Origin of the sequence: Roseibium sp., from assembly GCF_050301095.1 — a bacterium.
Classification (GTDB): Bacteria; Pseudomonadota; Alphaproteobacteria; order Rhizobiales; family Stappiaceae; genus Roseibium.
The window spans coordinates 1-55,782 of sequence record NZ_JBNKYW010000040.1; the positions used below are offsets into that span (position 1 = coordinate 1).

55 protein-coding genes and 1 riboswitch are annotated in these 55,782 nt (G+C 60.8%); of the genes, 23 read left to right on the forward strand and 32 right to left on the reverse strand.

Annotated elements, in window-relative coordinates; genetic code table 11:
- From ACQY7U_RS02700 to ACQY7U_RS02725, 6 genes are all read right to left on the reverse strand, one after another.
- The coding region (locus ACQY7U_RS02700; protein ID WP_428641696.1) for a DEAD/DEAH box helicase at positions 1-1,017 on the reverse strand (1,017 nt) is incomplete at its 3' end.
- A gap of 339 nt (positions 1,018-1,356) precedes the next feature.
- Positions 1,357-2,484, reverse strand: coding sequence for a PQQ-dependent sugar dehydrogenase (locus tag ACQY7U_RS02705; protein ID WP_428641698.1), 1,128 nt, complete (start codon positions 2,482-2,484; stop codon positions 1,357-1,359).
- Between the two features lie 85 nt (positions 2,485-2,569).
- Positions 2,570-2,887 carry a chorismate mutase gene (locus ACQY7U_RS02710; RefSeq protein ID WP_428641700.1) on the reverse strand — a complete coding sequence of 106 codons (318 nt, stop codon included), beginning with the start codon at positions 2,885-2,887 and terminating at the stop codon, positions 2,570-2,572.
- Between the two features lie 99 nt (positions 2,888-2,986).
- Positions 2,987-5,281, reverse strand: a complete 2,295-nt coding sequence (locus tag ACQY7U_RS02715) for an NADP-dependent malic enzyme (RefSeq protein WP_428641701.1) — start codon at positions 5,279-5,281, stop codon at positions 2,987-2,989.
- A 126-nt stretch (positions 5,282-5,407) separates the two neighbouring features.
- A complete protein-coding gene (locus ACQY7U_RS02720) occupies positions 5,408-6,052 on the reverse strand; it encodes a ceramidase domain-containing protein (protein WP_428641703.1) in 645 nt (214 codons plus the stop codon).
- A 39-nt stretch (positions 6,053-6,091) separates the two neighbouring features.
- Positions 6,092-7,318 carry a PLP-dependent aminotransferase family protein gene (locus tag ACQY7U_RS02725; RefSeq protein ID WP_428641705.1) on the reverse strand — a complete coding sequence of 409 codons (1,227 nt, stop codon included), beginning with the start codon at positions 7,316-7,318 and terminating at the stop codon, positions 6,092-6,094.
- Positions 7,319-7,502: 184 nt separating this feature from the next.
- Between ACQY7U_RS02725 and moaB the strand changes: the two genes are divergently transcribed.
- Positions 7,503-8,060, forward strand: coding sequence for a molybdenum cofactor biosynthesis protein B (gene moaB, locus ACQY7U_RS02730; RefSeq protein WP_428641706.1), 558 nt, complete (start codon positions 7,503-7,505; stop codon positions 8,058-8,060).
- A gap of 4 nt (positions 8,061-8,064) precedes the next feature.
- Entirely contained in the window at positions 8,065-8,568 is a 504-nt protein-coding gene (locus ACQY7U_RS02735) for a GNAT family N-acetyltransferase (protein ID WP_428641707.1), read from the forward strand.
- Between the two features lie 19 nt (positions 8,569-8,587).
- Here the strand turns inward: ACQY7U_RS02735 and ACQY7U_RS02740 are convergent, their stop codons facing one another.
- Positions 8,588-9,280: a glycosyltransferase gene (locus ACQY7U_RS02740; protein WP_428641709.1), complete on the reverse strand. Its 693-nt coding sequence runs from the start codon at positions 9,278-9,280 to the stop codon at positions 8,588-8,590.
- A 293-nt stretch (positions 9,281-9,573) separates the two neighbouring features.
- On the opposite strand from ACQY7U_RS02740, the gene ACQY7U_RS02745 reads away from it, so the two are divergent.
- From ACQY7U_RS02745 to ACQY7U_RS02755, 3 genes are all read left to right on the forward strand, one after another.
- The gene (locus ACQY7U_RS02745; protein ID WP_428641710.1) at positions 9,574-10,410 is read left to right on the forward strand and encodes a substrate-binding periplasmic protein; all 837 of its coding nucleotides are present in this window, start codon (positions 9,574-9,576) and stop codon (positions 10,408-10,410) included.
- Positions 10,411-10,555: 145 nt separating this feature from the next.
- Complete coding sequence (locus ACQY7U_RS02750; protein WP_428641861.1) at positions 10,556-11,671, forward strand: PA0069 family radical SAM protein; 1,116 nt, start codon at positions 10,556-10,558, stop codon at positions 11,669-11,671.
- A gap of 44 nt (positions 11,672-11,715) precedes the next feature.
- Complete coding sequence (locus ACQY7U_RS02755) at positions 11,716-12,366, forward strand: ribonuclease HII (protein WP_428641712.1); 651 nt, start codon at positions 11,716-11,718, stop codon at positions 12,364-12,366.
- 142 nt (positions 12,367-12,508) lie between these two features.
- Here the strand turns inward: ACQY7U_RS02755 and ACQY7U_RS02760 are convergent, their stop codons facing one another.
- The 8 genes from ACQY7U_RS02760 to ACQY7U_RS02795 all read right to left on the reverse strand — a co-directional run bounded on the left by ACQY7U_RS02760 (position 12,509) and on the right by ACQY7U_RS02795 (position 20,254).
- Positions 12,509-12,988 (reverse strand): ATP F0F1 synthase subunit B, encoded by a 480-nt coding sequence (locus ACQY7U_RS02760; protein ID WP_428641714.1) that lies wholly within the window; start codon positions 12,986-12,988, stop codon positions 12,509-12,511.
- A gap of 10 nt (positions 12,989-12,998) precedes the next feature.
- Positions 12,999-13,559, reverse strand: a complete 561-nt coding sequence (locus tag ACQY7U_RS02765; RefSeq protein ID WP_428641716.1) for a F0F1 ATP synthase subunit B — start codon at positions 13,557-13,559, stop codon at positions 12,999-13,001.
- 79 nt (positions 13,560-13,638) lie between these two features.
- Complete coding sequence (locus ACQY7U_RS02770; RefSeq protein WP_006935776.1) at positions 13,639-13,863, reverse strand: F0F1 ATP synthase subunit C; 225 nt, start codon at positions 13,861-13,863, stop codon at positions 13,639-13,641.
- 70 nt (positions 13,864-13,933) lie between these two features.
- The gene (locus ACQY7U_RS02775) at positions 13,934-14,683 is read right to left on the reverse strand and encodes a F0F1 ATP synthase subunit A (protein WP_428641718.1); all 750 of its coding nucleotides are present in this window, start codon (positions 14,681-14,683) and stop codon (positions 13,934-13,936) included.
- Positions 14,684-14,737: 54 nt separating this feature from the next.
- Positions 14,738-15,124 carry an AtpZ/AtpI family protein gene (locus tag ACQY7U_RS02780; RefSeq protein WP_428641720.1) on the reverse strand — a complete coding sequence of 129 codons (387 nt, stop codon included), beginning with the start codon at positions 15,122-15,124 and terminating at the stop codon, positions 14,738-14,740.
- 210 nt (positions 15,125-15,334) lie between these two features.
- Positions 15,335-18,793 (reverse strand): chromosome segregation SMC family protein, encoded by a 3,459-nt coding sequence (locus tag ACQY7U_RS02785; protein WP_428641722.1) that lies wholly within the window; start codon positions 18,791-18,793, stop codon positions 15,335-15,337.
- Positions 18,794-18,895: 102 nt separating this feature from the next.
- Positions 18,896-19,531 carry a thioredoxin domain-containing protein gene (locus ACQY7U_RS02790; RefSeq protein ID WP_428641724.1) on the reverse strand — a complete coding sequence of 212 codons (636 nt, stop codon included), beginning with the start codon at positions 19,529-19,531 and terminating at the stop codon, positions 18,896-18,898.
- 189 nt (positions 19,532-19,720) lie between these two features.
- Complete coding sequence (locus ACQY7U_RS02795; protein WP_428641862.1) at positions 19,721-20,254, reverse strand: DUF721 domain-containing protein; 534 nt, start codon at positions 20,252-20,254, stop codon at positions 19,721-19,723.
- A gap of 210 nt (positions 20,255-20,464) precedes the next feature.
- On the opposite strand from ACQY7U_RS02795, the gene mutY reads away from it, so the two are divergent.
- From mutY to bfr, 4 genes are all read left to right on the forward strand, one after another.
- Complete coding sequence (mutY, locus tag ACQY7U_RS02800; RefSeq protein WP_428641726.1) at positions 20,465-21,532, forward strand: A/G-specific adenine glycosylase; 1,068 nt, start codon at positions 20,465-20,467, stop codon at positions 21,530-21,532.
- A 94-nt stretch (positions 21,533-21,626) separates the two neighbouring features.
- Positions 21,627-22,175, forward strand: a complete 549-nt coding sequence (locus ACQY7U_RS02805) for a 2OG-Fe(II) oxygenase (protein WP_428641728.1) — start codon at positions 21,627-21,629, stop codon at positions 22,173-22,175.
- 227 nt (positions 22,176-22,402) lie between these two features.
- On the forward strand, positions 22,403-22,885 hold the full coding sequence (locus tag ACQY7U_RS02810; RefSeq protein WP_428641729.1) for a fasciclin domain-containing protein: 483 nt from the start codon (positions 22,403-22,405) through the stop codon (positions 22,883-22,885).
- Positions 22,886-23,071: 186 nt separating this feature from the next.
- Positions 23,072-23,557, forward strand: coding sequence for a bacterioferritin (gene bfr, locus ACQY7U_RS02815; RefSeq protein WP_428641731.1), 486 nt, complete (start codon positions 23,072-23,074; stop codon positions 23,555-23,557).
- A 113-nt stretch (positions 23,558-23,670) separates the two neighbouring features.
- On the opposite strand, the gene ACQY7U_RS02820 is transcribed toward bfr, so the two are convergent.
- A complete protein-coding gene (locus ACQY7U_RS02820; protein WP_428641733.1) occupies positions 23,671-25,179 on the reverse strand; it encodes an AMP nucleosidase in 1,509 nt (502 codons plus the stop codon).
- A gap of 198 nt (positions 25,180-25,377) precedes the next feature.
- Between ACQY7U_RS02820 and ACQY7U_RS02825 the strand changes: the two genes are divergently transcribed.
- The 6 genes from ACQY7U_RS02825 (at position 25,378) to adh (ending at position 32,224) form a co-directional block, all read left to right on the forward strand.
- Complete coding sequence (locus tag ACQY7U_RS02825; protein WP_428641735.1) at positions 25,378-26,178, forward strand: transporter substrate-binding domain-containing protein; 801 nt, start codon at positions 25,378-25,380, stop codon at positions 26,176-26,178.
- A 159-nt stretch (positions 26,179-26,337) separates the two neighbouring features.
- On the forward strand, positions 26,338-27,144 hold the full coding sequence (locus ACQY7U_RS02830; RefSeq protein ID WP_428641737.1) for an amino acid ABC transporter permease: 807 nt from the start codon (positions 26,338-26,340) through the stop codon (positions 27,142-27,144).
- 189 nt (positions 27,145-27,333) lie between these two features.
- A complete protein-coding gene (locus ACQY7U_RS02835) occupies positions 27,334-28,020 on the forward strand; it encodes a DNA-3-methyladenine glycosylase I (RefSeq protein ID WP_428641738.1) in 687 nt (228 codons plus the stop codon).
- A gap of 131 nt (positions 28,021-28,151) precedes the next feature.
- Entirely contained in the window at positions 28,152-29,291 is a 1,140-nt protein-coding gene (locus ACQY7U_RS02840; protein WP_428641740.1) for a site-specific DNA-methyltransferase, read from the forward strand.
- Between the two features lie 334 nt (positions 29,292-29,625).
- Positions 29,626-30,573 (forward strand): GAF domain-containing protein, encoded by a 948-nt coding sequence (locus ACQY7U_RS02845; RefSeq protein ID WP_428641741.1) that lies wholly within the window; start codon positions 29,626-29,628, stop codon positions 30,571-30,573.
- Positions 30,574-30,703: 130 nt separating this feature from the next.
- On the forward strand, positions 30,704-32,224 hold the full coding sequence (adh, locus tag ACQY7U_RS02850; RefSeq protein ID WP_428641743.1) for an aldehyde dehydrogenase: 1,521 nt from the start codon (positions 30,704-30,706) through the stop codon (positions 32,222-32,224).
- Positions 32,225-32,336: 112 nt separating this feature from the next.
- On the opposite strand, the gene ACQY7U_RS02855 is transcribed toward adh, so the two are convergent.
- On the reverse strand, positions 32,337-32,660 hold the full coding sequence (locus ACQY7U_RS02855; RefSeq protein WP_428641745.1) for a winged helix-turn-helix transcriptional regulator: 324 nt from the start codon (positions 32,658-32,660) through the stop codon (positions 32,337-32,339).
- 185 nt (positions 32,661-32,845) lie between these two features.
- Between ACQY7U_RS02855 and ACQY7U_RS02860 the strand changes: the two genes are divergently transcribed.
- Genes ACQY7U_RS02860 through ACQY7U_RS02870 form a run of 3 tightly spaced genes read left to right on the forward strand, consistent with a single transcriptional unit; the run spans position 32,846 to position 34,060 of the window.
- Positions 32,846-33,460 carry a glutathione binding-like protein gene (locus ACQY7U_RS02860; RefSeq protein ID WP_428641747.1) on the forward strand — a complete coding sequence of 205 codons (615 nt, stop codon included), beginning with the start codon at positions 32,846-32,848 and terminating at the stop codon, positions 33,458-33,460.
- On the forward strand, positions 33,457-33,843 hold the full coding sequence (locus ACQY7U_RS02865) for a nuclear transport factor 2 family protein (RefSeq protein ID WP_428641749.1): 387 nt from the start codon (positions 33,457-33,459) through the stop codon (positions 33,841-33,843). The genes ACQY7U_RS02860 and ACQY7U_RS02865 overlap by 4 nt, the downstream gene beginning before the upstream one ends.
- A gap of 1 nt (position 33,844) precedes the next feature.
- Positions 33,845-34,060: a tautomerase family protein gene (locus ACQY7U_RS02870; RefSeq protein WP_428641751.1), complete on the forward strand. Its 216-nt coding sequence runs from the start codon at positions 33,845-33,847 to the stop codon at positions 34,058-34,060.
- A gap of 46 nt (positions 34,061-34,106) precedes the next feature.
- Here ACQY7U_RS02870 and tyrS read toward each other — a convergent pair whose 3' ends face one another.
- From tyrS to ACQY7U_RS02885, 3 genes are all read right to left on the reverse strand, one after another.
- Positions 34,107-35,384, reverse strand: coding sequence for a tyrosine--tRNA ligase (gene tyrS, locus ACQY7U_RS02875; protein WP_428641752.1), 1,278 nt, complete (start codon positions 35,382-35,384; stop codon positions 34,107-34,109).
- 537 nt (positions 35,385-35,921) lie between these two features.
- On the reverse strand, positions 35,922-36,506 hold the full coding sequence (locus ACQY7U_RS02880; RefSeq protein ID WP_428641755.1) for a hemerythrin domain-containing protein: 585 nt from the start codon (positions 36,504-36,506) through the stop codon (positions 35,922-35,924).
- A 104-nt stretch (positions 36,507-36,610) separates the two neighbouring features.
- On the reverse strand, positions 36,611-37,060 hold the full coding sequence (locus ACQY7U_RS02885; RefSeq protein WP_428641756.1) for a MarR family winged helix-turn-helix transcriptional regulator: 450 nt from the start codon (positions 37,058-37,060) through the stop codon (positions 36,611-36,613).
- Positions 37,061-37,155: 95 nt separating this feature from the next.
- Here ACQY7U_RS02885 and ACQY7U_RS02890 point away from each other — a divergent pair, with 95 nt between their 5' ends.
- Positions 37,156-37,860: a glutathione S-transferase family protein gene (locus ACQY7U_RS02890; RefSeq protein ID WP_428641758.1), complete on the forward strand. Its 705-nt coding sequence runs from the start codon at positions 37,156-37,158 to the stop codon at positions 37,858-37,860.
- A gap of 205 nt (positions 37,861-38,065) precedes the next feature.
- Here ACQY7U_RS02890 and ACQY7U_RS02895 read toward each other — a convergent pair whose 3' ends face one another.
- The 8 genes from ACQY7U_RS02895 to ACQY7U_RS02930 all read right to left on the reverse strand — a co-directional run bounded on the left by ACQY7U_RS02895 (position 38,066) and on the right by ACQY7U_RS02930 (position 45,603).
- Positions 38,066-38,728 carry a cysteine hydrolase family protein gene (locus tag ACQY7U_RS02895; RefSeq protein ID WP_428641760.1) on the reverse strand — a complete coding sequence of 221 codons (663 nt, stop codon included), beginning with the start codon at positions 38,726-38,728 and terminating at the stop codon, positions 38,066-38,068.
- 20 nt (positions 38,729-38,748) lie between these two features.
- The gene (locus ACQY7U_RS02900) at positions 38,749-39,216 is read right to left on the reverse strand and encodes a MarR family winged helix-turn-helix transcriptional regulator (RefSeq protein WP_428641762.1); all 468 of its coding nucleotides are present in this window, start codon (positions 39,214-39,216) and stop codon (positions 38,749-38,751) included.
- Positions 39,217-39,397: 181 nt separating this feature from the next.
- Positions 39,398-40,990 carry an aminomethyl-transferring glycine dehydrogenase subunit GcvPB gene (gcvPB, locus tag ACQY7U_RS02905; RefSeq protein ID WP_428641763.1) on the reverse strand — a complete coding sequence of 531 codons (1,593 nt, stop codon included), beginning with the start codon at positions 40,988-40,990 and terminating at the stop codon, positions 39,398-39,400.
- Complete coding sequence (gene gcvPA / locus ACQY7U_RS02910) at positions 40,987-42,333, reverse strand: aminomethyl-transferring glycine dehydrogenase subunit GcvPA (RefSeq protein ID WP_428641765.1); 1,347 nt, start codon at positions 42,331-42,333, stop codon at positions 40,987-40,989. The genes gcvPB and gcvPA overlap by 4 nt, the downstream gene beginning before the upstream one ends.
- 237 nt (positions 42,334-42,570) lie before the next feature.
- Positions 42,571-43,056: an OsmC family protein gene (locus tag ACQY7U_RS02915; protein WP_428641767.1), complete on the reverse strand. Its 486-nt coding sequence runs from the start codon at positions 43,054-43,056 to the stop codon at positions 42,571-42,573.
- A gap of 3 nt (positions 43,057-43,059) precedes the next feature.
- Entirely contained in the window at positions 43,060-43,431 is a 372-nt protein-coding gene (gene gcvH, locus ACQY7U_RS02920) for a glycine cleavage system protein GcvH (protein ID WP_428641769.1), read from the reverse strand.
- Positions 43,432-43,454: 23 nt separating this feature from the next.
- Positions 43,455-44,606: a glycine cleavage system aminomethyltransferase GcvT gene (gcvT, locus tag ACQY7U_RS02925; RefSeq protein ID WP_428641771.1), complete on the reverse strand. Its 1,152-nt coding sequence runs from the start codon at positions 44,604-44,606 to the stop codon at positions 43,455-43,457.
- Between the two features lie 181 nt (positions 44,607-44,787).
- A riboswitch (glycine riboswitch) is annotated at positions 44,788-44,880 on the reverse strand.
- 141 nt (positions 44,881-45,021) lie between these two features.
- Positions 45,022-45,603 (reverse strand): hypothetical protein, encoded by a 582-nt coding sequence (locus ACQY7U_RS02930; protein ID WP_428641773.1) that lies wholly within the window; start codon positions 45,601-45,603, stop codon positions 45,022-45,024.
- A 195-nt stretch (positions 45,604-45,798) separates the two neighbouring features.
- Here ACQY7U_RS02930 and ispH point away from each other — a divergent pair, with 195 nt between their 5' ends.
- Genes ispH through ACQY7U_RS02950 form a run of 4 tightly spaced genes read left to right on the forward strand, consistent with a single transcriptional unit; the run spans position 45,799 to position 49,168 of the window.
- Positions 45,799-46,797: a 4-hydroxy-3-methylbut-2-enyl diphosphate reductase gene (gene ispH, locus ACQY7U_RS02935; RefSeq protein ID WP_428641775.1), complete on the forward strand. Its 999-nt coding sequence runs from the start codon at positions 45,799-45,801 to the stop codon at positions 46,795-46,797.
- 4 nt (positions 46,798-46,801) lie between these two features.
- Positions 46,802-47,767, forward strand: coding sequence for a homoserine kinase (locus tag ACQY7U_RS02940; RefSeq protein ID WP_428641778.1), 966 nt, complete (start codon positions 46,802-46,804; stop codon positions 47,765-47,767).
- Positions 47,764-48,216 (forward strand): ribonuclease HI, encoded by a 453-nt coding sequence (gene rnhA, locus ACQY7U_RS02945; protein WP_428641781.1) that lies wholly within the window; start codon positions 47,764-47,766, stop codon positions 48,214-48,216. Before ACQY7U_RS02940 ends, rnhA begins: the two co-directional genes overlap by 4 nt.
- Positions 48,217-48,244: 28 nt before the next feature.
- Complete coding sequence (locus ACQY7U_RS02950) at positions 48,245-49,168, forward strand: diacylglycerol/lipid kinase family protein (RefSeq protein ID WP_428641784.1); 924 nt, start codon at positions 48,245-48,247, stop codon at positions 49,166-49,168.
- A gap of 93 nt (positions 49,169-49,261) precedes the next feature.
- Here the strand turns inward: ACQY7U_RS02950 and ACQY7U_RS02955 are convergent, their stop codons facing one another.
- From ACQY7U_RS02955 to thrC, 4 genes are read right to left on the reverse strand one after another with little or no spacing between them, the layout of a single operon-like run.
- Positions 49,262-52,174 carry an EAL domain-containing protein gene (locus ACQY7U_RS02955; protein ID WP_428641786.1) on the reverse strand — a complete coding sequence of 971 codons (2,913 nt, stop codon included), beginning with the start codon at positions 52,172-52,174 and terminating at the stop codon, positions 49,262-49,264.
- Between the two features lie 31 nt (positions 52,175-52,205).
- Positions 52,206-52,844, reverse strand: a complete 639-nt coding sequence (locus ACQY7U_RS02960; RefSeq protein WP_428641788.1) for a GNAT family N-acetyltransferase — start codon at positions 52,842-52,844, stop codon at positions 52,206-52,208.
- 18 nt (positions 52,845-52,862) lie between these two features.
- Complete coding sequence (locus ACQY7U_RS02965; RefSeq protein WP_428641790.1) at positions 52,863-54,152, reverse strand: M16 family metallopeptidase; 1,290 nt, start codon at positions 54,150-54,152, stop codon at positions 52,863-52,865.
- 4 nt (positions 54,153-54,156) lie between these two features.
- Entirely contained in the window at positions 54,157-55,563 is a 1,407-nt protein-coding gene (gene thrC / locus ACQY7U_RS02970) for a threonine synthase (RefSeq protein ID WP_428641792.1), read from the reverse strand.
- Between the last annotated feature and the right edge of the window lie 219 nt (positions 55,564-55,782).

A 55,782-nucleotide genomic window follows, 5' to 3' on the forward strand; every position in this document is an offset into this window, starting at 1 on the left:
GGCGCGGGCGGTACGCCCGATCCGGTGAACGTAGTTCTCGGGCACTTCCGGCAGGTCGAAGTTATACACATGGCTGACGCCCGGAATGTCGATCCCGCGGGCGGCGACATCCGTCGCCACCAGGACATTGATCCGGCCTTCCTTCAGGTCGCGAATGGCGCGCTCGCGCTGCCCCTGGCTCTTGTTGCCGTGAATGGACCCGGCCGCCAGTCCGCTTTGTGACAGCTTGCGCATCAGCCTTTCCGCACCATGTTTGGTGCGGCAGAAGACAAGCGACATGCCGTCCGGCTTTTCCTGAAGCTGCTCGACAAGGAAGTCGCTCTTGGCTTTCTGGTCCATGAAATGAACCGACTGGGTAATCTTGTCCGCAGTCTTGCCGGCCGGCGCAACTTCGACACGTTCCGGATTGGTTAGATAGGACTGTGCCAGTTCGTTGATCTGTTTCGGCATCGTCGCGGAAAAGAGCAGCGTCTGCCGCTCCTTGGCCACCAGTCCGGAAATGCGGCGCAGGGCATGGATGAAACCGAGATCCAGCATCTGGTCGGCCTCGTCGAGAACCAGGTAGGAAGCGGTTTTCAGATCCACGGCGTTCCTGTCGACAAGATCCAGCAGCCGACCCGGCGTGGCGACCAGAATATCGGTCCCCCTGGAAAGGCGCTTGATCTGGCCGTTGATCGACACGCCGCCGACGACGGAGGTGACCCGAAGCGGCGTCTTCCTCAGGAAGGAGACCAGGCTCTTGGCGATCTGATTCACCAGTTCGCGGGTGGGCGCCAGGATGAGCGCCCGCGTTCCCTTCGGCAGCGGCTTCCCGTTTTCGGCCAGAAGGCGTTCGATCAGAGGCAGGCCGAAGGCTGCCGTCTTGCCGGTTCCCGTCTGCGCCAGTCCCATGAGATCCCGGCCTTCCAGGATGAGCGGAATGGCCATTTTCTGGATCGGGGTGGGAACGTCATAGCCGTTTTCGGCCACGGCAGTCAGCAGACCGTCGGAGAGACCCAGGCTTTGAAAGTCAGTCAAATTAAATTCCTTGGTTCAAGCGTCACAAAACACGCCTGTATGACCGCAAGCATTCATACTTGCGGCTCTATGTTGGATTGCGGCAGCCGGCCCGTTTCTGGAAGCCGTTCTCAATGCCGCCAGACCCTCGCGTGAAATGGGAACTGGTTGGACCCGTCATTAGGCCCTTTTCTCTGCAACCGCTAAGCGTCCGCCCAAAATCTTGTCTGGTGTCATAACCGGACCGGGCGCGCTGTCTGCTCACGCGGCAGAGATTGCAGTGCGCTATATCGGCGGAGTGGCCTGAAAAGTCAAGCGCCGTGACCGCATGGCAGCTCCGCCCGGTGCGTTTGCCGGGCGTTATGGCAACAGCCGGAGCAGTCTGCCCTCGTCACTGTCGGTCAGTAGATAGACATAACCGTCGCCCCCTTGGCGGACATCCCGGATCCGTTCTCCCAGGTCCTGTAGCAGCTTCTCCTCCGAAACGACCCTGTCTCCCTCAAGGTCCAGCTTAGCCAGGTGCCGTCCGGCAAGCGCGCCGACAAGAAGGTCGCCCTGCCAGTCCGGATATTTCGGGCTGGTTACAAAGGCCATTCCGGAAGGGGCGATCGACGGATCCCAGTAGTGAACAGGCTGTTCCATGCCGGGCTTTGAAGTCCCCTCCCCGATCTTGCCTCCGGAGTAATGACGCCCATAGGAGATGACCGGCCAGCCGTAATTCTTTCCGGCTTCAGGAATATTGATCTCGTCCCCGCCCCGGGCCCCGTGTTCGACGGTCCAGAGTTTGCCGGTCGCCGGACTGATGGCGGCCGCTTGCGGATTGCGGTGGCCGATGGACCAGATTTCGGGCCTGAAACCTTCCCGCCCGAGAAAGGGATTGCCGGGCGCGGGTTTGCCGTCCACGGTCAGGCGCAAAACCGATCCGTTGTGGCGCGACGGATCCTGCGCGCGGTCCCGGTCACCCCGCTCGCCCACCGTCATGAACAGTGTTCCGTCCGGTGCAAAGGCCAGACGCGACCCGAAATGCCGGCCGCCGTAATCCCGGTTGTTGCCTGAAAAAACTGTCTCACCGTTGTCGAGCCGGTAGCCGGCCCCGTCCGGAACGAGTTTTGCCCTGAACAGCGACGTGCCCGCCCCTTCCGGGCCACCTTCGGAAAAGGTCAGATAAACCGTTTTGTCGATATCGAAGCCGGGACTGAGCGCGATGTCGAGCAAACCACCCTGTCCTTGTGCGAAGACTTCCGGCGTGCCCGGCACAACGACCTGGCTGCCGTCTTCGGAAACGAATTTCAGCAGGCCGTCCCGCTCGGTGACCAGATAACCGCCCTCGGGGAGAAAAGCGACGCTCCACGGATGGGTGAGATTTTCCGCGACTGTTTCCAGCCGAGAGGACGATTGTGCCTCTGCGGGCAGGAAAAACACCACTGGAACGGCAGTCAGAAAGGACGCGGCAATGGCGGCAAAGGTGGCTTTTTTCCGGAAATGCATCAACGGTTCCCTCACGCGATTGGACCAAATCCAACTATAAAGTAGGAGCGTTGACAGCATAGAAAAGCTGCTTGTTGTCCAGACCTCAGTCCTGGACTTCGAGTCGAGCCGCGATGGTCCGTTTTTCAAAAGCGACATTCCAGTCGATCAGGGTGCGCCAGACCTGTTCGGCCTGGTCACCCTCCAGCCCCAGTTCTTCCGCCCGGAGCCTGATGGCGGAAACCATGGTTTCGATCCGTTCGTGGTCGAACGCCTCATCCGGATGCTGCTTGATCTCGGCCATGCGCCGTACATAAAGCTGACGGCGCGCAAAGATCTGCAGCAGTTCCTCATCAAGGGCATCGATGGCCGTGCGGATGTCGGCCTTGCGAACGCAGTCGGCAGGCTGTTTCACTTCGCTCATCGGATGGTTTCCCGGAATTCGGCAGCTGAATAACAAACGCGGACCGGTTCTACCGGTCCGCGTCCATTGTTTGAAGGGGCGATTTGCCCCACTTGAGACTTAGCGGGACGAACGTGTCTGCGCTTCGACGCTGGCCAGTGCCGACATGTTGACAACGCCGCGCGAGGTCACGGACGGGGTCAGGATATGCGCGGGCTTCGCTGCTCCCAGAAGGATCGGCCCGACATGCAGCGCCTGGGTCGCCACCTTCAGAAGGTTGTGGGCGATGTTGGCGGCATCCAGGTTCGGGAAGATCAGCAGATTGGCCTCCCCCGTCAGCTTGCTGTCCGGCATGACGCGCTCGCGCAGGGCAATGCTCAGAGCGCTGTCGCCGTGCATTTCCCCGTCGACCTCCAGCTCCGGATGCCGCTTCCAGATCAGTTCGGTCGCCTCCCGCATCTTGCGGGAGGATGCCGTGTCGCGGGAGCCGAAGTTCGAAAGCGACAACAGTGCGATTTTCGGCTCGATGCCGAAACGGCGGATTTCCTCTGCTGCCAGATCAGCCATTTCGCAGATTTCTTCCGCCGTCGGGTCTTCGGTGACGAACGTGTCAGACAGGAACACGGCGCCTCGGGAGTTGATCAGCAGCGACATGGCGGACAGGTCCCGCGCGCCTTCGCAAATCCCGATCACCTGCTTGATGTCGCGCAGATGTTTGCTGAAACGACCTTCGAGACCGCAGATCACTGCATCCGCGTCGCCACGCCTGACCGCGAGGGCGGAAATCACCGTGGTATTGGTTCTGACAACGGTCCGTGCCGCATTCGGCGGCATGCCCTTGCGGCCGACGCATTCGAAATATTCGTCGACATAGTCACGGTAACGCGGGTCGTCCTGCGGGTTGACGCACTGGAAATCGACATCGGGGCGGATCTTCAGGCCGAAACGTTCACAGCGGGCCTCGATCACCTCCGGACGGCCAACCAGGATCGGCTGGGCGATCCGGTCCTCCAGGAGAACCTGCGCGGCACGCAGAACCCGCTCGTCCTCGCCTTCCGCATAGATAATCCGTTTCGGATCCTTGCTGGCGTTCTGGATGATCGGTTTCATGATCAGACCGGACCGGAAGACAAAACGGTTCAGCCGGTCCAGGTAGGCATCAAAGTCCTCGATCGGCCGCGTCGCAACGCCGGATGCCATGGCTGCCCTGGCAACCGCCGGGGCAATCCGCAGGATCAGGCGCTGGTCGAAAGGTGACGGGATCAGGTAGTTCGGCCCGAAGGTTTCCGTCTTGCCGCCATAGGCCCGCGCGGCAACATCGGAAGGTTCCTCGCGGGCAAGGCCCGCAATGGCTTCAACGGCGGCCCGTTTCATTTCCTCGTTGATCGTGGTTGCCCCGACATCGAGTGCTCCGCGGAAGATGAAGGGGAAACACAGGACGTTGTTGACCTGGTTGGGATAGTCCGAGCGCCCGGTGCACATCACGACGTCTTCCCGGACCGCCAGGGCTTCTTCCGGCATGATTTCCGGGTTCGGGTTGGCAAGGGCGAGAATCAGCGGCCCCTTGCCCATCTTCTCCACCATTTGCGGCTTCAGTACTCCGGCTGCGGAAAGCCCCAGGAACACGTCCGCGCCCTCGATCACCTCGTCCAGGGTTCGCTTGTCGGTCTTCTGGGCGAACTTCGCTTTCCACTCGTCCATGAGCGCCTCGCGGCCTTCATAGACGACGCCTTCGATATCCGTGACCCAGATATTTTCCAGCCTGGCCCCGAGCGACACCAGCATGTTCAGACAGGCAAGCGCGGCAGCTCCCGCGCCGGAGGCGACGATCTTCGCGTCGCCGATCTTCTTGCCCGCCAGATCAAGCCCGTTGCGGACCGCGGCACCGACAATGATCGCCGTGCCATGCTGGTCGTCATGAAAAACCGGGATCTTCATCCGTTCCCGGAGCCGGTTTTCGATCATGAAGCATTCCGGCGCCTTGATGTCCTCGAGGTTGATACCGCCGAAAGTCGGCTCCAGAACGGACACGGCGTCGACGAACTTGTCGACATTGGTTTCCGCCACTTCTATGTCGAAAACGTCTATGCCGGCGAATTTCTTGAAAAGCACCGCCTTGCCCTCCATCACCGGCTTGGAGGCCAGTGGGCCGATGTTGCCCAGACCGAGGACGGCCGTGCCGTTGGAGATAACCGCGACAAGGTTGCCGCGTGAGGTGTAGCTGGCGGCCTTCGCGGGATCCTCGGCGATTTCCAGGCAGGGCGCGGCAACACCCGGGGAATAGGCCAGCGCAAGGTCGCGCTGGTTGCCGAGCGGCTTGGTCGCCTGGATCTCCAGTTTACCCGGCCGCGGGTGCTCGTGATAGAAAAGGGCGGCTTCCGTCAGATCGCTTTCGGTATTGTTGTTATCGCTCATGACTGTCCTTGTCTCCCTGCCCTCTTCCGTAGGGTCATGTTGTTGATCCGGGAAGAGCCGGGACCTGTGCCCCGTTCGGCTCTTCGCGATATTCCGTCTGATCTTCGTGCCTTGGAGCGTAAGGCTCTAACCGGCACGCTGAAGAATGAGAACCCGTAATAGTAGGTATAGAACGATGCCGTTCAGAATATGCCACAGGAAATGCGTACCGGTGGCCAGTTGAGCGCATATCGGCTCGTCCAGCATCCGCATTCCGATTGACACGGTAAAAAGCAGGCCCGTCAGCAGGACAAGGCTTCCCAGCGGCCTGTTCCGCCGGACGAACAGCGTGCCGACGGTATAGAGCGCCATCAGGGCCGGTACATATCCTGAGGAGGATCCCGTCAGGGGAGCCAGGGCCCGAGCGGCAAAGGGCGAGGCCGCAAAGAAGACGACCACAATGCCGAGCGCCCCCCACCAGGGCAATTCCAGATAGCGTTTCAGCGCGAAAAAGAGATAGCCGTGAATGAACAGGGCGATCGGTATGACGTCCGCCAGGCTCGCCCATCGTGTGGCAAATGTGTGGAACAGGAACGAGCCGATCCCCGTGGCAACCACGATCGCGATGAGGGCGAACGCCGGAAGATCGTCCGGGGTATTCCGCCGCCATAGAACGAAGGCCGCGAACGCGGCGATCAGGAAGGCAGCATTGGACACGGCATTGAGCGGCTCGGACCAGAAGTCCGGCCCGATCCGCTCGCAGTAATTGTCCACCTGATCGCTGAGCGCCATCCGGTCCCTGCCTGCTGTCCAGTGTCCTTTTCAAAACTGTTACAACGTGGACGTGACAGTTTCGGTAATCAACCCGCCTAGCCTTGAAATACCTTTTTCAATTTTTTCATAGTCGGCGCAGGAAAAGCTGAGGCGCAACGTGTTCGTGCCGCCTCCGTCCGGGTGAAACGCTCCGCCCGGAACAAAGGCAACGCCCGCCGTTTCCACCGATGTCTGCAGCAGGGCCGCGGCATCGACCTGCTCCGGCAGCTCCACCCAGATGAACATGCCGCCTTCCGGCCTCGTCCACCGGGTACCGGCCGGCATGTATTTTTCCAGCGCCGCAAGCATGGCGTCCCGGCGGGCCTTGTAGACGGCATTCGTCATGGCGGTATGTGTCTTGAACCGAGCTTCGGCCACACGCGCCATGGCCTCCTGGTTGAGCACCGGGGTGTTCAGGTCGCTCGCCTGCTTGATCAGCACCAGCCGGGAAATCACTTCCGGCGATGCGCAGATCCAGCCAAGCCGGAGACCGGGCGACAATGACTTGGAGAAGCTGCCGCAGTAAAGCGTACGCGCCTTGTCGATCCCTCCGGACCGCTCGCAATCGAGGGCCAGCAGCGGTGGCACGGCCTCTCCGTCATAACGCAGGCTTTCATAAGGCGCGTCCTCGATCACCGCGCAGGACAGCTCTTCGGCAAGCGTCAGCAAACGCATGCGTTCTTCCACGTCCAGCGTCAGCCCGGTCGGATTGGCAAAGTCCGGCGACAGATAGGCGAACTTGACCCTGCCGCCTTTCTCCCGGGCACGTGCCTGATAGTCGGCGGCGGAGAGGTTTGTGCCGGGGTCGAGCCGGTCGAAACCGGGCTCATAGGCGTTGAAGGCCTGCAGCGCGCCGAGGTAGGTCGGCCACTGGACGAGCGCGGTATCGCCTGCCGACAGAAACAGCTTGCCGATATAGTCGAGCCCCTGCTGGGAGCCGGAGGTGATCAGAATATGCTCCGGACCACAATCGACGCCCATTTCCTGCATGTGCGAAACGATCCAGCGCCGAAGCCGCAAACTGCCTTCGCTGACACCGTATTGGAGAGCTTTTCCAGCCTCTTCCCCCGACAGGATGTCCGTATAGGCCTCGCGGAAGGCTTCCGCCGGAAACAGCGCTGCGTCCGGAATACCACCAGCGAAGGAGATCACTTCCGGCTTGTCCAGCAGTTTCAGCAGCTCGCGGATCTCCGACGCGCGCATGCGGGCTGCGCGGTTGGCATAAAGACTGTCCCAGGTGGTCATGATTGGCTCTTTGCAATTGGGTCCGATAATTAAGTCAATAATACTGACCTAAATGTTTTACAAGTGTCGAAATCTTGTTATTTTTTGTAATATTATTTCTAAAGACCCCATCCTGCGACATTTTCGAACGCATCTGGAATGAACAGCGGCAATCGCCTATGTCTTGGGAACAAAGGAGAATTCCATGTCCCGCCTCGATGAAAGCCGCCCCTTCATTCCACTGAGCATTGCCGTTCTGACGGTCTCAGACACCAGAACCCTGGAAGAAGACCGGTCCGGTAACACCCTCGTTGACCGTATAGAGAAAGCCGGTCACCGGCTTGCGGACCGCAAGATCGTCACGGATGACGTTCCCGCCATCCAGGCAGTGGTCAAGGACTGGATCTCAGACGGTGGCATCGACGTGATCATTTCGACCGGTGGCACGGGTTTCACCGGCCGCGACGTGACACCGGAGGCGATGGAGCCGCTGTTCGAAAAGCGCATGGACGGCTTCTCGGAAGTCTTCCACCGCATTTCCTACGACAAGATCGGCACATCGACGATCCAGTCGCGGGCAACGGGCGGTGTGGCCGGTGCCACCTACATCTTCGTCCTGCCCGGCTCCCCCGGCGCCTGCAAGGATGCCTGGGACGGCATCCTGAAATGGCAACTGGATTACCGGCACATGCCGTGCAACTTCGTGGAGATCATGCCGCGGCTCGATGAGCACTTAAAACGCGGCAAGCTCCGGGAAGCCTGAGGTCATGCGGTTCTCCCTCCGCGTCGCGACACCGCAGGACGCATCGAAAGTTTCCGGGCTTCTGCAACGAAGCTATTCGGTCCTGCTGCGGGAGGCTTATGACGCGGATCTTCTGGCAAAAGCCCTGCCGTTTATCTCCGTTGCCCGGCCTGAGCTGCTGAGTTCCGGGACCTATTACCTCGTCGAAACTGCAGCAGGGCGCATCATTGGAGCCGGTGGCTGGACGCGGCAGTCCCCGACAGGACGAACCGAAAGCGTAAACACCGGCAACATCCGCCATTTTGGCACGGATCCGGAGTTTGCCCGGCAGGGCGCCGGACGGTTGCTGATGAAGACATGTCTGCAGGAGGCAGCCGGGGCAGGTCTTACCGCGCTTAACTGTTATTCGACGCTCAACGGCGCGGCTTTCTATGCATCATTCGGCTTTGAAACCATCGGATCTTTCAAAGTTGAACTGCCCGGAAGCGTGATGTTTCCGAGCGTTCGCATGGTGAAAACGCTCTCCTGACAGGACCGGGTTTCCGCATTCAGCCATGCAGCCTGACGGCAAGGCTTGCCGGCAGGCGCAGGGCGCCGACGCAGAAGCGGGCCAGGGTCTGGCGAAGACCGGCGACAAAACCATCGGCGTCCACCTGTCCGGGGGTCACGGCAGCCGCCCGAAGAAAAACCAGCCGCCCGCGTCCGATGCGCTTGGCGATATCGAGATCTTCCAGTTCCGGCAAGGGCTTGTGCCCACCGAGTTTTCCATAGAACTGCCGGGAAATCAGTAGCCCCTGATTGCCGTACGGCATCCCGAGCAGCCGCGAACGCAGGGCCGCGACGGTTTCTCCGATCCGGGCTCCCAGTCCGAAGGCTTCATAACGCAGCCGGAAACTTGCTGCCGTGCGACAACCGTTCGGCGCCCTTGCGGCGCGTTCGATGAAGGCCTGGGCCTCATGGTGCCATCCACTTTCAAGAAGCGTTTCGGGCCGCAAAAACAGCAGCCATTCTCCCCGCGTTGCCAGCGAGGCGCCGTATGCCATACGCTCGCTGCGTGACGCCTTGAGCGTTGCCCACACGCATCCGGCGGCATCTGCCACCTGCGCCGTATTGTCCGTGGACCCGCCGTCCACCACAACGACTTCGCGGACCACCCCCTCCGCTGCCGCAGGAACCAAAGCCGACAGGGCGTGCACAAGTTCGGTTTCGGAGTTCTTCGACGGAATAATGACGCTGATCATGGGCTCCGGTTTTACAGGAAAAAACCCGCAAGTGCGAGAGAAACACTCAACCGGGAAGAGAACTTGCCAGTCCTGTTCCGGAAACAGCCAGGAAATCGGCAACCAATGCTGGAGTTGGACTGTCCCACCCCGATCCGGGAACTGTTGAGGACATGCAGTTAACCGTTCTGCAGTCTGTCTTCTGCCCCGTGACTGCGGAGAAACCCTCTGCCCTTTGCCGGCCGTTTCCTGTAATCTTGAACACGCTCTCGAAGGACGTCTTTCTTCGCGACGAACTTTCAACGGAAACATCAATGGCCCTTGAAACCGATAGCCCCGCCACACGCAGCAAGTTGAAACAGGTGCCCCGGCTTCTGACCGTTGCCTTCGGCTGGTTTCTTGGGATCCTGGCGCTGGCACAGGTTGCAAACGCCAGGGACCTGATCGTGCTTGCTACGCCTGAAGAGCCCTACAAGTTCCTGGAAGCGGGCATCTACAAGGGCATCGACATCGAAATCGTCGACGAGGTCATGCGCCGTCTCCGCCTGTCGTACAGGGTTGAGTTTGTCGAATCGGGAACGCGGATCCAGCAGGAGGCCCGCTCAGGCGGAGCGGACATGCTGCTTCTCTTTTCCAAAAAACCTGACCGGCTCGATTATCTGATCTATCCCCAGGAAAGCTACATTGACATCAGCTGGAACTTTTTCATCCGCTCAGAGGACGAAGACAAGATCAGCTTCAAAAGCTTCGACGATCTGAAAGGCCTGCAGATCGGCATCACCCAGGACTTCGCCTACACCCCCGCCTTTCTGAACTCCGGGCTTTCCTTTCAGACCGTCACCCGGAACAACCTGCAGATCGGCATGCTGCTCGCAAGGCGGCTGGATGCCGTGCCGATGAATACGATCAGCACTCTATACGAGGAGAAAAAGGCTGGACGTCTCGACCAGTTGTCCTACCTGCCCAAACCGCTGATAACGAAGCCCTATTACAACGTCTTTGCCAAGGCTTCATCCTATCCGGACATCGAAGGCCTGGCCGCGCGCTACGACGAAACCATCCGTGAGATGAAGGCCGACGGCACGCTGGACGCCATCATCGTCAAGTACCTCGGCAGACGGCCAGGGTCCCACGTCCCCGGAGATTCCTGACGGCGCCAGTGTCCAAAGCAGCGTATTTTTCAGAGGCTTCCACAGCGTGAAGGTACCTTGCAAAGGGTCTTCAACGTGATAATGTTCCTGTTATGTTCACATCACGACTCGGATCCTCGACGTGCCCCTCAGCCTGCCCCATGAGATACCCTGCCCCCCTGCCAGCCCCGCAACGCCGGCCTCCGACGGACGGTCGGTTGCCGAGGACCGGCGCCGCGGTCGTGGGGCGGCGTTGAACGCAAGCGGCCGCTTCGAACCACTTGCCCGTGAGAGCTTTGACGACGGCTGGGACAGCCTGGAAGACCTGCCGCCGCTGAAGACCGAGATCCAGGAAGAAAAGGCGCGCACGATCATCACGCGCAACGAATCGCCGGACCTTTCTTTCGACCGCTCCATCAACCCTTATCGGGGCTGCGAACACGGTTGCATCTATTGCTTCGCAAGGCCCAGCCACGCCTTCATGGGGCTGTCTCCCGGCCTGGATTTCGAAACCAGGCTCTTTGCCAAGCCGAATGCTGCTGCGCTTCTGGAACGGGAACTTTCAAAACCAGGTTACACGCCGCGCGTGATCGCCATCGGCACCAACACCGATCCCTACCAGCCGATGGAGCGCGGCTACAAGCTGATGCGGGACATTCTGGAGGTTCTGGAGAATTGCGGCCACCCGGTCGCGATCGTCACGAAGTCCGCTTTGGTGACAAGGGACATCGACATCCTCTCGCGCATGGCCGAGCGCAACCTGGTAAAGGTCGCCCTTTCGGTAACAACCCTCGACAAGAAACTGTGCCGGGCGATGGAACCGCGTGCCTCCGCCCCGCACAAGCGCCTCGGTGCGATCAGGGCCCTCAGCGAGGCCGGCATTCCAACCTCGGTCATGATGGCCCCGATCATTCCTGCGCTGACCGACAGCGAGATCGAGGCGCTTCTGGAGGTGGCCGCCGAACACGGTGCGGCGGAAGCAGCCTTCATTCTTTTGCGCCTGCCGCTGGAGGTCTCCGAACTCTTCCGCGACTGGCTCCTGCGCCAGAGGCCGGACCGCTACCGCCATGTCATGAGCCTCATCCGGTCGATGCGCGGCGGCAAGGATTACGACGCAAAGTGGGGCGAACGCATGCGCGGGCGCGGTCCCTATGCCGACCAGATCGCCAAGAGGTTTGCCCTGGCCGCCAAACGCTTCGGTCTCAACCTGCGCCGGAAGAAACTGACGACGGAGCACTTCGTCCAGCCGCAAAAAGGCGGTGTGCAACTGTCGCTGTTTTAAAGGATCAGCTTGCCGAGCAAGAAGGCGGACGGCAGATTTGTCCCATGGCGTTTACACCATCCCTCTTTGACCTTCCCTTCGGCGACAGTCCGGATCTGGCGCTCGAGCGCAAGCACGCGGCTGCCTTCAACAACCGTCTTTGCGGCGTAGACGAGGCCGGCCGCGGCCCATGGGCTGGCCCGGTCGTGACCGCAGCGGTCATTCTCGATTATGACCGCATTCCGGACGGTCTGAACGATTCCAAGAAACTTACCGAAGCAAAGCGCGAAGAGCTCTTCAAGCAGATCGTCACCAGCGCCCATGTGGCCGTTGCCAGCGCCTCGCCGGCGACCATCGACCGGCTGAACATCCGCACGGCCAACCTGTCTGCGATGCTCCGGGCAGTCAACCTTCTGCCTCTCGTTCCTGAATACGTGCTGATCGACGGCCGTGATGTGCCGCCCGGTCTGACGCAGACCGGCCAGGCCCTCGTCAAGGGTGACGGCCGTTGCCTGTGCATAGCCGCCGCCTCCATTGTCGCCAAGGTGACACGGGACCGGATGATGTTGCGCCTCGAGGGCCAATGCCCCGGCTACGGCTTCGCGCAGCACAAGGGCTACGGCGTTCCCCAGCATCAGGCAGCACTTGCGGAACTCGGTCCCTCGCCGCATCACCGCATGAGCTTCAAGCCGGTTCGGCTGGCAGCCGGGAAATAACGACTTAAAACGGAATACAGGTTGGGCACGCAGCCGTTCCTCAGTTACGTCATTCCCGACAGGTGGATTGAAAACGAGCGTTCCAACAAAAAAGCGGCCCCGAAAGGCCGCTTTTCAATTCGTTCGCGAAGCTTGCCGAACCTTAGTTCAGCCGGTCCTTCACCTGGCCAATGCTCTTGGTGAGGATGTCGTCGGCGACCTTGTCCTTGACCTTGGCGGTCAGGATGTGCTCAGCCGCGGCGACGGCGATGTCGGCCGCCTTGGCGCGGACTTCGGCAACCGCCTGGGCTTCCGCCTGGGCGATCTTGTCTTCCGCTGCCTTGGTCCGGCGTGCGATCATCTCTTCCAGAGCCTGGTTGGTTTCAACCGTCAGGCGCTCGGCTTCGGTGGTTGCTTCGGCGATGATGGCTTCCGCCTCACCTTCGGCTTCGTGGCGCTTGCGCTGATATTCCGACAGCAAAGCCTGGGCTTCTTCACGCATCTTGCGTGCGTCTTCCAGGTCCTTGCGGATGGTTTCGGCGCGATCGTCCAGCGAAGCCCCGATCTTGCCCGGAACCTTGATGTAGATGATCAGAGCAAAAAACAGGATGAGACCGACCAGGGCCCAAAATGTTGCGTCCATGATGGTCTCCCTAGTCCATTGCCGTTTTCAGTGCCTTGGTCAGATCGGTCTTCGTCGGAGCCTTGCCCATCAGCTGCTCGACGAGCGCTGACGTGGTTTCTCCGGCGATGTCACCAATCTGCGACAGGGCTTCGGTCTTGATACCGGCGATCTGCGCTTCAGCGGCCTTCAGCTTCTCACCAAGCTCTTTTTCCGCCTTTTCGCGGCGAGCTTCGTGTTCGGCCTTCAGCTTGGCACGCGTGTCATGTGCGATGCCATGCGCCTTGTTCCGGGCTTCGGCCAAAGCCTGCTCGTAGGCCGCAATGGCAGCGTCGGTTTCGTCCTTCAGGCGGTTAGCCTCGGACAGATCACCGGCGATGCGGTCCTTGCGGTCTTCCAGGATCCCTGCGATCCGCGGCACAGCCACGTTCTTCATGATCCAGTAGAACACACCGAAAGTAATGGCGAGCCACAAGAGCTGGGAAGCAAATGTGGTGCTATCGAACGGCGGAAAGCTTGCACCATGTTCGGACGCCGGCACCTCGATGGCCTCGTGCGTGCCTTCTGTGGTCGAATGTGTTTCGCCTGCCATTTCCAGTCTCCTAAATCCGGCTAGGCGGCGCTAGTGCGCCGCCACCGGAGTCGCATCAAAAGTCGCTGCGTGTGAGCGATTAAGCGAACAGGAGGATCAGAGCGACCAGCAGGGAGAAGATGCCCAGAGCTTCCGTCACGGCGAAGCCGAAGATCAGGCGGCCGAACTGGCCGTCGGCTGCGGACGGGTTGCGCAGAGCGCCTGCGAGGTAGTTACCGAAGATGTTGCCGAGGCCGATGCCTGCGCCGCCCATGCCGAGGCATGCGATACCGGCACCGATGTATTTTGCTGCTTCTGCTTCCATGACACGTGCTCCTAGATGGTGTTTGCAGATTTCTCACGCGCGGCGCGAGCGCCGTGTGATTGGGATACCCTTAGTGTGAAGGATGAATGGCGTCGTTCAGGTACATGCAGGTCAGAACGGTGAAGACGTAGGCCTGCAGGAACGCCACCAGGAACTCGAGCGCCGTCAGGGCGACCGTCATCCCCAGGGGAAGAATTGAACCGAAGATGCCGACCGCGCCCATTGCGCTGAGGCTGACGACAAAACCGGAAAAGACTTTCAGCGTGATGTGACCGGCGAGCATGTTCGCGAAAAGACGAACGGACAGGCTGATCGGACGCGAAAGGAACGAGATCACCTCGATCAGCGTAACCAGCGGGATTAGAGCCCCCGGGACGCCGCTCGGCACGAAAAGCTTGAGGAATTTCATGCCATTGCGCATGAAACCGTAGATGATCACGGTGAGAATCACCAGCATCGCAAGCGCGAAGGTCACGATGATGTGGCTGGTGATGGTGAAGAAGTACGGGAACATCCCGAAGAGGTTCGCGACCAGCACGAACATGAAGAGCGAGAACACGAGCGGGAAGAACCGCATTCCGTCCGTTCCCGCCGCACTTCGTAGCGTTCCCGCGACGAACTCATACGCCATTTCCGACATCGACTGCAGGCGGGAGGGAACAAGGCCCCGGCCGCTCGTCGAGAATATCAGGAATGCAGACGTCGCCGCCACGGTCAAAACCATGAACAACGAAGAGTTGGTGAAAGAGAAATCCATGCCCCCGACTTCGATCGGGAATAGCTTTTGAATTTGAAACTGATGGATCGGATCGTTCGCCACCGGCCAGCCTTCTTCGCTCGTTCATATCAATGCGCCCGAAGGCGCGCCAAAATTCTAATCAGTACGGTCTTTTTGAACGTCTTTGCCGCCCTGGGCCCTGGGATCCGGCTGCTCGACAACACCTGCCGAGCGCAGAACGTTCAGGACACCGGCTGCAAAACCCAGCAACAGAAAGACGATCAGCCCCAAAGGAGATGTCCCCAGCCACTGGTCGGCAACCCAACCGATCCCGGCCCCCACCAGAACACCTGCAATGAATTCCGAAGAAAGTTTCATTGCCTGCGCGTATCCGGACGAGTTGCTTTGCGACTTTCGCGCGGCCTTGGTTTCCGCAACCGCCAAGTCTTCAAGCTTCCGGTTCAATTGAGCCCGCCGCTCCGACAGACCCGCTTCCGGAACATCGTCCTTGCGATCCTTGTTACCGTCGTCTTGCGAAGACATGTTCATCAGTCCTCAACACGCCGACATGTCAGATCCATCAACAGGAGAGCCCCGTAAGCCGCGCGCACCATATTCGGCGCCTCATGTCGTGTCAAGGAGCGTTGAGCAATATATATCTATTTGAAAAATAACAACTTTTTTGAACTTTCCAGATTTATCGAGACCTAAGTTGCATAAGCATCGGACGGCGCGGCCGGTCCGGGTGCCTGCTCAACCCGTCTCCCGGAATCGTTCCGCCGTCTCCAAATCCACCGAAACGAGCTGGGAAACGCCGCGTTCGGCCATGGTTACGCCGAAAAGCCGGTTCATCCGTGCCATGGTGATCGGATTGTGGGTGATGACCACGAACCGCGTTTCCGTGCTCTTGGCCATTTCGTCCAGAAGATCGCAATAGCGCTCGACATTGGCATCGTCGAGCGGTGCGTCCACCTCGTCGAGTACGCAGATCGGTGCCGGATTCGTCAGGAACACCGCAAAAATCAGGGACATGGCCGTCAGCGCCTGCTCGCCGCCGGACAGCAGCGTCATCGTCTGCGGCTTTTTGCCCGGCGGGCGGGCGATGATTTCCAGGCCCGCATCGAGCGGATCGTCGGAATCGACCAGCTGCAGTTCCGCCGTGCCGCCGCCGAAAAGATGCGTGAACAGCCTCTGGAAGTGACCGTTGACCACTTCGAAGGAGGCCAGCAGCCGTTCCCGCGCTTCCCGGTTCAGATTGGAAATGCCGGTACGAAGGCGGCGGATGGCCTCGATCAGGTCGTCCCGCTCCGACGTCAGTGTGGTTTTCTGCTCGTCGATTTCCCTGAGTTCTTCCTCGGCCCTCAGGTTGACCCCGCCGAGACGTTCACGCTCCGCCTTCAAGCGCTCCAGCTTGCGCTCCATCGCTTCCGGATCCGGCAGCGGCGCGCCTTCCTTCAGTCCAGCGATGTCCGGCAGGGCGGCAACGGATACTTCCAGATCCTCGTCGATCCGGCGTTCCAGGTTGCTCTTGCGCTCGCGCGCGGCCTCCAGCCGCTCTTCGGCGCGAATCTTCTGCTCGCGCGCACCGGTCATGGCCTCCAAGGACGCCTTGGCCGCCCGATCGACATCGGCAAGGTCCAGTTCGGCCTGCTGAAGCCGATCGTCCTTCGCCTTCTTTTCCTCTTCCGCCCTGGCGATGGCCGAAAAAAGCTCGCGGCGCTTGATTTCGATGTCTTCAGGCGCCTCGATCAGCTCTGCCCGTTCTTCTTCCGCCTCTTCCCGGCGTTCGGTCAGGACCGCGATCTGCTGCGCGGCATTCGCGGCCCGCGTTTTCCAGCTGTCGTACTCCCGGGCGATCGCTTCCAGACGCCGGTCGCGCATCTGCTGCTCCCGGGTCAGGCCTTCGGCAACGGCTCGTGCCTCGGCGAGCGCGCCGCGGGCCGTGCCGACCTTGACTTGCAGGGCCTCGATCCGGTCCCGGTAACTGGAGCTGTCGGGTGCGGCCTCCAGCCGTTCTTCGGCCTCGATTACCTGCTCGCGCGCCATTTCGGCCTCTTCGCCAAGCCGTTCCGCCCGGTCCAGGGCGGCTTCCTTTCTGGCAGCAAGTTGCGACACTGCGCGCTCCGCGGCCGCCAGCGCCTCACGAGCGGCGGCCGCCCGCCGCTGACCATCGCGCACCTTGCCGCGGGCAATCTGTTCCAGTTCCACGGCCTGACGTACCTGCGTGGCGGCTTTCTCAAGCGCCTGCTCCCGATCCGTCAAGGTTCTGCGAGCCGTATCGATTTCATCTGCCAGCTCAGCCAGCCGGTTTTTCTGGGCGAGCCTCTGGGCGGCCGGCGTCGGGGCATTGGCGGCAATCACGAAACCGTCCCAGCGCCAGAGGTCGCCCTCTTTGGAAACCAGACACTGCCCCGTCTTCAGTTCTCCGCGCATCGCTTCGCCAGCGGCCTGATCGACAATGCCGATCTGGCGCAGGCGGCGGGAAAGCTCCGCTGGCGCCCGGACCACATCCGTGAGCGGCCTTACCCCGGTGGGCAGCGCCGGATCCCCCTCGCCCGGCAGCACGCCGCCCCACCGGACCGCCGCCGCCTCGTCGAGCGGGGCATCCAGATCCTCTCCGAGCGCCGCGCCAAGCGCGGTTTCATAACCCTGCTCTACCTGAAGCTCTTCGACGACGGGCGTATGCTCCTGTTCGGAATGAACGTTGAGCACCTGCTCCAGCGTGCGCGCTTCCGTTTCGAGGCCCTGCAGCATCTGCCGGGCGTCGCTCAAGGGCCCGCGCGCAGCCTGTTCCAGTTCCCGGGCTTCCCGCGTCGCGCCTTCAGCCTCCTCGGCAGCAGCTTCAGCCTCGGCGAGTTCCTCCTGCGCCAGCTCGAGCGCTTCCCGGTTCTCCGCAACGCCGTCCTGTTCGGCCATCTGCGCGTCGAGCTGCGCCAGCGCCTGCTGGGCATCCTGGGCCTGCGCAACCAACCGGTCGGCGCGCTGACGGCTGTCGGCAACGGCCCGTTCAAGCTGGCGGCGTTCCGCGCTTGCCCGGGCTTCCGCCGCAGTCAGCTCGGAAAGCTGCGCTTCCAGCGTGCGGACAGCCTCCTCGGCTTCCGCCACCTTCTCATGCGCGCTTTCGGTGCGTTCCTGCACCATCTCGTTTTCTTCCAGAAGTTCAGCGCGCTCTTCGGAGAGCCGCTCCAGAACCTCGTCGTTTTCCGAGACCATGGATTGTTCGCGGCGGATATCCTCGGCGAGCTGCACCAGGCGGCGCTCCAGGTCCTGCAACCGCTCCTTGATACGGCGCTCTTCCGCGTCCAGTTCGTTGCGGGCAATCACCAGCCGCTGCAGAGCCACCCCTGCACCTGCGGCTTCGTCGCGCAGTTCCGGAAGCTTGTGGGCGGCAATCGCCTGAATGCGCGCGCTTTCCGCCTGAAGCGCCGTCGCCTCGTTCACCTGCTTCTGCGCCTCGGCGAAATGAGCTTCGGCGGCTGCCAGCGCATCGCGGGATTCGGTCCAGCGGATATAGAGGATCGAGGCTTCCGCCCCCCGGATCTCGGAGGAAAGGTTGCGGTAGCGCGAGGCCTGGCGGGACTGACGCTTGAGATTGTCGAGCTGGCTGTCGATCTGGACAAGCACGTCTTCCAGACGTTCCAGGTTCTGTTCGGCAGCCCTAAGGCGGATTTCGGCCTCGTGCCGGCGCGAATGCAGGCCGGAAATACCGGCTGCCTCTTCCAGGATCTGGCGGCGGGAGGTCGGCTTGGCCGCGATCAGCTCGCCGATCTGGCCCTGACGCACCATGGCGGGCGAGCGCGCTCCGGTGGAGGCGTCCGCAAACAGCAGCTGCACGTCTCGGGCGCGCACATCCTTGGCATTGATCTTGTAATTGGAGCCCTGTTCGCGCTCGATACGGCGGCTGACTTCCAGCATGTCGGCATCGTTGAAAGCCGTCGGAGCCGTCCGGTCGAGATTGTCGAGAAACAGGGTTACTTCGGCGGTGTTTCGCGCCGGCCGGTTGAGGCTGCCGGAAAAGATCACGTCGTCCATGCCGGACGCGCGCATGTTCTTGTAGGAGTTTTCGCCCATCACCCAGCGCAGGGCCTCGACAAGGTTGGACTTGCCGCAACCATTCGGCCCGACCACGCCGGTCAGGCCGTTGCCGATGATGAACTCCATCGGTTCGACGAAGGATTTGAAGCCGACGATGCGGAGCTTTGAAAACTTCATCGGCGCCAGCCCCCCGGGCAAGCAGACCACCGGAAGACAGGCGCCGTGAATATTGGCTTCTGATCAAAGCAGGCCCCGAGGGCCGGCGGCAACGGCCCCGGCCTAGAGGTTTTCCTCGATGAGCTTGCCCATCTCTTCAATCGAAAGCGCCCCCGCATGCTTTTCGCCATTGATGAAGAATGTCGGCGTGGAGTTCACTCCAAAGGTATTCGCGCCGCGATCCTTGACCGCATTAACTGCGTCCAGCAATCCCTGGTTTGTCAAGCATTCCTCGAACGACTTCTGTGTAAATCCGATCTGCTTTGAAAAGTCGAGCAGGGATTGATAGGGCTTGTCGGTAAAGGCCCAGGTCCGCTGGTTTTCAAACATTGTATCCACAATGTCGAAATACTGGTTCTCAGCGGAGCAACGCGCCAGCATGAAGCCTGCGGCCGCGACCGGATCCAGCGGGAACTCGCGGAAGATGAACCGTACCTTGCCGGTGTCGATGTATTTCGACTTCAGTTCCGGATAGGTGTTCTTGTGAAAGTTGGCGCAGTGGCCGCAGGTCATCGACGCATATTCAACAATCGTCACCGGTGCGTTCTCTTCGCCCAGCACCTTGTCGCCCAGCGGGCCCGGCTTCAGAAGATCTTCCAGATCGACCGACTCGGCAAAAGCGGGGACGGAAGCGGCAAGACCGAAAGCTGCGGTCGCCAGAGCAGTGGTTTTCAGAAACTGTCTACGGGTCTTAGTCACGAAGATTTTCCTATTGCAATGGATGCGCGGCGCGCGCCGGGCGAATTCAATTCCCTCATGTGCCCCTTCACGCACGGAACGTCAACAAAGCTTGTAAAATGTGGCGGGAACGAGAACGCCGAACGGCCCGGTTTCACAAGGTTGTTACCGTAGCAAATCCCGGGAAGCCTGCCGCCTCGCCCGGACAGGTCACGCGGCCTTGCCGCCATTGCGGGCAATCACCTGCGCACCGAGCTTCTTCAGGGCCTGGCGCAGGCGGTCGTTCTCGACGCCTTCCAGGCTTTCCTCGAGTTTTTCTTCTTCCCGAGGCGTCAGCGGTCTCAGTTCCCTGCGGCGCGGCGAGGGTTTCGCCTGAACGGGTTTCTGCAGGATCTTGATGCGCCCGACCGCGCACCAGCCGTAGAACGTATTGATACGCTCGATGACCTGACCGCTGTCATGCGACAGCATCATCGCGGTCGCACCGTCCGTGTGAACCACCAGAGTGGCGGGTTGCGGCGGGCTCTCAGGGTCCGCGGCTTCGGGGCGACGCGGCCAGATCAGACGTTCGGGCTGCACCCGGTGGCCATAGCGCTCACCGACGATATCGGCCCAGGAGGCAACGATGTCGACGGAGGCAAACCCGCGTTTCCGGCAGGCAGGCGTCATCGCCTTGCCGACAAGATCGGCAAGCGGTTTCGCGTCCTTCTGCCTGTGCGCAGGATTTGCCTTTGGCGCGCTGATAACCTACCTCCTCATCCATCCCGCGAACCACCGCATGGAACCGCCCTGCGGAGAGCGTCACATGGATCGGTATGTTGTGTCCCTATAAAATACGACAAAATGACGACGAATACTTTCCAAAAGCCAGTGACCGCTCACCGTTACCCAAGTTGTCAACAGGCTTTCCAATGCCGCACGCGCAATTACAACCTCTTTTGCTGATCTGATCTCATGCCGACTGCTTCTCATACCCGATTGCTTCTTGCCTGGTACGACCGGCATGCCAGACGCCTGCCCTGGCGGGTGGCTCCCGAAGACGCCAAACTCGGCGAAGTGCCCGATCCCTACCGTATCTGGCTGTCGGAAGTAATGCTCCAACAGACCACCGTCGCGGCAGTCAGGGAATACTTCGAGAAGTTTACCCGCACCTGGCCAACCATCGAAGACCTCGCGGCAGCCCCTGAAGAAGACGTCATGAAGGCCTGGGCGGGGCTCGGATATTATTCGCGTGCGCGTAACCTGAAAAAATGCGCCGAAACCGTTGCCCGGGACCATGACGGACATTTTCCCGATGCGGAGAGCGAGCTCGTAAAACTGCCCGGCATCGGCCCTTATACAGCCGCCGCCATTGCCACGATCGCCTTTGGCCGGCATGCCGCCGTGGTCGACGGCAATGTGGAGCGGGTGCTCTCCCGGCTGGCGCGCATTGAAACGCCTTTGCCCGACGCGAAGGCGGAGATCAAGACGCTGATGGCGGAGCTGACCCCAGCGGACCGGCCCGGCGATTTCGCTCAAGGAGTAATGGACCTCGGTGCGACGATCTGCACACCCAAACGGCCGGCCTGCGCACTCTGTCCCTGGCAGACCGAATGCCGGGTGGCAGCCGACCCGCTGGCGGAGACATTGCCCCGGAAGGCTCCGAAGAAGGAAAAGCCAACCAGATTTGGTGCCGCATTCGTCGCCGTCGACAAAAAGACCGGTGCTGTCCTCTTGCGCCGCCGGCCGCCAAAAGGTCTTCTCGGCGGGATGACCGAAGTACCGGGATCGGAATGGTCGGAAGGATTTTCGAGCGACAAGGCCCTCGACAGCGCCCCTTTCGCAGCTGACTGGAAGTCACGCCCCATCGAGGTGAAACACACCTTCACCCACTTTCATTTGCGCATTTCCGTTTTTCGAGCGGACCTGGAAGCGGACGGCGTTCCGGCACCGGAAAACAGCTGGTGGTCAGTTCCCGAGACACTTGAAGGCGAAGCCCTGCCGACGGTGATGCGCAAGGCCCTGGCGGTGGCGCTGGAATAGGCATCGGAAAAGTTCTTGTTCGGCAAAAGAATTCAGTTGCGGTTTGCTGCGTTTGGATGTTGATGATCGCAGTCAACTTCGAAAGCGAACCTTGATGTTCACCTATTCATATGACGCCCTCTTCTCAAAACTGGACTGCAATGAAATTATCCGCCTGAGTCGCGGAAAAACCCAGGATTCCGGAGGACTTGTCGGCGGGAAAAAGCAAAATGAAATCCGCCGGGCGAAAGTCAGCTGGCTGGACGAGGAAGACACCGCCGGCTGGGTGCTGGAGCGGATCATCGGAGCTGTCGCCAGGGCCAACCGCGAAGCCTTCGATTTTGACATCACCGAATTCAGGGAAAAACTCCAGGTCGCCGTCTATGACGAGAGCGAGGAAGGTCATTACGACTGGCATTCCGACATCGGCGAAGGCCCGATCGCACAATTCCGCAAGGCCACGATTGTCACGCAGCTTTCACCTGCCGTTTCCTACGACGGCGGTGAACTGGAAATCAGTCTGGGCCACACGGTGCTGACCGCCTCGAAGGATCAGGGCAGCGCAACGCTCTTTGCCAGCTTCATGCTGCACCGGGTGGCGCCGGTTACCAAAGGAACACGCTATTCGCTCACCTGCTGGAGCCATGGCCCTCGTTTTCGCTAATTGGTGTCGTGGCGCCAATGTGCGGAAAAACCGAATTAAACGCATGAACCTTGCGGCCGGATCAGTTTTTCCGGACTGATATTGCAAAATTTATTTTTGATCCGGCCCCCTGCCCGCCGCGTAGAAACACCGACACAGGCAGACACTCAAAGATTTAGAAACACTCGGGAAAGATGATTTTCCGAACACGTCCCCCTTTTGCCTGTGCAAGCAATTGGAGTGACCAGATGAAACTTTTGCAGAAACTGATGTTCGCCCTGCTTCTCGTCCTGCCGCTCTCTGCGGCCAAAGCCAGTGAGAAGGACATTGTCGATACGGCGGTCGGTGCCGGAACCTTCGGCACGCTGGTAGCTGCCGTGCAAGCTGCCGGCCTCGTGGACACGCTCAAGGGCGATGGTCCGTTCACGGTTTTTGCCCCGACCGATGAAGCCTTTGCCAAACTTCCTGAAGGTACGGTGGAGAACCTTTTGAAGCCTGAAAACAAGGACCAGCTGGTTGCCGTGCTGACTTACCACGTATTGCCCGGAAAAGTGATGTCTTCCGACATTGCCGGCAAGAAAGCCAAGGTAGCCTCCGTACAGGGCAGCGAAATTTCTGTCGATGCAACTGACGGCGTCAAGGTGGATGAAGCCCAGGTCGTTGCTGCGGACATTGAAGCCTCGAATGGCGTGATCCATGTGATCGACACGGTCATCCTGCCCGGGTCGTGACGCGCTCTGGCGCAATGTGCCCCAGGGAGCACAAACTCAATGAACGGCGCGGCCCATCGGGCTGCGCCTTTACTGTATATTGGGCCGGTGTCATGAATCGAACTGGACAAATGCCGCTTGCCCAGGCGGCTGACACGCCTATATTGGAATTATTCTAAAGTTCACAAGTTTTCAGGAGGCCCTGACATGAAGGGAAGCGAAAAGGTCATCGAGCGTCTGAACGAAGCCCTCTTTCTGGAGCTGGGCGCAATCAATCAGTACTGGCTCCACTATCGCCTTCTCAGCGACTGGGGCTTCACGCGGCTGGCCAAGAAGGAACGTGAGGAATCCATCGAGGAAATGCATCATGCCGACAAGCTGACGGACCGCATCATCTTCCTCGAAGGCCATCCGAACATGCAGAAGGTGTCCCCGCTGCGGATCGGACAGAACATCAAGGAAGTTCTGGAGTCCGACCTGGCGGGCGAATATGACGCGCGCGCCTCTTATTCCAAGTCCCGCGACATCTGCCACGACGAGGGCGACTATGTTTCCATGAAACTCTTCGAAGAACTGCTGGCCGACGAGGAGGGCCATATCGACTTCCTCGAAACCCAGCTGGAGCTTCTGGAAAAGATCGGCGTCGAGCGCTACGGTATGCTGAATGCAGCGCCTGCGGACGAGGCGGAATAGTTTGCCTTCTTCCCTACGCCGTCCCGGCCAGGCGAAGCACGAGCCGAGCCTCTGGGCTGTTTGAAATAACTGGTTTGAAGCGCGGCCCATCGGCCGCGCTTTTTTTGTTCGTCTTACTGGAACGCGGTTTCCGCGAAGCTTCTGAGTTTGCGGGAATGCAGGCGTTCGGCCGTCATGTCGCGCATCTTCTCCATCGCCCTGATCCCGATCTGAAGATGTTGGGCCACCTGGCGCTTGTAGAAATCGGTCGCCATGCCCGGCAGTTTCAACTCGCCGTGCAACGGCTTGTCGGAAATGCACAAAAGGGTTCCGTATGGTACGCGGAACCGGAAGCCGTTGGCCGCGATCGTCGCCGATTCCATGTCGAGCGCAATGGCCCGGGATTGTGAGAACCGCTTGACCAGTTCCGGCTGGTCCCACAGTTCCCAGTTCCGGTTGTCGAGCGAGACTACGGTTCCGGTACGCATCACCCGTTTCAGGTCATAACCGTCAAAGCCGGTGATCTCTGCAACCGCGTCTTCCAGCGCAACCTGCACTTCGGCGAGCGGCGGGATCGGCACCCAAACCGGCAAATCCTGATTGAGCACATTGTCGTCGCGCACATAACCGTGGGCCAGCACGTAATCTCCCAGCGTCTGGCTGTTGCGCAGGCCCGCGCAGTGGCCGAGCATGATCCAGACATGCGGGCGCAGAACGGCAATGTGGTCGGTAATCGTCTTCGCGTTGGAAGGTCCCACGCCGATATTGACCATCGTAATGCCGCTGCCGTCCGCCCGCGTCAGATGATAGGCCGGCATCTGGGGAAGCTTGGGTGGTTCCTCGCCGCTGCAGGGGGCCTTGTCGCCCGCCATCGTGACGAGATTGCCGGGCGCCACGAAAGATTCGTAACCGCTGTCCGGATCCGCCAGCAGATCCATCGACATGCGGCAAAATTCGTCGATATAGAACTGGTAGTTGGTGAAAAGCACATAATTCTGGAAATGCTCGGCCCGCGTGGCCGTGTAGTGCTGAAGCCTGTGCAGGGAATAGTCGATCCTGGGTGCGGTGAAGGACGCCAGTGGCATCACGCCATCGACCGGCTCATAGGTTCCATTGGCAATGGAATCGTCCATCACGGTCAGGTCCGGCAGGTCGAAGATATCAGCAAGCGGCCGGTCGAGTTCCGCGGCAGCCGCCCCGCCTTCCACGTGGGTCCCGTCATAGAAAGCAAAATGCAGTGGGATCGGCATGTCGCTGTCGCCAACCAGGATCGGCACATCGTGATTCTTCATCAGGAGCGACAACTGGGCTTCAAGGTAATTCCTGAAAAGGTCCGGACGGGTGATAGTCGAGCAATGCGTTCCCGGCTTAGAAACAAAACCATAGGACAGACGGCTGTCGAGGCGGATATGGCTGTCCGTGACGATACGAACCTGCGGATAAAACGCGCGCACCCGCCCATCGATTTTCCTGCCCTCAAGAAGATCCTGAAAATGCATGCGCAGGAAGGCCGTATTTGCCTCAAAAATCTCGATCAGTCGCTCCACGGCCTTTCCTGCATCGGTAAAAACCTCGAGCGGATGGGTTGGAGCCAGACGGGTCCTGCGGACCGGCTGCAGGGTGTTGCCACTGATGTTGGACATATAAAGTCTCCTTATTGTTGTTATGTTCCCACAGTCCTGCCAAGTTCTGCCGTGGTCAATAGATCTGGCAGCAAATTATGAATTTTTTTTCGCGAGCAGAAAAACTTTTCAGGGCGAACCGTATTGAGAAGCCAGCGGGCTTTCCCGCGAGGTTGTAAGCCGGTAAAGTCCTGCGAAATTTTTGACCAGGAGTTCAATATGCAACGTAAACTGATGACCCTTGCGGTCGCCGCTTCCTCGCTTCTCGGCGCGGGACTTTCCGCATTTGCCGGCGATCTTCCGGATCTTGGCGGACGCGAAATCGTCATTGCGTCCGAAAACACCTATCCGCCCCTTCAGTTCGTCGATCCAAAGTCCGGCGAGGCCGTTGGCTGGGAATATGACGCTGTTGCGGAAATCGCCAAGCGACTGAACATGAAGGTGACCTACGAGAACACCAGCTGGGATGCGATGATCCCCGCCATCTCCGGTGGTGAATACGACATTGCCATGAACGGCATCACCATCCGTGAGGACCGTGCGGAAAAGGTGGCCTTCTCCGATCCTTACATGCGCTCGGAAATGTTCATGCTGGTTCGCGCCGATGAAGACCGCTTCACCGATGCCAAGGGCTTTGCCGCCAACACCGATTTCCTGGCCGGTGCCCAGCCCGGCACAACGCCTTTCTACGTCACCGTCTATGAAGTGCTCGACGGCGACGAGGCCAATCCCCGCATCAAGCTGTTCGAAACCTTCGGCGCAGCAGTCCAGGCCCTGAAGACCGGCGACGTCGACCTGGTGCTGACCGACAGCACCGGCGGCCAGGGTTATGTCGCCACCAACCCGGACACGTTCAAGCTGATCGGCGATCCGATGGGCGCAGAAGACTTCGGCTTCATCTTCCCGAAAGGTTCCGATCTCATCGAACCGGTCAATGCGGCGATTGCCAGCATGCGGGACGACGGCACGCTGGACGCCCTCAACAAGAAATGGTTCTTCGACTACAAGGTCGCACAGTAAAGTGCCGGGCCGCCGCAGTCCGATTTTTCGGAACGTGGCCTAGACTTTCCCTTGCTTGGCCGGTATCCGGGCTCTGGTCCTGATACCGGCCAATTTTCTTTTCAGCCGCATTCCGGACTTCCGGAGTTCATCTTTTCACGTCCAGTCCAAGTCAGGTCCATGTTCCGCAAAAAAAACCGGTCCAACGCCCCGCAAAAGGATTTTCCCTACTGGCTGGTGGCCGCCTGCGGAATTGCCGTCTTCCTGCTATTTCAGATCGCGACCGACGACATCTATTCGCAGGTCATGGCAACGGTCTCCCGTGGCGTCGGCCTGACGGTCTTCGTGACGTTGGTCGGATTCTTCCTGGCCTCCCTCCTGGGCCTGCTGCTCGCCCTCGCATCCCTTTCCGGTTCGGCATTCCTGCGCCAGACCGCCCGTTTCTATGTCGAGATCGTGCGCGGCCTGCCGATCATCGTGCTGCTGCTCTATATCGCCTTCGTCGGCACACCGCTCCTGATCGCAGCCGTCAACGCTGTCCTGGAGCCGCTCGGTCTCGACCCGTTGCGCACCCGGGATTTTTCCCTGCTCTGGCGGGCCATCATCGCCCTGATGATCGGTTATTCCGCCTTTATCGCCGAAGTCTTCCGGGCGGGCATCCAGGCCGTCGACAAGGGCCAGATAGAGGCCGCCGAGGCGCTCGGCATGAACCGCTGGCTGCGCTTTCGCCTCATCATCTTCCCGCAGGCCCTCAAGACCATCCTGCCGCCGCTCGGCAACGACTTCGTCGCCATGATCAAGGACTCTTCCCTTGTCTCCGTCCTCGGTGTCGCCGACGTCACCCAGCTCGGCAAGGTCTATGCGGCCGGGTCCTTCCGCTATTTCGAGACCTACAATGTGGTCGCGCTTATCTATCTGATGATGACAATCACCCTGTCGCTCGCCCTGCGCAGATTTGAGCGGACAAAGCAGTTTCAGGAGCGTTAGGGTTTCAACAGGAACCGTTTTACCCCACATCCTCATCCTGAGGAGGACCGAAAGGTCCGTCTCGAAGGATAGGCGACATACTCAAGAGCAAGTGGCCCATCCTTCGTGACAGCGCTTCGCGCTTCCTCAGGATGAGGGTGTCGAATTTTGAACGGCGCCAGGACATGCGGGAGACCGGGGAGAAACGGAATGCGCTCATTCGAAGATATCGAAGCACTTGCAGCGGAAAAGAAAGGCGGACAGGAAGCGCTTGACGCCCTGCTCGCCGAACACAATCCGCCGAAGTCCGTCGCAGAGCTTGAAAAGATCGGCGACGACCGCTGGCTGTCCATGTTCACCAGATGCGTGTTTCAGGCGGGCTTCAGCTGGAAGGTGATCGACCAGAAATGGCCGGGCTTCGAGGAGGCCTTCCAGGGCTTCGACGTCGCCCGCCTCGCCTTTTTGCCCGACGAGGACTTCGAGGCACTGATGCACGACACGCGCATCGTCCGCAACGGCCAGAAAATCAAGTCCGTCCAGGCAAACGCGGTCTTCCTCAAGGATCTTGCCGCCGAACACGGCAGCGCCGCGAAGTTCTTCGCGCATTATCCGCCGGGTGATCAGATCGGCCTGATGGAGGTCCTGAAGAAACGTGGCAGCCGGCTCGGCGGCAACACCGGGCAAATCGCCCTGCGCTTCATGGGCAAGGAGAGTTTTGTCCTGTCAGGCGACGTGGTTAACGCTCTCATCCGTGAAAATGTCATCGAGAGCGATGCCATGTCGAAAAAAAACCTGAAAGCAATTCAGGTTGCCTTTAACGAATGGCGAGCAACCAGCGGTCGCAGCCTGAACGAAATCAGCAGAATTCTGGCGTTTTCGGTCGGATCGCGGCATTAACTTCTCATTTAACTTTTACGATTGTAAACAAAGCATTGATTCAAAGGGAATTTTTGTTTCACCCGCTTAACGGCTGATTTACCAAACCCGGTAACCATGACACTTGAAATTGCGTGAGGTAATGCGTCGCAATGAGTGTACTGCGTACCGGGGTGTCCACAGCGGCACCCCACCCCAAACATAATACGGAAGCATCCGCTTCCTGGCTGAACACAATTCTGAAGGGCGACTGCGTGGCCGCCCTTGAGAAGCTGCCGTCCCGGTCCGTCGACCTGGTCTTCGCGGACCCGCCCTACAATCTCCAGTTGGGTGGCGACCTGCATCGGCCGGATCAGTCCAAGGTCGACGCCTGCGACGACCATTGGGATCAGTTCGAGAGTTTCGAGGCCTATGACGCCTTCACAAGGGCATGGCTCCTGGCCGTGCGCCGGGTGATGAAACCGGACGGATCGCTTTACGTGATCGGGTCGTATCACAATATCTTCCGGGTTGGCGCGATCCTGCAGGATCTCGGCTTCTGGATCATGAACGACATCGTCTGGCTGAAGTCCAACCCGATGCCGAATTTCCGCGGCAAACGGTTCACCAACGCCCACGAGACCATGATCTGGGCGGTGAAATCCAAGGACGCCAAACCGACGTTCAACTACGACGCCCTGAAGGTCTTCAACGAGGACCTGCAGATGCGCTCCGACTGGCACCTGCCGCTGTGCACGGGCACCGAGCGTCTGAAGGACAAGAACGGCCAGAAGGTGCATCCGACCCAGAAGCCGGAGGCCCTGCTCTACCGGGTTCTGACCGCTTCCTCCAAACCGGGCGATGTGGTCCTGGATCCCTTCTTCGGCACCGGCACCACGGGTGCGGTCGCCAAGAAGCTCGGACGGAACTTCGTCGGCGTGGAGCGCGAGCAGGATTATATCGACGCGGCCACGGCCCGGATCGACGCCATCGAACCGGGCAGTGCCGAGGCACTCGAAATGCAGCAGGGCAAACGGGCCCAGAAGCGCATTCCCTTCGGAACGCTGCTGGAGTCGGGCCTGCTGGAACCGGGCACGGAACTGACCTGTTCCAAAGGCAAGCACCTTGCGGTCGTGCGCGCCGACGGCTCCCTGAAATCCGGCGACCACACCGGCTCGATCCACAAGGTCGGCGCGCTGGTTCAGGGGCAGGAAGCCTGTAACGGCTGGACCTTCTGGCACACGCGGGACGGCTCCAAAACGTCTCCGATCGATGAGCTGAGGAAGGAAATCAGATCCCGCCTGCAGGCATAAGCAGGCAAAGAGCGCGGTCCGTCCAAGCTCTTCTAGAAAGCGACCTTCGCGTTCCCCGCGAAATCACCTTCCCCCCGTCTCCCAGAAAAGGAGGCGGGGTTTTCTTTGGTCATTCACCCTCTCCGGCTCCGCAAGGAGAACGCGCTCCGGCACCGCGTTCCAAATCGCAAAAGTGTCTCAGGTATGAAACACCTTTGGCGCCGGATTTCCTGCATCCCTTGAATAATTCCGTCACCGACGCCATTGTGCCTGATCTTTGAGGCGTTCTTGGGAGGAACGGATCAAGAGCCGGGGAGCCTTTCGGTTTCCTCGCTTCGGGATCAGTGACGCAGCCATGAAGGATCATGTCGAAACCGTTTTTCGAACCGTAGAGTCCGGGTCGGCCCCCGCCGTTTCCAGGATTGCGGCCTCGTGGCGCCGGTCGATCGACAAGCACGGTCTTCATCCGGGGGAACGGCGGGCTCCCAAGCGTCTCGACGAAGCTGCCCTGCGCCGCAGGCGCGACGATGTCGGCGCCTTCCTGCAAATTGCCGCGCCCAAGCTGGACCAGCTTTTCGGGCTGGTCGGCCAGTCCGGCTGCACGGTCGTGCTGACGGATGCGCAAGGTGTCATCCTCGACCAGCGAAGCACTGCCGCCGACCAGGATGCGTTCGACGACTGGGGGCTGACACAGGGCGCGGACTGGAGCGAGGCTGCCGTCGGCACCAACGGTGTCGGCACCTGCATTGCCGAGCAGCGGAACGTCATCGTGCACCGGGACGAGCACTTCCTGGCGCGCAATGTCGCCATGAGCTGCATGGACGCGCCGATCTACGGCCCGGACGGGCATATCGCCGGCGCTCTGGATGTCTCCTCCGCCCGCTCGGACCAGACCGAGGCCTTCAACCGGCTGATCGGCGCCATGGTTGCCCAGACGGCCCGCCAGATCGAGGTTGACACCTTCCGCGCGGCCTTCAGCGGCAGCCGCATTGTCTTCGCCGACAAGGACACGTCCGATACCGCGCTTCTTCTCGCGGTTGATAGCAACGACATCGTCGTCGGTGCCACCCGCGGGGCCCGCAAGGCCTTCGGTCTTGGTTCCACCGGACCGATCAGCCCCTTGCCCGCTTCCGATCTTCTCGGACGCGAGGACGGCCCGACCGGCTTTGAAAAGGCTGAAAGAGCTGCCGTCATGCGGGCTCTTGCCAGAGCAAACGGCAATGTCTCCGAGGCCGCCAGGGCGCTCGGCGTTGGCCGGGCAACCCTCTATCGGCGCATGAAGCGGCTCGGCATCGGCGATTGAGCTGCCGACCTGTCTCAGCCTTGAGACAGAAGCCGCCCCGAACGATTTCCTCCCCGCTGACAGCAATCGGGCCTTCCCTCACATTCCTCCCATCCCTGGCGGAGGACCAGGACGTTGAGGAGGAAACAACATGAACGAGATGCCAACCTTTGCGGCTGAAACCGCGTCGCCCTTCAAGTCCCGTTATGACAACTATATCGGCGGCAGGTTCGTCGCCCCGGTCAACGGCCGCTACTTCAGCAACATCACGCCGATTTCCGGCAGAACCGTCTGCGAAGTCGCCCGTTCGGATGGGGCCGATGTGGAGCTTGCCCTCGATGCCGCCCATGCGGCCAAGGATGCCTGGGGCCGCACCCCGGCTGCGGAACGCGCGAATATTCTGCTGAAAATCGCTGATGTGATGGAGCAGAATCTGGACCTGCTGGCCCAAGCCGAAACCTGGGACAACGGCAAGCCGATCCGCGAAACCACTGCTGCCGACATTCCGCTTTCCGTCGACCATTTCCGTTATTTTGCGGGCGTGTTGCGTGGCCAGGAAGGCTCCATGTCGGAAATCGATGCCGACACCGTTGCCTATCACTTCCATGAACCGCTCGGCGTGGTCGGTCAGATCATCCCGTGGAATTTTTCTATCCTGATGGCCGCCTGGAAACTGGCTCCCGCCCTTGCCGCAGGCAACTGCATCGTGCTGAAGCCGGCTGAACAGACACCGGCCGCGATCATGGTTCTGGCAGAACTGATCGGCGACCTGCTGCCCGCCGGCGTTCTCAACATCGTCAACGGCTATGGCGCCGAGGTCGGCGCACCGCTCGCCAAGTCCAACCGAATTGCCAAGATCGCCTTCACCGGTTCCACCCAGACCGGCCGGATGATCATGCAGTATGCAACCGAGAACCTGATCCCGGTGACGCTTGAGCTCGGCGGTAAGTCTCCGAACATCTTCTTCTCCGACGTCATGCGGGAAGACGATGCCTTCCTCGACAAGGCCATCGAAGGCTTCGTGCTCTTCGCCTTCAACCAGGGCGAGGTCTGCACCTGCCCGAGCCGTGCACTCATCCAGGAAGACATCTATGAGGCCTTCATCGAACGGGCGATTGCCCGGGTGAAAGCCATCAAGCAGGGTGACCCGCGCTCCCTCGACACTATGGTCGGCGCCCAGGCGAGCCGCGAGCAGCAGGAAAAGATCCTGTCCTACCTCTCGATCGGTGTCGAGGAAGGCGCGGAGGTCCTGTGCGGCGGCGCGGAAGCCAAGTTCGGAGGCGATCTGGCGGACGGTTTCTACATCCAGCCGACGATCCTGAAAGGCCACAACAAGATGCGGGTCTTCCAGGAGGAAATCTTCGGTCCGGTCGTCTCCGTCACCACCTTCAAGACGGAAGAGGAAGCACTGGCGATTGCCAACGACACGCTCTACGGCCTCGGAGCCGGTGTGTGGTCCCGCGATGCCAACCGCTGCTACCGCTTCGGCCGGGCAATCGAAGCTGGCCGCGTCTGGGTCAACAATTACCACGCCTATCCGGCCCACGCCGCCTTCGGCGGATACAAGCAGTCCGGCATCGGCCGCGAGACCCACAAGATGATGCTGGATCACTATCAGCAGACCAAGAACATGCTGGTCAGCTACAACCCCAATAAGCTCGGGTTCTTCTAGAGCTGCCTGTTAGCTGCACAGACTCTGGAAAACGACAGCGGCCCGGTCTCCGGGCCGCTGTTATCAATTTGACTACCGTCTTTCCTTGGATGCGTCGGCTGTCGCACGCACCTCATTCCGCTGCTTCGTTCTGTTGCCGGTATTCCTGCCTTGCCTTCAGCTTGTGCCCGACCTCGACAATGGCCTCCAGCGCCGGGATCAGTTCCTGCCCCAGTTCCGTCAGCTCGTATTCAACCGAAGGCGGTGCTGTCGGGCGGACATGGCGCAGCAGGACGCCGCGCTCTTCGAGCTCCGACAGGCGCGCGGAGAGGACCTTGGAGGAAACCGGCGGAATATCGACCTTCAACTCGCTGAACCGGCGCGGGCCTGCACGCAGGCTCCAGATCACGTTTGGGGCCCAGGCCCCGGCAATCACCTGCATGCATTCCGTCAGCATGCAGGGTTCCGGCGGTTTGGGGCTTCGGTTCTTGCGCATTTTCAGGGGCATTTTCAGGTAACACTCGCGAAATCAGGTTTCTTCCGGGTAACTCGATAATGGAAGTTACCAATGGTTACCTACTTGTCAATGGTAACGGGAAGAAACACCTTCCGCCCATCGACAACCAACGATGGAGCCAATCGATGAAACTCTTCTATAAACCCGGCGCCTGCTCCATGGCAGCGCACCTCATCCTCAACGAGGCCGGTGCTACCTTCCAGCTTGAAAAGGTGGACACGGAGGCGGGCACGACCGAGACCGGAGCGTCCTACGCCAACACAAACCCGCGTGGATATGTTCCTGCGCTACAGCTAGCAAATGGCGAGATCCTCACGGAGAACGTTGCCGTGCTCCAATGGCTGAGCGAGCAGCTTCCGGGCTTCGCTTCGAACGACAACCGCGCTTCCCTGGATAGATATCGCCAGCTTGAACTGCTGAGCTTCCTGTCCTCGGAACTGCACAAGGCATTCGGCCCGTATTTTTCAGGGCTTGAGTACTCGGACCCGGAAAAGGCAACACATGCCAGGAAACTGAACGCGAAAATCGCCCAGTTCGATGAACTCTTGTCCGCAGACAGCCCCTTTCTGATGGGGGACGCATTTTCGGTCGCGGACGCCTACGCCTTTGTCATCCTGAACTGGACCAACTTCATCGGTGTTTCACTGTCGGAATGGCCGAAGACGGAAGCATATGTCTCACGGATTGCGTCCCGCCCGGCGGCACAACAGACGCTGAAAGAAGAAGGTCTGGCAGCATGAGCGACGCCCTGACCGACTTGCAGGGGGTGATCTCGGACTATTTCGACGCCCTCCATCATTGCCACACCGGTCTCTTGAAGAAGGTGTTTCACCCGAAGGCGATCTATGCGACGGCCGACGAGGCCCCGCTGCTCTACCGCACGATGGACGAGTATGTGCCCGTGGTCGCGGCCCGCCAGTCCCCGGCCTCCCGGGGCGAGGAGCGCCGGGACGCGATCGACGAGATCCAGCTGGCCGGAGACAACACCGCCTTTGCCAGAGTTCGCTGCAGCATCGGCGACAAGGATTTCACTGACTTCCTCACTTTCGTGCGGGACGGAGGCCGCTGGCAGATCATGGCCAAGATTTTCCAGATCAGACCCCGCACCGAAGGAGGCGCTTGAGATGCCCTATGTGAACATTCAGGTGACCCGCGAGGGCGTCACGGCCGAGCAGAAAGCCAGGCTCATCAAGGGAGCAACCGACCTCCTCGTCGACGTGCTCGGCAAGACCCCCTCAACCACCTTCGTGGTGATCGAGGAAGTCGAGCTTGAAAGCTGGGGGATCGGGGGTCTGCCGGTGGAGGAGTACCGGGCAAGTCAGCTCCCGAAGCAAGGCTGATCCGAAGAGACGAAGCCGGGGCGTGCCCGGCTTCGTTTGCAGTCCGTCACTCGAACCCGATCAGCGCCTTGCGGCGGCGGCCGACGGAGACGGAGAGACGGTCGTTCGCCTGAAGGTCGCCGATGGCGATGCGGCGGCGCGGATCCTCGACGATCCCGTTGTTGAGCCGTACGCCGCCCCCTTCCACCAGACGCCGAGCCTCGCCGTTCGAACCGGCAAAACCGACAGCCACGACAAGCTCCAGCAGACCGAGGCCATCGGCCAGCGTCTTAAGTGGCAGCTTGTGGGTCGGCTCCAGGATCTCGCCTTCCCCGGCAAACAGCGCATCACCCTGCTGCAGGGCCGCACGGGCTTCTTCCGGTCCGTGGACGATCGACGTCACCTGGGTCGCCAGGATCTTCTTGGCCTCATTGAGTTCCGACCCTTCAAGGGCCGAAAGCCGGTCGATTTCACTCATCGGAATTTCGGTGAAGAGCCGCAGGAACCTGGCGACATCCGCGTCCGCGGTATTGCGCCAGAACTGCCAGAAACCGAAGGGCGACAGATGTTCAGGGTGCAGCCAGACGGCTCCGGCTGCCGTCTTGCCCATCTTGGAACCGCTCGCCGTTGTCAGCAGCGGCACGGTGAGGCCGTGCAGCTTGCGTCCGTCGCGGCGGCCGAGTTCGACCCCGTTGACGATATTGCCCCACTGGTCCGATCCACCGACCTGCAGCACGCAGTCGTGGCGCTTGGCGAGTTCCAGGAAATCGACGGCCTGCAGCATCATGTAGCAGAACTCCAGCACCGTCAGCGGCATCTGCGCTTCGAGCCGCGATTTGACGCTGTCGAAGGTCATCATGCGGTTGACGGTGAACTGGGAGCCATAATCGCGGAGGAATTCCAGGAAGCGGAACTCGTTCAGCCACTCCGCGTTGTCGACCAGGAGCGCACCGTCCGCACCTTCCATGTCCACGAGGCGTTCGACGGACCGGCGGATGGTCCGGATATTGGCCGCGATCTGCCGCTCTTCCAGCATCGGCCGGGCATCCTTGCGGAAGCTCGGATCGCCGATCTGGCTGGTACCGCCGCCGAGCACAATGATGGGCTTGTGCCCGAGCTTCTGCAGCCAGCGCATGGTCATGAGCGGCATCAGGTGGCCGACATGAAGGCTCGCGGCGGTGGCGTCGAAACCGGCGTATGCGGTGACCGGCCCTTCGGAGAGGGTTCTGTCGAGCGCATCGATATCCGTGCACTGGTGCACGAGCCCGCGCTCCAGAAGCACGGCAAGTGCTTCGGATTTGAGTTTTGTCGCCGGCTTCCCGGCTTCGATCATGTGTCTGGTCATTTTTCGCTTCCTGGTTCCCCCGCCAGGAAGCTTGGGGTTAGAAACCAAAAAGCCGCCTGACGCGGCGGCTTTTGAGGTTTCTAAGAGGTAGACAAGATCCTACGCAGCCGCCGTTATGTCGGTGACGTAATAAAAATACACGAAGGATGCGGTCATCTTGGTCATGCCAGCTTAAATGCGCGAGGCCGGACAAAGAGTCAAGTGTGTTGGTGAGGTTGCCCGTCAGTCCTGCGCGAGTGTGGCGCAAAAGCTTCATGACTTGCGCCGCACCCTTGAAGACCACGGTTTTGGGTCTCCAAGGGTCCCACGATATCCACTTGTGTCACCCCGGGCGACCGCAGGGAAACCCGGGGCCCACTCGTTTGCAGAGCCTTCGGCTGATAGCGAAGCCTTGAGCAAAATGCGTTCACTTTGGCAAGTTGCAACGAGAGTAGGCCCCGGATCTGCGCTTCGCTTGTCCGGGGTGACACACAGTTTCAAATTCGACTTGATTGACGGTCACCGATTTTTCGGATGTCCGTTGGTGTTGCCTTCCACTTAGGAAAGCCCGAGCTGCCGCTCGCCCCGGTCCAGGATCACCGGAACGATCAGGTCCTCCTCATCTTCGAGGTGGCGTATCAGACCGGAGATCAGCGTATCGCTGACGCCGGCGAAACTGTCGGCTGCGCGCCGGATGCTGTCGCGGTCTCGGGTTCCCAACTGGCCGAACAGCTTGTTGGCGCTTCTGATCACCGTTTCGATGCGGTGATGGATCAATTCGTGATCGTTTTCCAGAAGCTCGAAGCCTGCGAGGAGGCGCTTTTCCGCTGCCATGAAGACCGGAAAATAATGATGATCCTCAATCGTGTGGTGGTGGTGAAGCTCTGACAGGAACTGCTGAAGGAGCGGCGCGAACCGGCCTCCGAATTGCTCGGCACGGATCTGATCCTCCCGGAATTTCGACAGCAGACCTTCGAGCATTCCCCCGAGTCGGCGGAAACCGTTGTGCCGCTCCAGCCAGAACTCCGTCATCGGCCCCAGATTGCGATGCGAGGTCCAGATCTCCCGTGGATGGTCCTTCAGAAGAAACAACCATTCCTCAGGAAGGCCGGACCGGTCATCAAGATTGGTGGCGTATGTCATGACTGAGTGTCGTCTCCGATCAGCGTCGATTCACCCGCCCTTATAACGAAGTAGTTTCGTTCTGACGGGAAACGGTGTGTTCACTGCCGGAAGACAACGGAAAGTCAGGGCAGCAACTTGCCAAGAACCGTCCAAATAGCCTGCGCATCGCCGTCTTCCAGATGACTGCCGAATTCCGCTTCCACGGCCGTGCGGTAGGCGGGCCACATGGATGTCAGCAGGTCGGCGCCGTCCGGTGTCAGGCGGACAACCACGCCCCTGCCGTCTTCCGGCGCTTTCAGCTTCTCGACGTATCCCGCCGCCATTAGACGGTCGATCAGCCGCGAGACATTGTACTGGGCGAGCAGTGTTCGCTTTTCGATGTCGACCGGGCGCATGGTTTCCCCATCTGCCTTGCGCAGTTCCAGAAGCACGTCATACCAGCCGAGCGGCGGAAAGCCCTCCGCCTTCAGCCTCGTTTCCACTCTGGACAGGACAGCGCTGCTCGCCCGCTGCAGCCGTGCCCAGGCGTCGATTTCGGTCGGGCCCGGAGCGTCCTTGTTTTTCTTTTCCATACCTGAGGCATAGGAAATTAATGCAGGTGCATCAATCTTGAATTTCAATGCAGCTGCATCTATCTTCATGCAACTACATGAAAATGGAGATGCAAATGACCAAGCCGCTTACCCTGATCAGCCACACTCTCTGCCCCTATGTTCAGAGGGCCGCCATCGTTCTTGCGGAAAAGAACGTTCCCTTCGAGCGCATCTACATCGATCTTGCCGACAAACCGGACTGGTTCCAGGCGGCCTCGCCTCTCGGCAAGGTGCCGCTCCTGAAGGTCGGTGAGGACAGGTTTCTGTTCGAATCCGCTCCTATCGTGGAGTTTCTGGATGAAACCGAGCCGCAAAAACTGCATCCGCAGGATCCTGCCGAGCGGGCACGACATCGGGCCTATGTCGAATTCGCCTCGCAGATCCTCAACGGTATCGGCGCTCTCTATAACGCCAGGGACGACACGGGATTCCAGGCGGCATCGGAGGCATTGAGAGCCAAGTTCCTTCATCTGGAGGCAAAGATCGATCCGGACGGCCCGTTCTTCGCCGGAGCCTCCTTCTCACTGGTCGATGCCGCCTTTGGGCCGGTCTTCCGTTATTTCGATGTCTTTGACGACTTCACACGGCTGGGCATCTTCGACGGACTGGAACACGTGAAGCGCTGGCGGCGAAACCTTTCGGAACGCGCCTCGGTCATCGGAGCCGTCACGGAAGACTATCCGGAGCTTCTGAGAGCTTTCCTCCGCAAGCGCAGCACTTGGATCTCCCACCAGCTCGACCTGCACGAGCGCAGCCAACCGATGGTGGCGGCGCAGTAGACCACACTCCCACGATTATTTAAGGCCGGCATCCCTGCACCCGCTTTCGCGGGCATAAACTCCTGCAGGGATCCGGTAATCCGCCGAACACGTAATGTTCTGTGGAACCAGCCCCAGGGAGTACTGGATCCCGGTCTTGGCTAAAGCCAGACCGGGATGACAACTCAGAATGCCTGCCTCAAAAACAATTACCGTTCTGCGTTTGTCACGCCAGGACGGCCCCCGCCGTCCTGAGGCCCTCTTTCAGGGCGGCCCAGTTTTCCGGCGCCGTGGTCAGCGTGGCGGGCTCCCGGATCTCGACGTCGTAACCTCTCGCGAGGGCGCCTTTGGCGATGAGCTGCACGCAGTGGCAGGCATCAAGCCCAGTCAGGATCAGCCGCCCAACTTTCCGTTCCGCCAGAAATATCTCGAAGTCCGGACAGGAGAATGAGTCTCCGATGGATTTTTCAAACACCGGCGAGCTGCCGACGTCCAGCGTACGATCGAATTTCAGCCCTTCCCGGCCCGGCGTCCCGATGCCGCCTGCGGAGAGCTTCATCGCCAGGATCACCGGCCAGTCGCGGAAAACGTTCCGGACGAAGATCACCTCCATGCCAACTTCTCGCGCAGCGGAAATCTCCCGGTTGATGGCGGCAAGCGCCAAATCGCGCGCCTGCGGCGCATAGGCATGTTTGCCGGTGTTGCGGGTAAAGTCTTCCTGAACGTCGATAACGACCAGTGCCGAGTTCGGCCGCGAGACGGGATCAATCATCTTGCCACGTGTCGGCCGGCCCAGCCTGCGCAGGCAGTAGCCGCAGTAAAGGCAGACGCCCAGGACGACCAAGACGACCAGGACGGCCAATCCTGTCAAACTCCAGAATACCGGCATCACTTCGCCCTTCCTTGGCTTTATTCCAGTGCCTTCGGACGATCCGGGTCGTCCTCGAATTCGGCGAAATGGTCGAGGATGGAACAGAGCACCCTTTGAACCGCCTCCAGGTCAGCGTCCGCAAACAGCTTGCAGACCGCGTCCATCTCTTCATTTTCCCGCGCCCGGATTTCACCGAAGGTGGTGCGACCCTCGTCCGTCAGCGCAAACAGCGGTGAACGCTTGTGCGCCGGGTTAGGCCGACGTTCAAGGAAGCCTGCCTCTTCCAGCGCATTGACGATCAGCTGGATCTGCTGACGCGCCAGAAACATCGTCCGGCCGATATCCGGCACCGACAGCGGTCCCGCCTCTTCCAGCACCTCCATGACGGCCCGCATGCCGACAGTGATGCCAGACCCTTCCAGCTTGGCTTCCACCGCCCGCGCCAGCCGCCGGTGAACGGGCCGGATCAGGCGGATGATTTCGTAGAGTTCCGTGGTTTTGTTCATGCGCACCCCTTTGACAAACTTAATGTCATAATGACAATATTATTGTCAATATAAAGATGAGCTACCTTTTTTGATGCCGGACACCAAAACAACCTCATCCTGAGGAGGACCTCCGGAACAGCCAAACAAAAAACCCCGGCCGAGGCCGGGGTTTCATCATTTACGTAATAACGCTTGCCGCTTATTCCGCGGCTGCCGGGGTGACCTCGGCGGGCTCCGGAGCCGTCCATTTCAGCACCGGCTTGCGGGCGGCGCCCGTCTCGTCCAGACGGCGGCGCGGGGCGAGATAAGGCGCGCCGGAGAATCGGTCGGTTTCACCGCGCTTGGCGCTCATGACTAGGTCCCGCATGGTGGCGACGAAAAGGTCGAGCGCGGCCCGGCTTTCCGACTCCGTCGGCTCGATCAGCATGGCCCCATGGACGACCAGCGGGAAATACATGGTCATCGGATGGTAACCCTCGTCGATCATCGCCTTGGCGAAGTCGAGCGTGGTGACGCCCGTGTCTTTCAGGAAGCTGTCGTCGAAGAGCACTTCGTGCATGCACGGCCGCTCGCCGAACGGCAGGCTCATCAGGTCCTGCAGACCGACGCGGACGTAGTTGGCGTTGAGAACGGCATCTTCCGAAGCCTGCCTCAAGCCGTCCGACCCGTGGCTCATCATGTAGGAGAGCGCCCGCACGAACATGCCCATCTGACCGTGGAAGGCAGTCATGCGGCCGAAGGGCTGTTCGCCCTCGCCTGTTGCGGCGCCGGTCTCGACCAGTTCCAGTCCCTTGTCCGTCTTGCGGATGAAGGGAAGCGGTGCGAAGGGCGCCAGACGTTCGGAGAGCACCACCGGACCGGAACCCGGCCCCCCGCCGCCATGAGGCGTGGAGAAGGTCTTGTGCAGGTTGATGTGCATGGCGTCGACGCCGAGATCACCCGGACGGGCCTTGCCGACGATGGCGTTGAAGTTGGCGCCGTCGCAGTAGAAATAGGCGTCCGCCGCATGGATCAGGTCGGCGATCAGCTTCACTTCCCGTTCGAACAGCCCGCAGGTGTTCGGGTTGGTCAGCATGATGCCGGCAATGTTGCCTTCATGTTCGGCAATGGTCGCCTTGAGGGCCTCAAGATCAACCGTGCCGTCGTCCTTGGCATCGATGTTGACCACCTTGTAGCCGAGCAGGGCTGCGGTCGCCGGGTTGGTGCCATGGGCACTTTCCGGAACCAGCACGATCTTCGGATCGCGTCCTGCCGCCGTATGCGCCGCCTTGATCGCCATCATGCCGCACAATTCGCCGTGGGCACCGGCTTTCGGGCTCATGGCAACGGCGGACATGTTGGTGGAAACCATCAGCCAGTGCGCGAGGTCGTCGATCAGCTCCAGTGCGCCCGGAACCGTGGAGACCGGTTGCAGCGGATGAACGTCGCCGAAGCCCGGCAGGCGGGCCATCTTTTCGTTCAGCCGCGGATTGTGCTTCATGGTGCAGGAGCCGAGCGGATAAAGCCCGCTGTCGATCGCATAGTTGTTGCGCGACAGACGCACGTAGTGACGCATGGCTTCCGGTTCTGCGAGGCCCGGCAGGCCGATGTCGGTCCGGCGTTCGAAGCCGCCCAGCTCGAATTCGATGCCTTCATCCTCGTCGAGGTCGACACCGGTGGTTTCCAGCGAGCCGAATTCGAAGATCAGCGGCTCTTCCATGTCGAGACCGCGGTTGCCGGTGAAGGTTTTCGGGCGGAAGGTCTCGCCCGCTTCGCCCGCAGCGGTCGGGCGTCCTTGCGTGTTCATGCTCATGCCAGCACCTCCTTCAGTGCTGCCGCGAAGGCGGCACGGTCTTCATCCGTGTTGACTTCGGTCGAGGCGACGACCAGCAGGTTCGCCAGGTCCTTGTTGCCCGGCTCCAGACGGGAGACCGGCAGACCGGCGAGAATGCCGCGTTCGGCAAGCCGCTCGACCACGTCTTCGGCCACCTTCGGCAGGGCAATGGTGAACTCGTTGAAGTAGGCCGAGTTCAACACCTCAACGCCCGGAACATCACCAAGCAGCTTTTTCAGCTTCACCGCGTTACCGTGGTTGATGCGGGCCAGTTTCGTCAGCCCGGCCTGTCCCAGCAACGACATGTGAATGGTGAAAGCCAGGCAGCACAGACCCGAGTTGGTGCAGATGTTGGAGGTCGCCTTGTCGCGGCGGATATGCTGCTCGCGGGTCGACAGCGTCAGCACGAAACCGCGCTTGCCTTCCGCGTCGACCGTTTCACCGCACAGCCGGCCCGGCATCTGGCGGACGTATTTCTGGCGCGTCGCGAAAAGACCGACGTAAGGTCCGCCGAAGTTGAGGCCGTTGCCGATGGACTGGCCTTCGCCGACGACGATATCAGCCCCTTGCGTTCCCGGCGGCTCGATGAGGCCAAGGGAAACCACTTCGGTGAAGACGGCGATCAGCAACGCCTTGTGCTGATGAGCCTTTTCGGCGATCGGCTTCAGGTCGATCAGCTGGCCGTAGAAGGACGGCGACTGCACGACCACGCAGGAAGTCTCGTCGTCGATCTGGGAGAGAATGTCTTCCGTGCCGGTCGGGTCCGCCGGCAGGCTGACCACCTTGTAGCCGGCCATGTTCGAAATGCCCTCGACCACTTCCCGGTATTGCGGGTGCAGGCCGCCGGAAAGAACCGCCTTGTTGCGCCGGGTCACCCGGTGCGCCATCAGCACTGCTTCCGCGGTGCCGGTCGAACCGTCATACATGGACGCATTGGCAACATCCATCGCCGTCAGTTGCGCAACCTGGGTCTGGAACTCGAAAAGGTACTGCAGCGTGCCCTGCGTTATTTCCGGCTGGTAGGGCGTATAGGAGGTCAGGAATTCCGAACGCTGGATCAGGTGATCGACCGACGCCGGAACGTGGTGCTTGTAGGCACCCGCACCAACGAAGAACGGCACGGAGCCGGCGGCGGTGTTCTTGGCCGCCATGGCGGAAAGCTTGCGCTCCACCTCCATTTCGCTGGCCCGTTTCGGAAGGTCCAGGAGATTGTTGAGACGGATGTCTTCGGGAATATCCGCGAAGAGATCGTCAATCGAATTGACGCCGATGCGGGCAAGCATGTCCCCGCGGTCGGCTTCGGTCAAAGGCAGGTAGCGCATCAGGCAGCTCCCAAGGGTTGATAACTTGAGCGAACGGCTAACGCGTCACTTAATCTCTTGTCGTCATCCCGGGAAAACGGAGTGAGACCCGGAATCGGAGAGCCACAATCTTCTAAACTCGGGGCTCCCCGGCCCCGGATCGGCGCTTGTGCGCCGTCCGGGATGACGGTGGAGAGATTTGGACACCGTCCACGATATTGGATCCGGCCACGCCACTCGCGCGGCCCGATCGAAAATTCACGGCGCGACCAGGCGGAGCGGTCCGGGCTCCACCACAACCTCGCAGCTTACCGAATTGGCGATGAAACAGATTTCATGCGCCTTTTCATGGAGACCGGCCAGAAGGACCGGATCAGGATCCTTCTCCGCCACAAGCGTGATGTCCGGCCGCAGCACCACTTTGGTGATCGCCATCCGGCCTTTTGCCACGCGGTTCAATTCCCCCCGGGCAGCGTCCCGGTAACCGGCGACATTGATGTTCGCCTGACGAGCGACATGCAGGAAGGACATCATGTGGCACGAAGACAGGGCAGCGACGAAAGCTTCTTCCGGGTCGACAGCCGCCTCGGCGGAATAAGGCAGGGGCACGATCGCCGGTGAAGCACTGGCAGCAATCTCAAGCCCGCCGTCGAAACGCCAGACATGCTGCCGGGAATAGGCATTTCCGGCAAAATCGCCGTCAACCGTCCATTCCACCTCGGCCGCGAAGGGATGCCCCGCCATCGATCAGAGCGTCTCCAGATACGCCTTGTAGCCGGCTTCGTCCATCAGGTCGCTGAGCTGACCGGCATTGCCGACCTTCATCTTCAGGAACCAGGCGGCGCCTTCCGGATCTTCGTTGACCTTGGCCGGCTCGTCCGTCAGGGCATCGTTGGCTTCGACGACTTCGCCGTCGATCGGTGCATAGACTTCACTGGCGGCCTTCACCGATTCCACGACGGCGGCCTCGTCGCCCTGGGCGAGTTCCTTGCCGGCTTCCGGAAGTTCGACATAAACGACGTCGCCGAGCTGTTCCTGGGCGTAGGAGGTGATGCCGATGGTGGCAACATCGCCTTCAACGGCAATCCATTCGTGGTCTTTGGAATAATAGGTGGTCATGATCTTGCGTCCGTTTGGAAAGGTCAGGATTTGGGTTTGCGGTAATAGCGGTTCGGCACGAAGGGCATGTCGGCAACGGTTGCCGACAGACGGCGCCCACGTACGATCAGTTCCAATTGGGTGCCGATGGCGGCGTGTTCCGCCGGGACATAACCCATGGCAATCGGCGCTCCGACCGTCGGTGCGAAGCCGCCGGAAGTGACGGTGCCGATCACCGCGCCATCGGGAAGGGCGATTTCGGCGCCCTCGCGGGCAGGCGCCTTGCCGTCGAGGGTCAGGCCGACACGTACGCGACCGGGGCCATCCTTGAGTTCTGCCTGGATACGGTCCGCACCCGGGAACCCGCCCTCTTCGCGGCGGCGCTTCTGCATGCAGAAAGTAATGGCACCTTCGACCGGTGAAGTGGTCTCGTCGATGTCATGTCCGTAAAGGCACAGCCCGGCTTCAAGGCGCAGGCTGTCGCGGGCACCGAGGCCGATCGCCTCCACCCGGTCGTCGGCAAGAAGGGCCCGGGCAATTGCGTCCGCGGCGCCCGCCGGGACGGACATCTCGACACCGTCCTCGCCGGTATAACCGGCACGGGACACATGGCAGGCGATGCCGTCGAATTCCATCGGCGCACCGGACATGAAGGCCAGTTCGGCAGCTTCAGGAGCGTGCGCGGCAACGGCGGCAACGGCCTCGGGGCCCTGCACGGCGATCAGTGCCCGGTCCTCGATCACGTCCAGCGTCACGTTGTCCGGAAGTCTCGCGCGGAAATGGGCGTAGTCGACATCCTTGCGCGCGGCATTGACCACCAGCATCAGCTTGCCGTCATCCGCTTCGGAAATGGGGCGAGTGACCATCAGGTCGTCGATGATGCCGCCTTCGTCGTTCAACAGAACGGTGTAGCGCTGGCGGCCTCGGCCGAGTTCGACGAAATTGGAGGGGGTCAGTGCTTCCAGCGCGCGTGCGGTGGTTTCATGGTCCGGGCCGTTCAGCACAGCCTGTCCCATATGGGAAACATCGAAAAGTCCGGCCTTCGTGCGGGTCTGCTGGTGTTCGGCCATGATGCCGGCCTTGTATTGCACCGGCATGGAATAGCCGGCAAACGGCACCATGCGTGCACCCAGTTCCACATGTAGGTCGTGAAGAGGCGTTTGTTTCAGATCGCTATCTGCAACGCTATCCGCCATGAACGGTCCTCGTCTTAAGGGTTGCGCAGTCCCGAACCATCCCGCAAGGATCCGGTCCGTCTGCACCCCCTCTGTCCGAGTACCTGAGAGATTTCCCGCAGGAGCCGGAGGCTCCCTTGGTTACTCCTTCGGTGAGCAGTCCGCATATCCGTCTGCGCGGAGCACTGCTTTCCAGAGCGTTGTCGCCTATGCGGTCCTTTAGCCTGAGAGTTTCCGGGGCGGTTGCTCCTTCGGCGCCGGGATCCTTTCACCCGGCCTCTCCCGCATAAGCTTTGGCGCCTTGCGGCGCCAACCAGGGGACGACCCTGATTTAGGCGCGATTGTGCGAGGCGGACATAATCTTGTCAATATGCGACGTGCGGCCCCCGCAAAATTCACGGTGCAAAATGAACCGAGCCGCACACATTGTTCCGAATTACCGGCGGCGGCCCTCGTCAAATCCGAAGACCACCTTGACGCTCGCGCCTGCCGGGATGGTGAACTTCTCCTCGATCAGGGTCCATTTCTGGCTCGGAGCGCCCTCCGCCATCGTGACAGGAATCTTCAGAACTTCCGAAGTCAGCGGTTTCGCTTCCTCGCCCGGAGTGATCGCAACGCGTAGCGGAAGCGCGACCTCACCGCCTTTCCACGCAGGTCCCGGTGTCACGTCACCGGAAAAGCCGAGTTTCATGCGCCGGCCGCCGCCAGCCTCCTCGGTACAGGTCACGGCCCAGTCCTCAACGGTCGCCTGGTAGAGGAGCGCGTCAGGATCGTCTTGCTTGCCGCGGGCGTATTTCATGATCAGGTAGGTGTTGCTTTTCAGCTGCAACGGCGGACAGGAAACGGGAGGTGCGAAAGTCTCCGGCGAGATTTCAATCGGCTTCTGACCGCCGGAGATGATCTTTCCGGCAACGCTGTCTGCTCCGCCTCCGCATCCGGCAAGAGCAAGGGCACACACGCCAACTGCAAAAAAAGTCCTGAGCTTCCTGTCGGTTACAGCCTGAAAAGCACTGATCATCTTCTATCCATTTGAATGCAACAAAACCCGGCGAGGCTTCATAGCAGGTGCTTTGCCCCTTGGCGAGGCTTGTTGAGGACCAGTATTCCTGCCCGCGCAATGTGATCGAAATGGTGTGCTGCGGGTGCAGCTCCCTTGACATGACGCCCCCTCAAGCCCTTATTGCCGCCATTAAGGACTGCCCGAAAGCGGATCATGACCGAAACAGCAATCTCCAAGCCGCCCCTGACCATTCACTTGTGCGCCCCGCGCGGGTTTTGCGCCGGTGTGGACCGGGCCATTCAGATCGTGGAACTTGCGCTGGCGAAATACGGCAGCCCCGTCTACGTGCGCCACGAAATCGTTCACAACAAGTTTGTCGTGGACGGCCTGAAGGCCAAGGGCGCCGTGTTCGTCGAGGAGCTTGAGGAAATTCCGGCCGCTGACGCGGACCGGCCCGTGATCTTCTCTGCCCATGGCGTGCCGAAATCCGTTCCCGAAGACGCCGAGTCGCGCAGGATGTTCTATCTGGACGCCACCTGCCCGCTTGTCTCCAAGGTGCACAAGGAAGCTGAAATCCATTTCCGCCGCGGCCGCGAAATCCTGCTGATCGGCCACGCCGGCCATCCGGAAGTCATCGGCACCATGGGCCAGCTGCCGGAGGGCACCGTTACCCTGATCGAAACCGAGGACGATGCCCGGCGCTTCACCCCGAAGTCGGACAAGCCGCTCGCCTATATCACCCAGACGACCCTGTCTGTGGACGACACGGCGGGTATTGTCGCCGTCCTTCAGGACCGTTTTCCGGAAATCGCCGCCCCCCACAAGGAAGACATCTGCTACGCCACGACGAATCGTCAGGAAGCCGTGAAGCACGTCGCACCGCTCGTGGATGCAATGATCGTTGTCGGTGCACCGAATTCGTCGAATTCGCAGCGCCTGAGGGAAGTGGCAGAGCGCGCCGGCTGCAAGACAGCCGTGCTGATCCAGCGCGCGAACGACATCAGCTGGCCGGATTTCGAAGGCATTCGCACCCTCGGCCTGACGGCCGGTGCGTCCGCCCCGGAAACTCTGGTAGAGGAAATCATCAATTCTTTTGCCGGTCGGTTCGATGTCACCGTCGAAACGGTCCGGACCGCGGAAGAAACGATTTCCTTCAATCTGCCGCGCGAGCTGAGGGACATGATTTCCCCGGCCCAAGCGGTAAGCGGATAAGCCCATGGCCGTTTACACCGAAGTCACCGATGAGGAACTCAATACCTTCATCGGCAGCTATGATGTCGGGCGCCTGCTGTCCTTCAAGGGCATCGCCGAAGGTGTCGAAAACAGCAACTTCCTGGTCCATACCGACAAGGCGTCCTTTATCCTCACGCTGTACGAGAAGCGCGTGAACCCGGACGATCTTCCCTATTTCCTCAATCTGCTGGAACATCTGGCGGCCAAGGGCCTGTCCTGCCCGACGCCGGTGCCTTCAAAAGACGGCAAGCTGCTCGGCACCCTTGCCGGACGGCCGGCCGCGCTCGTCACCTTTCTGGAAGGCATGTGGGTCAAACGTCCGCAGGTCGGCCATTGCGGCGAACTCGGCAAGGCCATGGCAGAACTCCATCTCGACGGACGGGACTACGAAGGGCATCGCAAGAATGCGCTTGACGTCAGCGGCTGGCGGCCGCTTTTCGAGCAATGCGGAGACCGCAGCGACACCGTCCAGCCGGGGCTTGGCGCGGAGATCTCCCGCGAACTCGACCATCTCGAAGCCAACTGGCCGGCAGGTCTGCCGAGCGGCGTGATCCATGCGGATCTCTTTCCCGACAACGTGTTCTTTCTCGGCGGCGAGCTTTCCGGGTTGATCGACTTCTATTTCGCCTGCAACGACGCCTTTGCCTATGATATTGCCATCTGCCTGAATGCCTGGTGCTTCGAGCTCGACGGTTCGTTCAACGTGACCAAGGCCCGCGCCCTTCTGAAAGGCTATACGGCGGTGCGTCCGCTGAACGCAGCCGAATTTGCGGCCCTGCCGATCCTGTGCAGGGGGGCAGCCCTGAGGTTCCTGCTGACCAGGCTCTACGATTGGCTGAGCGTGCCCGAAGGTGCGCTGGTTACGCCGAAGGACCCGCTGGAATACTTGAAGAAGCTCCGCTTCCACCAGTCGGTCGAGAGCGCGGAAGCATATGGGCTGGCCCGATGAACAATGAAAACCGCGTCACGATCTACACGGACGGCGCCTGCTCCGGCAATCCGGGCCCCGGCGGCTGGGGCGTGATCCTGCGTTTCGGCGAGCACGAAAAGGAACTGAGCGGCGGGGAGGCCGAAACCACCAACAACCGCATGGAACTGACGGCTGCCATCGAGGCGCTGAAAGCCCTCAAGCGCCCCTGTGCAATCGATCTCTACACCGACAGCACATATGTGCGTAGCGGTATCAAGGAATGGCTGGCCGGCTGGAAGCGCAAGAACTGGCGCACATCCACGAACAAGCCGGTCAAGAATGCCGATCTCTGGCAGGCGCTCGATGCGGCCAGGGAACGCCACGACGTAACCTGGCACTGGGTCAAGGGCCACGCAGGCCATCCGGACAACGAACGTGCGGACGAGCTGGCACGCGGCGGCATGGCCCCCTACAAGAACGGCGCTTGAAGCGACCTGAAGGCATGAGGGAGTTTGCGTGACGACATTCTCAGGGGCCTCCCCGGCGTCGCGGCGCAAGATGCAGCCTGATCTGTCAGGCTCCGCGCTGATCCTGGCCAATCCGACGTCCGGCGGCTACAGACCGGACGTCCTGGATGGCGTGCGAACGCGTCTGGAAGATAAGGGCTGGCAGGTCGAAATCCGTCTGACCCGCCATGCCGGCGAGATCGGCGAGGTCTGCTCCGATCCCAAGCTGCCCGTCAAGACGGTCGTCATCGCGGGCGGAGACGGCTCGATCAACGAGGCCCTGACCGGCTTCCAGAACCATCCGGCCCCGCCGCAACTTGCGGTCATTCCGTTCGGCACCGCGAATGTCCTGGCGCTGGAACTGGGCCTGCCCCGCAAGGCAGCCGCCATCGCCGACATGATTTCGAACCAGAAGATCGAACAGCTGCATTACGGCCTCGCAAACGGCAGACCCTTCGTCCTGATGGCATCGGCCGGCTTCGATGCGGAAGTCGTCCATGCGGTTCCACTTGCGCTCAAGCGCCGGCTCGGCAAACTTGCCTATGTGATCACCGCCTTCAGGACCGGACTGACACGCAAGGGCCCCACCCTCAAGGTCTGCCTGGACGGTGTGACGGCCACCGGAAAGCTCGCCGTTGCCAGCAACGCGCAGCACTACGGCGGCCCCTTTACCATCTGCCCCGGAGGGGTGACGGACGCCGGACTCCACATGCTGGTTCTGGAAAAGGACGACCCCTTGTCGTCCTTACGCTTCGGCCTTGCGCTCATGTCCGGCCGGATCCACAAGGCCCGCGGCGCATTCGTCAAGCCGTTCCGGACGGCCACCATCGAAGCGGAAAGTCCGGTTGCCGCACAGGTTGACGGCGACCCCTTCGGAGCAACGCCCCTCGATATCCGGCAATCGGACAAGACGGTGCCGGTGCTGGTGCCCTAGGGCAACCGCGCGCGGACCGGTCATGATTTTCGCCACATGAGAAAAAGGGTTCGCCTCTTGCGAGGAGCCCACCGCTCCCCGCAAGAGCGTTTCCTATTGTGCCGGTTCGGCCTGTGCCGGCATTTTACGCAGGATCTTGGTCGCTTCGGCGGAGGCCACCGCCTCACCGAAATAGAACCCTTGCGCGAATTCGCAGCCGAGCTGATAGAGCTCCAGCGCATCCGTCTCGCTTTCCGCACCCTCTGCAACCACCGACATGCCGAGGTCGTGGCCCATCGCGACGATCGTGCGCAGCAGCACGGGGCGGGCGGCGGAGCCGTTGGGCTTCACGAAGGACTGGTCGATCTTGATCGTGTCGAAGGGGAACCGCTGCAGGTAGGACAGCGAGGAATGGCCGGTGCCGAAGTCGTCGAGGGACAGGCCTGCACCAAGTCCCTTCAGCCGCTCAAGCACCTTGGCGGAATATTCCGGATTGGACATCACGAGCGACTCGGTCAATTCCAGTTTCAGCGTGCCTGGTTCGAGAGACGTACGCGAGAGAACCGCTTTCACGTCGTTGATCAGGTCCTGTTTCAGAAGCTGGCGGGACGACAGGTTCACCGAGGCAAAGAGCGGTCGCGGCATCGGGAACTCCCGTTGCCAGAAGGCGAGCTGCTGAGCGCCCTTGTCGAGCATATACATGCCGAGTTCGTTGATGAGGCCGGATTGTTCGGCCACGGGAATGAACTCGGACGGTGCAATCTTGCCGCGTTTGGCGTGGTTCCAGCGTGCAAGCACCTCGAAGCCTGCGACCGACTGATCCTCCAGCCGGATGATCGGCTGGAAGAAAACGCCAAGCGTCTCCTTCTTGATCGCCTCGCGCAGATCTGCTTCCAGATCGACGATGTTCTTGCCGAGCGGCCTCAGGATCGGGCGGTACACTTCCTGACGGTCTCCGCCAAGCCGCTTGGCGTGGTTCAGGGCAATCTCCGCATTGGTGAGCATGTCCTCCACGCCCTGCTTGCCGCCCTCGAAGAAAGCAATCCCGACCGAACAGGTCAGGAAGATTTCCCGGTCGCTGAAGGTAATCGGCGCGCGCACCGCCTTCCGGAGCGCATCGGCCAGCGCGACGATCCGGTCCGGTTCCTGTTCGGACAGCAACATCAGACCGTACTGGTCGCCCGACAGGCGACCCAGGGTATCTTGCTGGCCGATCAGCCGGCCGAGACGGCGCGCCACGGTGAGCAGGATGCTGTCGCCGGCGGACAGGCCGATGCTGTCGTTGACCTGCTTGAACCGGTCGAGATTGAGCACCAGAACGGTTGGTTTGGTGGTTTCCTCCGCCTTCGAACGCACCACGCTGGTACGAAGACGGTCGACAAAGAGTTCGCGGTTCGGCAGCCCCGTCAGGTTGTCGTGAACGGCATCGTGCAACAGCCGTTCCTCTGCGGTGCGCTCCTCGGTCACGTCAAGCAAGGTTCCGACGCAGCGGATCACCTCGCCGTCGGAGCCGATGATCGGGCGGGCGCGCAACCGGAACCAGCGGAAATGCCCGTCTTCGGATCTCAGGCGGAAGGTCTGGACGATCTTGCCGCGCCGCTGGTCGATCACCGCATCGAGCGTTGCCCGGAACCGGTCCCGGTCCTGCGGGTGCAGGATCTCCAGCCACTCCCGCGCCGCGCCGTCAAGCGTGCCGCGTTTGAGATTGAGCAGGTCCTCGACCTCGTTGCCGGTGAACACACGGTCACGATCGACATCCCAGTCCCAGATGATGTCGCCGGAGCCGGTCAGCGCAAGCGCCTTGCGCTCCACATCCGAGATCAACCCTTGCGCGATGGCACCGCCCGCGAAGGCATGCTGCATGACCGTGAAGCCGATCAGAAGCACGATCAGCACCAGCCCTCCGCCGAGCGCCGGCTGAACGATATCGTTGGACAGGACACTAGTGATGGTCATGCCGGCGCCAATCAGCCAGGCAATCAGCAGGCACCAAGTCGGAATCAGCAGGATCGCGCGATCATAGTGCTGATAGGCCAGGACGGCGATGGTCAGGAACCCCAGAACGCCGATGACACCAAGCGAGAGCCTCGCGATACCCGCCGCGATGGACGGGTCCCAGACCGCGACCCCCAGCAGCCCCAGGATGAGGATCAGCGTGGTCAGCGCCAGATGGGAATAATGGATGTTCCAGCGGTTCAGGTTGAGATAGGCGTAGAGGAAGATGATCAGGCTGGCCGCGAGCATCACCTCGGCGCTGGCCCGCGCCAGCTGGCTGCCGCCGCCGTCCTGATTGAACACCATCCCCCAGAAACCGAAATCGATGCACAGATACGCCAGAACCGACCAGGCAAGAGCCGCCGTTGCCGGAAACATGACGGTGCCCTTGACCACAAACAGGATCGTCAGGAACAGGGCCAAAAGGCCGGAGATGCCCAGAATGATTCCGCGGTAAAGGGTGTAGGCGTTGACCGTTTCCTCGTAGACATCCGGTTCCCACAACCTGATTTCCGGCAGGTTCGGCGTCGTCAGCTCGGCGACGAAGGTCACGATGGAGCCCGGGTCGAGCGTCACCAGAAAAACATCAGCCTCCATGCTTTTCTGGCGTTCCGGGGCTATGCCCTGGCTGGGCGTGATGGCCGCGATGCGCGAAGACCCGAGATCCGGCCAGAAAAGGTCCGACCCGGCCAGCTTGTAGTTCGGCGCCACGATAAGACGGTCGATCTGTTCGTCGCTTGTGTTGGCCAGGGCAAACACGGCCCAATTGGTATTGGAGCCATCGCGCGAGGGCACTTCGATCCTGCGCACGATGCCGTCCGCACCCGGTGCGGTGGAAACCTGCAGGCGGGCGCCCGCATCCCTGTGGAGATCGATAGACGCGGTGATGTCCAGCGCCTCGATATCAATCGGCACGGGAATGGGTTCTAGGGCCTGTGCGGGCAAGACCGACAGGGTCGACACGATCAGACAAAGAGCAACAACGAGGTATTTGAAAACGTTGTTTGTGGAGCCCGGCAAAAAAATCGACATGGGGCGAAGAACTACCGGGTTGCGAAGCATGTCACAAGAATTCTTTCAAGATACCCTCGACACTGGGAGCCACTTTTTGAGGACGCGCCGCATGATCTTCCGCCAGACAGGCAAACAGCAGGTGATCCTGCCAGCTGCCGTTGATCAACAGATAGTTGCGCGCGTAGCCTTCCTTGTGGAAACCGGCGTTTTCGAGCAGTCGAATGGATGGCGTGTTGGTAGGCAGGCAGGCTGCCTCAACGCGGTGAAGGTGCAACACGTCGAAACAAAACGGCAAGATCATGGCGACCGCGGCGGACATGTGCCCTTTTCCCGCATATCGCTGCCCCATCCAGTAGCCAAGTGTCGCAGTCTGACTGACACCCCGGCGGATGTTGCTCAAGGTCAGACCGCCGAGGATCTGATCCGTTCTCGCACTGAACAGAAGAAACGACAGGCTGCGGCCTTCCTTGCGGTCCCTTGCGTAGCGGCGCAGGCGGCGGCGGAAGCCGGTCTTGGTCAGATCGTCCGACGGCCACAGGGGCTCCCACGGCTTCAGAAAGGAGCGGCTTTCCTCCCTGAGGCCCGCCCATGACTTGAAATCGGACATGATCGGCGGGCGCAGGTAATAGCCGCCCGCTTCGATCAGCAGTTCGGCATCTGGTGAATATCCCGGACGTAGCAGCGACATGCCCCCGCTCCCGCTTGCCTACATGGACGCTGCCCGCAGGGCCGGCCCCTGCTGCAAGCGTTCTGCCAGTTCGCTTGCGGTCATGATGCCCTTCACCGGACCGATGGCGGTCAGGGTCGGAGTGGTGCCGATGAAGGTCTCCTGCGCGACCCGCCTGATGTCGGCTGCGGTAACCGCCTCGATCTTGTCTGAGATTTCGTCCGGCGCCAGAACGCGCCCGTGGACGAGAATCTGCCGTGCGATCTGACCGGCGCGGGCCGCCGGGCTCTCCAGCGCCATCATGAGACCTGCCCGGATCTGGGCACGCGAGCGCGCGACTTCTTCTTCGGTGATGGTGCCGGCGGCGGCCAGAAGTTCGTCCACGATCATCGGCATGAGCGCACCGAGGTCCTCGTGGCTGGTCGCCGCGTGAAGGCCGAACAGGCCCGTGTCGGAAAACGCCCAGTGGAAACTGTAGATGGCGTAGCACAGACCGTGCTTTTCGCGGATTTCCTGGAACAGGCGCGAGGACATGCCTCCGCCCAGAACCGAGGCCAGGATCTGGATCGCGTAGTAGTCCGGCGACTTGTACGGTCGGCCTTCGAAGCCGATCAGGACCTGGGCCTCCATCAGTTCCTTGTCGCGCAGGATTTCGCCGCCGCGGTACCGGGCAGCCGTTTCCGGAGCGGCCGCCTCACTTTCGAAACCGCCGAATTTGTCCCTCGCCAGAGCCACGATTTCATCATGGTCGACAGCACCGGCCGCCGCCAGCACCATGTCGGGAGCCCGGTAACGCTCCGCCAGATAGGTGTTGAGCACATCCCGGTTGAACCCCTGAACCGTTTCCGGTGTACCGAGGATCGGGCGTCCGATCGCCTGGTCCGGCCAGGCGGTCTGCTGGAACAGGTCAAAGGCCTGATCGTCGGGGGAATCGTTTGCCGCGCCGATTTCCTGAAGGATCACATGCTGCTCGCGGGCCAGCTCCTGCGCATCGAAGGTCGAGTTTTTCAGGATGTCCGCCAGGAGGTCGACAGCCAGCGGCACGTCTTCGGCCAGGATCCGGGCATAGTAGTTGGTGTGCTCGATGCTGGTGGAAGCATTCAGCTCCCCGCCCACGGCCTCGATTTCCTCGGCGATGCCGCGTGCACTGCGGGTTTCGGTGCCCTTGAAGGCCATATGCTCCAGAAGATGGGTGATGCCGTTCTGATCGACGGTCTCCGCCCGCGATCCCGTTCGCACCCACACCCCCAGAGCCGCGGTTTTCAAACTCGGCATCCGGTCGGTGACGACCGTCATCCCGTTATCGAGCACAGTTGTTTTTACATCCATATAGTCACACCCCAGCGGTGACGGCTCGGGCGTGGTCTTCGATGAATCGCTCCACCACGTCCTGTTCTGCCGCCAGAACCTGCTGGCGCTCCTCCGCAGTCATCATTTCTTTCAAGTATTCAGGCAATTGCGGCCGCACGCCAGCGGCTTTTTCAACCGCATCCGGAAATTTGGCCGGATGCGCGGTGCCCAGGACCACCATCGGGGTCGACCCGTCGTCGTGATCCTTCGCGACATGCACGCCGATCGCGGTATGCGGGTCCAGAAGATAGCCTGCGTCCTTCCAGACCCTTGCGATGGTCGCCGCTGTTTCCTCTTCGTTGCAACGGCCGGCGCCAAAGCTGGCCCGGATTTCCTCGTATGGCGCCGCCTCGATGGTGAAGCTGCCGGACTGGCCGAGCTGGTTCATCATCCGGCGAACCGCCTCGCCGTCCCTGCCGCACACCTCGGCGAGAAGCCGTTCGAAGTTCGACGAGACCTGGATATCCATCGACGGGGAAATTGTCGGCGTGACGCCCCGCTTCTCATAACGCCCCGTTTCCAGCGTGCGTGTGAGGATGTCGTTCACATTCGTGGCCACGACAAGCTTTTCGACCGGCAGTCCCATTTTCATCGCCGCATAACCGGCGAAAATGTCGCCGAAGTTGCCGGTGGGCACGGTGAAGGAGATCTTCCGGTGCGGCGCGCCGAGCGCGGCGCCCGCCACGAAATAATAGACGATCTGCGCCACGATGCGCGCCCAGTTGATCGAGTTGACGCCGGACAGCGCCACCCGGTCGCGGAAGGCGAAGTGGTTGAACATGCCCTTGATGATGGCCTGGCAATCGTCGAAATTCCCGGTCAATGCAAGCGCATGGACGTTGTCCTCCGACGGCGTCGTCATCTGGCGCCGCTGGACGTCGGAAACCCGTCCGTCCGGGAACAATACGAAAATGTCGGTCCGTTCACGGCCCCGGAACGCTTCGATCGCCGCACCGCCGGTATCACCGGACGTCGCACCGACGATGGTCGCCCTGAGGCCGCGCTCGGCCAGAACGTAGTCCATCATCCGGCCGAGCAGCTGCATGGCCACATCCTTGAAGGCCAGCGTCGGGCCGTGGAACAGCTCGAGAATGAAGGTATTGGAGCCTGTCTGGACCAGAGGCGTGACGGCCGGATGCCGGAAACCGGCATAGGCATCGTCAATCATGGATTTCAGGTCCGCTTCCGGAATGGCGTCGCCGATGAAAGGCCTGATGACCGTGAAAGCGACTTCCGCATATGGCTTGCCCGCAAAGGACGCGATGGTATCGGCATCGAATTGCGGCCAGCTTTCGGGAAGATAAAGTCCGCCGTCGCGCGCAAGACCCTGCAGCAGGACATCGGAAAATTCCAGGACTGGCGCCTCGCCGCGCGTACTGCTGTATTTCACTGCGTCACTTCCCCTTCTTCACCTTTCAGCAATTCCGTGTTCCGTCAGCTGCTTCCGGTCCGCCTCGCCTTGGAGCCGGCCGCCTTTCATGGCCCTGACCATGAACGTGACCGCAAGCGCGGGTGTCCTCGGTCCAGGCCGGCCAGTCGAACCTCCAGCCTACTTGAAACCCGGCGAATTTGAAACAAACCATGCCATTGATGCGACTTACGCGCCATA

Excerpts from the sequence above, each read along its gene's own strand:
- ACQY7U_RS02705 (WP_428641698.1), bottom strand. The coding sequence starts at position 2,484 with ATGCATTTCCGGAAAAAAGCCACCTTTGCCGCCATTGCCGCGTCCTTT.
- ACQY7U_RS02710 (WP_428641700.1), bottom strand. The coding sequence starts at position 2,887 with ATGAGCGAAGTGAAACAGCCTGCCGACTGCGTTCGCAAGGCCGACATC.
- ACQY7U_RS02715 (WP_428641701.1), bottom strand. The coding sequence starts at position 5,281 with ATGAGCGATAACAACAATACCGAAAGCGATCTGACGGAAGCCGCCCTT.
- ACQY7U_RS02720 (WP_428641703.1), bottom strand. The coding sequence starts at position 6,052 with ATGGCGCTCAGCGATCAGGTGGACAATTACTGCGAGCGGATCGGGCCG.
- ACQY7U_RS02725 (WP_428641705.1), bottom strand. The coding sequence starts at position 7,318 with ATGACCACCTGGGACAGTCTTTATGCCAACCGCGCAGCCCGCATGCGC.
- moaB (WP_428641706.1), top strand. The coding sequence starts at position 7,503 with ATGTCCCGCCTCGATGAAAGCCGCCCCTTCATTCCACTGAGCATTGCC.
- ACQY7U_RS02735 (WP_428641707.1), top strand. The coding sequence starts at position 8,065 with ATGCGGTTCTCCCTCCGCGTCGCGACACCGCAGGACGCATCGAAAGTT.
- ACQY7U_RS02740 (WP_428641709.1), bottom strand. The coding sequence starts at position 9,280 with ATGATCAGCGTCATTATTCCGTCGAAGAACTCCGAAACCGAACTTGTG.
- ACQY7U_RS02745 (WP_428641710.1), top strand. The coding sequence starts at position 9,574 with ATGGCCCTTGAAACCGATAGCCCCGCCACACGCAGCAAGTTGAAACAG.
- ACQY7U_RS02755 (WP_428641712.1), top strand. The coding sequence starts at position 11,716 with ATGGCGTTTACACCATCCCTCTTTGACCTTCCCTTCGGCGACAGTCCG.
- ACQY7U_RS02760 (WP_428641714.1), bottom strand. The coding sequence starts at position 12,988 with ATGGACGCAACATTTTGGGCCCTGGTCGGTCTCATCCTGTTTTTTGCT.
- ACQY7U_RS02765 (WP_428641716.1), bottom strand. The coding sequence starts at position 13,559 with ATGGCAGGCGAAACACATTCGACCACAGAAGGCACGCACGAGGCCATC.
- ACQY7U_RS02770 (WP_006935776.1), bottom strand. The coding sequence starts at position 13,863 with ATGGAAGCAGAAGCAGCAAAATACATCGGTGCCGGTATCGCATGCCTC.
- ACQY7U_RS02780 (WP_428641720.1), bottom strand. The coding sequence starts at position 15,124 with ATGTCTTCGCAAGACGACGGTAACAAGGATCGCAAGGACGATGTTCCG.
- ACQY7U_RS02785 (WP_428641722.1), bottom strand. The coding sequence starts at position 18,793 with ATGAAGTTTTCAAAGCTCCGCATCGTCGGCTTCAAATCCTTCGTCGAA.
- mutY (WP_428641726.1), top strand. The coding sequence starts at position 20,465 with ATGCCGACTGCTTCTCATACCCGATTGCTTCTTGCCTGGTACGACCGG.
- ACQY7U_RS02805 (WP_428641728.1), top strand. The coding sequence starts at position 21,627 with ATGTTCACCTATTCATATGACGCCCTCTTCTCAAAACTGGACTGCAAT.
- ACQY7U_RS02810 (WP_428641729.1), top strand. The coding sequence starts at position 22,403 with ATGAAACTTTTGCAGAAACTGATGTTCGCCCTGCTTCTCGTCCTGCCG.
- bfr (WP_428641731.1), top strand. The coding sequence starts at position 23,072 with ATGAAGGGAAGCGAAAAGGTCATCGAGCGTCTGAACGAAGCCCTCTTT.
- ACQY7U_RS02820 (WP_428641733.1), bottom strand. The coding sequence starts at position 25,179 with ATGTCCAACATCAGTGGCAACACCCTGCAGCCGGTCCGCAGGACCCGT.
- ACQY7U_RS02825 (WP_428641735.1), top strand. The coding sequence starts at position 25,378 with ATGCAACGTAAACTGATGACCCTTGCGGTCGCCGCTTCCTCGCTTCTC.
- ACQY7U_RS02830 (WP_428641737.1), top strand. The coding sequence starts at position 26,338 with ATGTTCCGCAAAAAAAACCGGTCCAACGCCCCGCAAAAGGATTTTCCC.
- ACQY7U_RS02835 (WP_428641738.1), top strand. The coding sequence starts at position 27,334 with ATGCGCTCATTCGAAGATATCGAAGCACTTGCAGCGGAAAAGAAAGGC.
- ACQY7U_RS02840 (WP_428641740.1), top strand. The coding sequence starts at position 28,152 with ATGAGTGTACTGCGTACCGGGGTGTCCACAGCGGCACCCCACCCCAAA.
- ACQY7U_RS02845 (WP_428641741.1), top strand. The coding sequence starts at position 29,626 with ATGAAGGATCATGTCGAAACCGTTTTTCGAACCGTAGAGTCCGGGTCG.
- adh (WP_428641743.1), top strand. The coding sequence starts at position 30,704 with ATGAACGAGATGCCAACCTTTGCGGCTGAAACCGCGTCGCCCTTCAAG.
- ACQY7U_RS02855 (WP_428641745.1), bottom strand. The coding sequence starts at position 32,660 with ATGCTGACGGAATGCATGCAGGTGATTGCCGGGGCCTGGGCCCCAAAC.
- ACQY7U_RS02860 (WP_428641747.1), top strand. The coding sequence starts at position 32,846 with ATGAAACTCTTCTATAAACCCGGCGCCTGCTCCATGGCAGCGCACCTC.
- ACQY7U_RS02865 (WP_428641749.1), top strand. The coding sequence starts at position 33,457 with ATGAGCGACGCCCTGACCGACTTGCAGGGGGTGATCTCGGACTATTTC.
- ACQY7U_RS02870 (WP_428641751.1), top strand. The coding sequence starts at position 33,845 with ATGCCCTATGTGAACATTCAGGTGACCCGCGAGGGCGTCACGGCCGAG.
- tyrS (WP_428641752.1), bottom strand. The coding sequence starts at position 35,384 with ATGACCAGACACATGATCGAAGCCGGGAAGCCGGCGACAAAACTCAAA.
- ACQY7U_RS02880 (WP_428641755.1), bottom strand. The coding sequence starts at position 36,506 with ATGACATACGCCACCAATCTTGATGACCGGTCCGGCCTTCCTGAGGAA.
- ACQY7U_RS02885 (WP_428641756.1), bottom strand. The coding sequence starts at position 37,060 with ATGGAAAAGAAAAACAAGGACGCTCCGGGCCCGACCGAAATCGACGCC.
- ACQY7U_RS02890 (WP_428641758.1), top strand. The coding sequence starts at position 37,156 with ATGACCAAGCCGCTTACCCTGATCAGCCACACTCTCTGCCCCTATGTT.
- ACQY7U_RS02895 (WP_428641760.1), bottom strand. The coding sequence starts at position 38,728 with ATGCCGGTATTCTGGAGTTTGACAGGATTGGCCGTCCTGGTCGTCTTG.
- ACQY7U_RS02900 (WP_428641762.1), bottom strand. The coding sequence starts at position 39,216 with ATGAACAAAACCACGGAACTCTACGAAATCATCCGCCTGATCCGGCCC.
- gcvPB (WP_428641763.1), bottom strand. The coding sequence starts at position 40,990 with ATGAGCATGAACACGCAAGGACGCCCGACCGCTGCGGGCGAAGCGGGC.
- gcvPA (WP_428641765.1), bottom strand. The coding sequence starts at position 42,333 with ATGCGCTACCTGCCTTTGACCGAAGCCGACCGCGGGGACATGCTTGCC.
- ACQY7U_RS02915 (WP_428641767.1), bottom strand. The coding sequence starts at position 43,056 with ATGGCGGGGCATCCCTTCGCGGCCGAGGTGGAATGGACGGTTGACGGC.
- gcvH (WP_428641769.1), bottom strand. The coding sequence starts at position 43,431 with ATGACCACCTATTATTCCAAAGACCACGAATGGATTGCCGTTGAAGGC.
- gcvT (WP_428641771.1), bottom strand. The coding sequence starts at position 44,606 with ATGGCGGATAGCGTTGCAGATAGCGATCTGAAACAAACGCCTCTTCAC.
- ACQY7U_RS02930 (WP_428641773.1), bottom strand. The coding sequence starts at position 45,603 with ATGATCAGTGCTTTTCAGGCTGTAACCGACAGGAAGCTCAGGACTTTT.
- ispH (WP_428641775.1), top strand. The coding sequence starts at position 45,799 with ATGACCGAAACAGCAATCTCCAAGCCGCCCCTGACCATTCACTTGTGC.
- ACQY7U_RS02940 (WP_428641778.1), top strand. The coding sequence starts at position 46,802 with ATGGCCGTTTACACCGAAGTCACCGATGAGGAACTCAATACCTTCATC.
- rnhA (WP_428641781.1), top strand. The coding sequence starts at position 47,764 with ATGAACAATGAAAACCGCGTCACGATCTACACGGACGGCGCCTGCTCC.
- ACQY7U_RS02955 (WP_428641786.1), bottom strand. The coding sequence starts at position 52,174 with ATGTCGATTTTTTTGCCGGGCTCCACAAACAACGTTTTCAAATACCTC.
- ACQY7U_RS02960 (WP_428641788.1), bottom strand. The coding sequence starts at position 52,844 with ATGTCGCTGCTACGTCCGGGATATTCACCAGATGCCGAACTGCTGATC.
- ACQY7U_RS02965 (WP_428641790.1), bottom strand. The coding sequence starts at position 54,152 with ATGGATGTAAAAACAACTGTGCTCGATAACGGGATGACGGTCGTCACC.